The organism is Streptomyces sp. NPDC001315, assembly GCF_042896175.1.
Taxonomy (GTDB): domain Bacteria; phylum Actinomycetota; class Actinomycetes; order Streptomycetales; family Streptomycetaceae; genus Streptomyces.
Map to the genome: position 1 here is coordinate 1 of NZ_JBIAWZ010000006.1, position 55,019 is coordinate 55,019.

Consider the following 55,019-nt stretch of genomic DNA (forward strand, 5'->3'; position numbering starts at 1 on the left):
AGATCACCACGAGTCACGCAACCGGTCTACCGCATCCAGCACCCTCCCGAAGCGGGAATGACCGATCCGTGATCTCAACTCAGAACAGGCCCTAGAGGGCTCTACATCCGTTCTCCTCGGAAGGCCCTCTTGTGAACCCCTTCGTGCGCAAGACCCTGGTGATGCAGCTCCGGGCGGGTGCCACGGACCGCTTTCCGGTGCTCACCCATCTCTGCTACGACGCCGAGGACCCGTTCGCCGTCACCGCGGTGTTCAGCCACGACGGCCGGGTCCTCGCGCGGTGGCGGCTGGACCGGGAGATGCTCGCCGACGGCCTGCGGGGGCCGGTGGGGGTCGGCGACGTGCGGTTCCGCCCCGTGGCGACGGGCCAGTGGGAGGAACTGCGCATGGAGTTCCTCGGCGACGCCCGGCCCGACGGCGGCCGGCACCATGCCGTGGTGTTCGCCTGGGCTCCGGCGGTCGCCGCCTTCCTGCGCGAGACCCGCGAACTCGTCGCACCCGGGCAGGAGGAGGTCCGCGTCGACGACTTCCTCACCCAGGTCCTGGCCGGGGGGTGAGGAGCGCAGGGCCGTGCCGGTACGGGAGCTGCTCAGCCGTGCTTCGCCACCGCGCGGCAGCCGCCGGCCTGCGCCGCCGACGGTGTGTGCGGCTCACCGCGCCACGTCCGAACGGGACGTATGGCGATGCCGCACCCACAGCGGGAGTGCGAACCAGCACAGCAGGTACCACAGGACGACGACCGCGACCAGGTAGGGCACGAAGCCGTCGTGGGTCGCCACCCGCAGGATCAGCAACAGCGCTGCGGTCATGGTGGCGAGCAGCAGGATCAGACCGACGAACGTCAGCCAGGAGGCCCACCGCACCATCTGGGGTTTGATCCGGCGACCGGAGACGAGGCGGTGCAGGGACACCGGCCCGATCAGGGCGCCGGTCGCGGCGGAACCCAGGACGACGGTCACGATGTAGATGACCTGGTCCGCGTGCTCCAGCTGGGCGTACTTCGGGGTGAACACGACGGTGAGCAGGAAGCCGAACAGGATCTGGACGCCCGTCTGGGCCACCCGCACCTCCTGGATCAGGTCCCCCCACATGCGGTCCGCCCGCTCCTCCGCGGACTCGTTCCGCCCTGTGCGCCTGTTCGCCCCGTCTCCGCCGACCGTCACGATGCCTCCCTGCTTCAGCCCCCGCCGTTCCCGTCCTGCACCGTGTTCCCCGTGGGCGCCCCCTCGATCGCGGCGGTGACCGTGCGGTGCCCGCCCATGACGCCGTGCGTTTGCGCCCGGGTCGAGCGGCAAAGCGGATCCCATGAGTGAAACGAGCAAGGACACCAGCGAGAAGGCAGGCGCCGCGGCGCAGGGAAGGCGGGCCGCCGACCGGGTCACGGTCCCGGCCGCGCGATCGGCGAAGGCGGCCGCCACGAGGACGGGCGATGCCGGGTCGGCCGCCGAGGGGGCCGCGGAGCGGGCGGCGGACGCGACGAGCAGGGTCGCGCACACCGCGGCGAAGGGGGTCGAGGCGGGGCGGCAGGCGATCGTCGCGTCCGCCGGCCAGGTCGCGGCCACGGCGCAGACGGCCTGGACGGTGATCGCCCACCGCAAGCTCGTCGCCGCCGGCGTGGGTGCGGGGCTGACCGCGCTGACGACCGCGTCCTACCTGGCGGGGCGCCGGTCGCAGCGGCAGACGTACGGCCCGGTGACCCGGTGGACCGGCGGGCGCATCTGAGCGGCGGCAGCGGAAAGGCGGGGCGTACCGGCGTCGGCCTTCACGCCCCGCCGCAGCTGTCCGCAGTCTGCACGACTACCAGCGTTGGGGACCCCTGCGGATCACCACCTTGCGGGGTTACCAGCGGCCTTCCACCTGGTCCTTGATCCGGTGGTCGTAGAGGTCCCGGATCGCGGTGAGTGTCGTCTCCGACAGTTCGGGGAGCTTGGCGGCGGCCGCGTTGGCGCGGGCCTGTTCGGGTGAGCGGGCGCCGGGGATCACGGTGGTCACGCCGGGCTGCTGGACGATCCAGCGCAGCGCCAGCTGGGCCGGGGTGTACCCCTCGGGAGCGAGGGCGGCGAACTCGGCGGCGGCCTCGACGCCCGTCGCGAAGTCGACGCCGGAGAAGGTCTCGCCCTGGTCGAAGGACTCGCCGTGCCGGTTGTAGGTGCGGTGGTCGTTCTCGGGGAAGACCGTGTCCTTGGTGTACTTGCCGGACAGCAGGCCGGAGGCGAGCGGTACGCGGGCGATGATGCCGACGCCCGCCGCACGGGCCGCCGGGAGCACCTCGCGCAGCGGCTTCATACGGAACGGGTTCAGGATGATCTGCACGCTCGCCACGTTCGGCCGGGCGATCGCGGTCAGCGCCTCGTCGCAGGTCTCCACACTGACGCCGTACGCGGCGATGCGCTCCTCCTCGACCAGCGTGTCGAGGGCGTCGAACACCTCGTCGGAGGAGTAGACGGGCGTCGGCGGGCAGTGCAGCTGCACCAGGTCGACGCGGTCCACGCCGAGGTTGCGCCGGGAACGGTCGTTCCAGGCCCGGAAGTTGTCCAGGACGTAGTTCTCGGGGATCTGGTCGACCCGGCGGCCCATCTTGGTGGCGATCTGCACGTGCAGGTCCGGCCTGCCGCTCAGGAACGCGGCGATGGTCTGCTCGCTGCGCCCGTCGCCGTAGACGTCCGCGGTGTCGAAGAAGGTCACCCCCGCCTCGGCCGCCGCCTCCAGCACCGCGAGGGCTTCCTTGTCGTCCACGTCGCCCCAGTCGGCGCCCAGCTGCCATGTGCCAAGGCCCACGACGGATGCGTGCTGGCCCGACCTACCGAATTCGCGCTCGTCCATGCGACCAGTCTGTCATCCCTCGCGCCGTGGTGCGGAACGGATTCCTCCGGTCCCCTATCCGTAAATCTTTCACTCGGAAGAGTGAATTGGCTCTACGGGAAAGCGGTCTCTGTCAACCCGCCCCTAGCGTGAGCGCGTGACTGATCGTTCAGTAAGCAACTTCCGGTCCGAGAACCCGTCCTGGAGCCGTCGAGGGTTCCTGCGCACAGCGGCCGCCCTGGCCGCCGTCCCCGTCCTCGTCGCGGCCGATCCGGCCGTCGCCGCGGCGGAACTGCCCGACTTCCCGGCAGACGTCGGCCTTTACCGGACGGCGTACCGCAACTGGGACGGCGAGATCACCGCCGTCGGCCTGTGGGCCTGCGCGCCGACCGGCCCCGGTCAGGCGACCACGGTGGCCAACTGGGCCTGGGGGCACGGCTGGACGGTGCGCGCGCGAGGCGCCGCGCACGGCTGGTCCCCGCTGACGATCGCCGAGGGGACGCAGTCGGACGCGCGCGTCCTCCTCGTCGACACCGCCCCGCACCTCACCGGCCTGACCCTGGAATCCGGTTCCGCCGTGCGGGCGGGCACCGGTGTCACCCTGGAGGCCCTGCTCACCTTCCTGGAGGAGCACGGTCTCGGCCTGACGGCCGCGCCCGCACCCGGTGACCTCACACTGGGCGGCGCGCTGGCCATCGACGCGCACGGCACCGCCGTACCGGCGCGGGGCGAGGAGCGGCTGCCCGGGCACACATACGGCTCGCTCAGCAATCTGGTGCTGTCCCTGACCGCGGTGGTGTGGGACGAGGACAGCGGCGCCTACGTGTCACGGACGTTCACCCGTGACGAGGCGGACTGCGCCGCCCTCCTCACCCATCTCGGGCGCTCCCTGGTCACCGAGGTGGTGCTGCGGGTGGGCGCGAACTCCAACCTGCGGTGCGTCAGCCGTACGGACATCCCGGCCGCCGAGCTCTTCGCGGCGCCCGGCGAGGACGGGCGGACCCTGGCGAGCTTCCTGGAGTCCAGCGGGCGGGTCGAGGCGATCTGGTTCGCCTTCACCGAGTTCCCCTGGCTGAAGGTGTGGAGCGTGGCCCCGACCCGGCCGCTGACCTCGCGCCATGTGACGTCGCCGTACAACTACCCGTTCTCCGACAACGTGCCGACCCTGGTGGCGGACCTGGCCGGGCGGATCGTCTCGGACGCGGCCTGGTACCTGGCGCCGGTGCTCGGCAACGCCCAGCTCGACGCGGCCGTGCTCGGCCTCACGACGACACTGTCCGCCGACATCTGGGGCCCGTCGAAGAACACGCTGCTCTACATCAAGCCGACGACGCTGCGGGTGCACGCCAACGGATACGCCGTTCTCACCAGCCGCTCCCAGGTGCAGCGGGTCGTCGCCGAGTTCACCGACTTCTATCGTGAGCGCCTCGACGCGTACGCCGCCCTCGGCCGTTTCCCGGCCAACGGCTCGGTCGAGATCCGGATCACCGGCCTGGACGACCCCGCGGACGCCGAACTGGCGGGCGCCCGTGCGCCACTGCTGTCCGCGCTGCGGCCCGACGACGACCACCCCGAGTGGGACACGGCGGTCTGGCTGGACGTCCTGACCCTGCCGGGCACGCCGTACGCCGACGCCTTCTACCGCGAGCTGGAGAGGTTCCTGCTCACGACCTACGACGGCGGCCACGCCCTCACGCGGGTCGAATGGTCCAAGGGCTGGGGGTACACGACCGAGGCCGCCTGGAGCGACCCGGAGGTCCTGGGGACGAGCGTGCCCGGTTCCTTCGGCGCCGCCTGGGACGAGGCGGCCGCCGCGCTCCAACGGCTCGATCCGCACCGGGTGTTCACGGGGCCGCTGCACGACCGGCTGTTCCCCTGAGGCATCAGGCGGGCGTGAGGTGGGCCTGTACCGTCGGGCCGTAGCGGTCGACGATCGCGTCGATCCCGCTCGCCCGCAGTTCGGCGCCCCGGGCGATACCGAACATCACGCCGAGGCCTAGCAGGGTGGCGAGGGCGAATTCGGCGCGCAGGCCCGCGTCGGGGCCGTCGAGGCGGGCGGCCAGGCGGTCCGTGACCTGGGTACGGAAGTTGGCGCGCAGGACGTCGCCGTGCTCGCCGTGCAGGGGCGCGAAGGCGATCCGGAGCACGGGGTCTGCGCCGCGCTCGACCTGACTCTCCAGGACGTGGCGGACCATGTGGCGGCCGAGTTCGGGTACGGGGGCGTCCAGCAGCGCGTCGGTGTCGGTGTCGAAGGACATGACGCGGGCGAAGAGGGCGTCCTTGTTGCCGAAGTACTTCAGGATCAGCGGCGGGCTCACGCCGGCGCGCTCGGCGACCGCCTTGAGCGTGATGTCGGCGTGGGCGTGCCGGGCCAGCAGGTACCGGGCCGCGCGGAGGATGGCCGCCTTCGTGGCCTCGGCGTCCCGACGGGCGGGGGCGGACACGCCGGAGGGAGTGGTGCTCACGGTACTCATACTCCCTTCATCGCGCCGTCCCGCGCGGACCGGGTGCGTCCGCGCGGGCGCCGGATTCCGTCGGACGAGGAGTCGCCCGGGATGGTCAGTGCGACCGCGCTCGCCGCCAAAGCGACGGCGCCGGCGACCACGAACGCCATCAGGTACCCGTGCAGCGTCGGCACCGGAACGCCGCCCAGGGGGCTGGTGTGGTGGACCAGCACCGCGGCGACGGCGGCGCTGGAGACGGCCTGGCCGATGGTGCGCATCAGGACGTTGACGCCGTTGGCGGAGGCGGTCTGCTCGGCCGGCACGGCGTGCAGGATCAGGGACGGCAGCGCGGAGTACGCGAGGGTCGTGCCGATCGCCACGACCGTGGCCCCCACGATGATCATCCACAGGTGGTGGCTGTCCGCGATGCGCACCGCGTAGCCGGTCGCGATGACGGCGGCCCCGACGGCGAGTGTGACGCGCGGTCCGCGGGCCGCGGAGATGCGCGCCGAGACCGACGAGAACAGCAGCATGGTGATCCCGCCCGGCAGCAGGCACAGTCCGGTCTGGACGATGGTGAGGCCGAGACCGTATCCGGTGGCCTCGGGTGCCTGCACCAGCTGGGCGGTCACCAGGGAGTTGGCGTAGAAGGCGAACCCGGTCAGCAGGGCGGCCACATGGGAGAGTCCGACCTTCGGCCTGGTCACCAGCCGCAGGTCGACCAGGGGTTGCCGGGCGCGCAGTTGCTGCCACCACCACAGGCTGAGGACCACGGCCGCGGTGAGGAAGAGCCCCGTGATCCGCGCGCTGCCCCATCCCCACTGCCCGCCCTGGGACACGCCCAGCAGCAGGCAGATCAGGCCGGCGGCCAGCCCCAGTGCCCCGGTCACGTCGAACCGGCCGGGCGAACGGACCGGCGACTCCGGTACCGCCCACCGGACCAGCGCGACGCCGCTCGCGCCCAGGGTGGCCGTCACCCAGAACATGACGTGCCAGTTGGCGTACTGCACGACCACCGCCGCGGCCGGCAGCCCGAGGGCGGCGCCGATGCCGACGGTGGAGCTCATCAGCGCCACGGCGGAACCCCGGCGTTCCGGGGGCAGTTCGTCGCGCAGGATGCTGATCGACAGCGGTACGACGGCGGACGCGGCGCCCTGCAGGGCGCGTGCGGCGATGAGGATGCGGATGTCGGAGGTCAGGGCACAGGTCACGGAGCCTACGGTCATCAGGCCGAGGGCCGCGAGCAGTACCCGTCGTTTGCCGTACATGTCGCCGGCCCGGCCGAGCACCGGGGTGAGCACGGCACCCGACAGGAGTGTCGCCGTGACCATCCAGGAGACCGTGCCCGGTGAGGCGCCCGTCAGCCGGGGCAGGTCCGGCAGCAGCGGCACGACGACGGTCTGCATGACGGCCATGAGGGTTCCACCGAAGGCCAGCACCGGAACGGTGAGCCGTCCCCGCAGGGGCCTGGACCCGCCGGTCGCGGCGGACGGATCGGATATCGGGGAGGGCGACGCCATGGGCACTCCAGCGGCCGATGCGAAGAAGCAGAGGGGTGAATAGCAATTCACCCTATCGGTGAATTGCCGTTCACCCAACAGCGAGCCGGTTTGAGGTGGCGTTTTGCGACCCGACAGCGCCGGCCACCTGTGCCGGAACTCAGCTGTCGTGCTATGACCCCGTCCCGCCGGTCAGCCGGCAGCAGCCGAGCGGCACTCCGGGTGGCCCCAGCCCTGGTCGTTCTTGGCGATCGGTTCGCCGGCCGCGTACTGGCGTCCGCAGACGCAGCGGCCGGGGAACTTCGCCTTGATCGTCCGCGCGGAGCCGCCGCCGCGCGGCCGGGACGCCTTGGGCGACGGGGCGGACCGGCGGCGCGGCGCGCCGGACGGCGGGGTGTCGGGCGAGAGCGGCGGCGTCGGCGAACCGAGGTCGCTGCCCGCGGGTTCCTGGACGGACGCGGCCTGGCTGGCGGCGCGGTCGGCGAAGTCGTTGAGCGGGTCGCCGTCGACCTGGTGGGCGGGCACGTAGCGGAAGTCGACCGAGCGGCCGTCCAGCAGCTCGTCGATGCGTACGACGAGCTCCTGGTTGGCGACGGGCTTGCCGGCGGACGTCTTCCAGCCGTTGCGCTTCCAGCCGGGCAGCCAGGTGGTGACCGCCTTCATCGCGTACTGCGAGTCCATCCGGATCTCGAGCGGCAGACCGGGGTCGGTCGCCGCCAACAGACGCTCCAGGGCGGTGAGTTCGGCGACGTTGTTGGTCGCCTTGCCCAGCGGCCCGGCTTCCCAGCGGACGGGGGTCTCCGTCTCGTCGGCGACAACCCAGGCCCACCCCGCCGGTCCCGGGTTTCCCTTCGATGCCCCGTCGCACGCGGCCACCACACGTTCACGCATGCACACGATCATCCCACGTCCGGCCGGGGCGCTCGGCCACGGGTCAGGGGACGTCCTTGATGTTCGGCATGTCCCCCGACGTCGTGGTGATGTCGATCACCGAGAAGTTCGCGCCCTGCGGGTCGCTGATCGCCGCGAACCGGCCGAACGGGCTGTCCATGGGTCCGAACCGCAGCACACCACCGAGCTTGGTCGCCTTCGCGACCGCGTCGTCGCAGTTGTCGACGGTGAAGTAGACGTTGATGTACGACGGCACCTCGGGCGGGAAGTCGTCCGTCATCTTCATCCGGCCGACGACGGTCTGGTCACCGAGGTTGAACATGCGGAAGTCGATCGCCTCGTCATGAATCTGCTTCGCCGTGTACGGGAAGACCGCGGGGAAGAACGCGTCCGTCTTCTCGGGCTCACGGGTGAAGACCTCGGCCCAGCAGTAGGCGCCGGGCACGGCCGTCGCCTCGAATCCCTCGTGGGCACCGGCCTGCCAGACGCCGAAGACGGCGCCGCTGGGCTCGCGGGCCAGGCACATGGTGCCGAACTCGCCGACCTGCATCGGCTCCATCAGCAGCTCGCCGCCGTTCTCGCGGATCTTCGCCGCGGTGGCGGCGGCGTCCGGCGAGGCGAAGTACAGGCACCACTGAGACGGGCCTTCCTGGCCGGGCATGGGCGGTACGACCGCGGCGACCGCCTTGCCGTCCGCATAGGCCTGGGTGTAGTTGCCGTACTCCGACGACGACTCGCCGAAGGTCCAGCCGAGGACGTCGCCGTAGAAGCTCTTGGCTCCCTCGAGGTCACCGAACATCGCATCGGCCCAACAGGGGGTTCCCTCAGGTTGTACGGCCATGACTGCGGCCCTCTCGGATCGGTGGGGTTGTCCGGTTTCTCACGCTAGCCATGGGTCGGTTCCATCGCGCGCCGAATGCGTCCCTCCGTTAGAGACTGGAGGACGGGACACGGATAGGCACGGACGGACACGGACGGCTCTGCGGCGGACGGGGCGCGGTATGGCGGACGGAACGATGCGGGCGTGGTCGGTGGTCGCGCCGGGGCCGGTTGCCGAGGGATCCCTCCGGCTCGTGGAGAAGCCGGTTCCGGTGCCCGGGGACGACGAGCTGCTGGTGCGGATGCGGGCCTGCGGGGTGTGCCGGACCGACCTGCACGTCACCGAAGGCGATCTGCCGGAGCACCGGGCGGGGGTGACGCCCGGACACGAGGTGGTCGGCGAGGTGGCGGGCCTCGGGGCGGCGGTGCGCGGCTTCGCGGTGGGCGAGCGGGTGGGGGTGGCGTGGCTGCGCCGCACCGACGGCACCTGCGCGTACTGCGTGCGCGGGTCCGAGAACCTGTGCCCGTCCTCGCGGTACACCGGCTGGGACGCCGACGGCGGTTACGCGGAGTACACGACCGTGCCGTCCGCGTTCGCCCACCGGCTGCCCGGCGACGTCGACGACGTGGCGCTCGCACCGCTGCTGTGCGCGGGCATCATCGGTTACCGCGCGCTGCGCCGCGCCGCGCTGCCGCCGGGCGGACGGCTCGGGCTCTACGGCTTCGGCGGCAGCGCACATCTGTGCGCTCAGGTCGCGCTGGCGGAGGGGGCCACCGTGCACGTGCTGACCCGGGGCGCGGCCGCGCGGCGGCTGGCGCTGGACCTGGGGGCCGCCTCGGCGCGGGACGCCTACGCCATGCCGCCGGAGCCGCTGGACAGCGCCATCCTGTTCGCCCCGGCCGGAGATCTGGTCCCGGTCGCGCTGCGGGCCCTGGACCGGGGCGGCGTGCTGTCGATCGCCGGGATCCATCTGAGCGACGTACCGCCGCTGCGCTACGAGAGCGAGCTGTTCTACGAGAAGGAGGTGCGCAGCGTCACCTCCAACACGCGTGCGGACGCCCGGGAGTTCCTGGCGCTGGCCGCCCGCCACGGCGTACGCGCGACGACGCACACCTATCCCCTGTCGCGGGCGGCGCAGGCGCTGGGGGACCTCGGGGCGGGTCGCTTCGACGGGGCCGCGGTGCTGGTCAACGACCTCTCCTGAGTCCCATAGCCCACACACCTGTTCCCGCGCACAGAAGCGCACAAGACGCTCCTTTCGCCTCATTCGGAAGGTTTACACCTCCGGGGAACGAAGCCGCCCCCTTCACGCCGTACCCGGCCGCCGTCCCGGCTGTTTGGCTTGTCCCTGCGCAACGATCAACTCGCGCACCACCGGCCGTTCCGCTCACCCCTGTTCACCTCCCGGGAGGGAATGTGTCCGTACCGGAAAGCGCCACCGGTCCCGCCACCGACGAACCCGAACCCGAACCCTCTGTCGACGGACAGCTCACCAGCCTCAGCACCCGGGCGGCGCGCCAGCTCGCCACGACCACGAAGTCCGCTCCGCAGATGCAGGCGATCAGCTCGCGCTGGCTGCTGAGGGCGTTGCCGTGGGTGGACGTCAAGGGCGGCACCTACCGGGTCAACCGGCGGCTGACGCTGCGCATCGGCCGGGGCCGGGTGCAGTTCGAGCAGAACGGTGCCGACGACATCAAGGTCATTCCCGACACACTGACCGAACTGCCACCCCTGCGCGGCTACTCCGACAACGGGGTCCTCAAGGAGATCGCCACGCGCTTCCGCGTCCGGGAGGTCCGGGCCGGCCAGGTCCTCTTCGAGGCCGGGCAGCCCGTCACGGAGACGTACCTGGTCGTCCACGGCCGGTTCACCCGCTACACGGCCGGCAAGTACGGCGAGGAGGAGGTCATCGGGGTCGTCAGCGGCGGCGACCAGTTGGGGGACGAGGGCATCGGTCAGCGTGACCCGCTGTGGCTGAGCTCGGTGCGGGCGGAGACTGCCGGGGTGCTGCTGGCGCTGCCCTGGGACGTCGTCACGGAGTTCACCGGGCGGGTGCCCTCCCTCGCCGCGCACCTCCAGGCGTACGCCGAACGGCAGAAACTGCCCATGAACCGCAAGGGCGAGGCCGACGTCCCCCTGCAGGCCGGTCACGTCGGCGAGCCGACGCTCAACAGCGGCTTCGTCGACTACGAACTGGCTCCGCGCGAATACGAGTTGTCGCTCACCCAGACCGTGCTGAAGGTCCACACCCGGGTCGCAGACCTCTACAACAACCCGATGAACCAGACCGAGGAACAACTCCGCCTGACCGTCGAGGAGATCCGCGAGCGTCAGGAATGGGAGCTGGTCAACAACCGGGAGTTCGGGCTGCTGCACAACGCCGACTACGGGCAGCGCATCAGCACCTTCACCGGGCCGCCGACCCCGGACGACATGGACGAGCTGCTGTCCATGCGCCGCAGGACCAAGCTGTTCCTCGCCCATCCGAAGGCGATCGCGGCCTTCTTCCGTCAGTGCAACCGGCGCGGCCTGGTGCCCGGCACCGCGACCGTCGAGGGGCACGAGATCCCCGCCTGGCGGGGCGTCCCGATCTTCCCCTGCAACAAGCTCCCCGTCACCCAGCAGCACACCAGCAGCATCGTGGCGCTGCGCACCGGCGAGTCGGACCAGGGGGTGATCGGCCTGTACCAGACCGGTATCCCCGAGGAGTTCCAGCCGGGGCTGAACGTGCGGTTCATGGGCATCGACACCGCCGCGATCATCCGCTACCTCGTCACCGCCTACTACTCGATGGCCATCCTCGTCCCCGACGCGGTGGGGATCCTGGAGAACGTGCAGGTCGGCCGGACGGCCGAGTGACCGCGTGGAGTACGACATGAGCACGCCCCCCACCCCCACCGCTGCGCTCCCGCTGCCGGGGCCGCCCAACCTCGCCCGCACCCTCACCACCCGGCGCGGCGGGGCGATCCCGGGCCTCAGGTACCGGCCCGTCGCCCCCGCCGACCCCGAGAAGGCCGCGGAGATCGACCGCAGGCTGGAGGAGTGGGCGCGCGGTCTCGACCTGTTCCCGGAGAGCTGGAACGGGGACTTCTCGGGATTCCAGTTCGGACGGGCCGTGGTCCTCCAGCATCCGGAGGCGGCCGACCTGGAACGTCTCACGGCCGCGGGCAAGCTGCTGCTGGCCGAGAACATCGTCGACACCTGCTACTGCGAGGAGGACGAGGGCAAGGGCGGATCACGGCGCGGCCTGGGGGGTCGGCTGATCATGGCCCAGTCGGCGCTGGACCCGTACCACGGCACGCCCGAACTCCAGGAGCAGTGGCTGCACGGGGTGCAGGCCGATGGACCGCTGCGGTCGTACCACTGGGCCCTCAAGGACTACGCCGCCCTCGCCACCCCCAGCCAGACGGACCGCTTCGTGCACGACATCGCCCGGCTTCACCTGGGCTATCTCGCCGAGGCTGCCTGGGGCGAGACCCGGTATGTGCCCCGGGTGTGGGAGTACCTGGTGATGCGGCAGTTCAACAACTTCCGCCCGTGCCTGTCGATCGTCGACGCGGTGGACGGCTACGAGCTGCCGGAGGCGGTCTACGCCCGGCCCGAGATCCAGCGCATCACGGTGCTCGCCGCCAACGCCACCACGATCGTCAACGACCTGTACTCCTTCACGAAGGAACTGACCGACCCCACCCACCTCAACCTGCCGCAGGTCGTCGCCGCCAACGAGCGGTGCGGGCTGAAGGCCGCCTATCTGAAGGCGGTCGAGATCCACAACGAGATCATGGAGGCGTTCGAGACGGAGTCCGACCTGCTGTCCGCCACCTCGCCCCTCGTCGAGCGGTACGCCCGAGGCCTCTCGGACTGGGTGGCCGGCAACCACGAGTGGCACGCGACCAACACCCACCGCTACCACCTGCCCAACTACTGGTAACTCCCGCATCACTGACTGACGTCCCGTCAGACGTACCAAAAGGAGTCATAGTTGACCACCGTCCCCGCCGCCGTCACCACGACAGCACCGGTGCCGACCCAGTCCACGTACCAGAACCGCGTCGCGGACTACTGGAACGCCGAGCAGAACCCGGTCAACCTCGAACTCGGAAGGCTCGACGACCTCTACCACCACCACTACGGCGTCGGCGCCGTCGACTGGACGGTGCTCGACGAGCCCGATCCCCTCCGGCGCCAGGGGCGGATCACCGCCGAACTGCACCGCCTGGAACACGCCCAGGCCGAGATCCTCGCCGGCCGCCTCGGTCCCCTCTCGTCCGCCGACCGCGTCTTCGACGCCGGCTGCGGCCGCGGCGGCGGCAGCGTGGTGGCGCATCTGCGCTACGGCTGCCACGCGGACGGCGTGACGATCTCCGCCAAGCAGGCCGACTTCGCCAACGAGCAGGCGCGCAAGCGGAGCATCGACGACAAGGTGCGCTACCACCACCGCAACATGCTCGACACCGGGCTGGAGTCCGGCGCCTACGCCGCGTCGTGGAACAACGAGTCGACCATGTACGTCGAGCTGGACATGCTCTTCGCCGAGCACGCCCGGCTGCTGCGCCGCGGCGGACGCTATGTGGTGATCACCGGCTGCTACAACGACACCTACGGGCAGGCCTCCCGCGAGGTGTCCCTCATCAACGCCCACTACATCTGCGACATCCATCCGCGCTCGGCGTACTTCCGGGCCATGGCCCGCAACCGGCTCGTCCCCGTCCACGTGGAGGACCTGACCGAGGCGACCATCCCGTACTGGGAACTGCGCCAACAGGCCGACCACCTGGTCACGGGCATCGAGGAAACGTTCCTGACCGCGTACCGCAACGGCAGCTTCCAGTACCTGATGATCGTGGCCGACCGCGTCTGAGCCGCGGCCCCACCCGGCCCCGGGTACCACCCGGGGCCTTCGCGCGTCGCCGGAAGACCACCTGGGCGATCGGCCGACCGACATGACGTCCGGTCAAAACCGATCGACCACCGGGTTGTTCATGAGCTGGAATGGGGTCCATGTGTGCCCTGAAGATGCACTCGGACGAGGTGGACCTCGACGCGTCCCTGGTCGGCCGGCTGGTCGCCGAGCAGTTCCCGCAGTGGGCCGGTGAACCGGTCGAGCGCCTGGAGTCGTCCGGCACCGAGAACGCCATGTTCCGGCTCGGCAGCGGCCTGGTCGTACGACTGCCCCGGCGTCCGGGCGCGGTCGCGGACGTGGAGCACGAGCAGCGCTGGCTGCCCCGGCTGGCACCACGACTGCCCTGCGCCGTGCCCGAGGCGCTGGGGCGGGGCGGGCCGGGCACGGGGTTCTCGTGGCCCTGGTCCGTCTACCGCTGGCTGGACGGGCGCAATCCCGTCGTCGGCGCCGTCGAGGAGCCGAAGCTGCTCGCCGAGGACCTGGCGGAGTTCATCGGCGCGCTGCGCCGGATCGGCCCGCAGGACGGGCCGCCGAACCATCGGGGCGTACCCCTGGCGACCCGGGACGCGGACACCCGCTCGGCCATCGCACAGCTCGAGGGCAGGATCGACACCGGGGCGGTGACGGCCCTGTGGGAGCAGGCCTTGCGCGCACCGCAGCGGCAGGCGCCGCCTGTCTGGGCGCACGGCGACCTGTCGCCGGGGAACGTCCTGGTCTCGGGAGGACGGCTCGAAGCGGTGATCGACTTCGGCACCGTGGGCGTGGGCGATCCCGCCGTCGACCTGATCGTGGCCTGGAACCTGCTGCCCGAGTCGGCCCGCGACACCTTCCGGGACGCCGTGGGCGCCGACGACGCCGAGTGGGCGCGCGGCCGCGGCTGGGCGCTGTCGATCTCGCTGATCCAGTTGCCGTACTACTGGGAGACCAATCCGGCGCTGGCGGAGAACTCACGGCATGTGATCGGGGAGATCCTGGCCGAGGCCGGGTAGCGGGGGACCGGCCGCCTGGGGACGAGGGGCCGGCCGTCTCCCTGACGCGTCACTCGCCCGCGTACGCCTGCTCCAGGGCCACGATGTCGAGCTTGCCCATGGAGTACATCGCCTTGGTCGTACGGGCCGCCTTCTGCGGGTCGGCGTCGCTGATCATGTCGATCAGCCTGTCCGGGACGACCTGCCAGGACAGGCCGTACTTGTCCTTGAGCCAGCCGCAGGGGCCGGGCTCCCCGCCGTTCTCGGTGAGCTTGGTCCAGTAGTAGTCGATCTCCTCCTGGTTCTCGCAGAAGATCTGGAAGGAGACCGCCTCGCTGAACTTGAACTGCGGGCCGCCGTTGATCCCGACGAACTTCTGGCCGTTGGCCGTGAACTCCACCGCCAGCACGGAGCCGGCCTGGCCGGGTCCGGCCTCGTTGTAGCGGCCGATCCGGCCGATGCTGGAGTTCTTGAAGACCGACACGTAGTAGTGGGCGGCCTCCTCCGCCTGGCCGTCGAACCAGAGACACGTGGTGAATCCTTCGGTGGTCATGGGCACCTCCTGGGGCGTGGAACGCGGTCAACAGTGTCGACCGGTGACGGCCGTGAAACTCATCGGCCCGGCGGTCGATTCGTCCGGATGGCCGCGTCACCGACCGGAACTAACATCGCGACCATGACGTCTTCGACGGCCGACGGCATCCGGCCCTTCCGCCTCGCGATCCCCCAGAGCGACCTCGACGACCTGCACGACCGCCTCGACCGCACCCGCTGGCCGGACGCGCTGCCGGGCGTGGGCTGGTCGTACGGCGTGCCCAGGGACTATCTGCGGGAGCTCGTACGGTACTGGCGGCACGAGTACGACTGGCGTGCGGCCGAGGCCCGGCTCAACGAGTGGCCCCAGTTCACGACCACCATCGACGGCGCGAACGTCCACTTCGCGCACATCCGGTCCCCCGAACCGGATGCCGTCCCGCTGATCATCACGCATGGCTGGCCGGGCTCGATCGTCGAATTCCTCGACGTCATCGGACCGTTGACCGACCCGGCCGCGCACGGTGGGGATCCGGCCGACGCGTTCCACGTCGTGGTACCGGGCATTCCCGGTTTCGGACTGTCCGGGCCCACCGAGGAGACGGGCTGGGAGGCACGCCGGGTCGCCGACGCGTGGGTCGAGCTGATGGCACGGCTGGGCTACGAGCGGTTCGGTGCGCAGGGCGGCGACTGGGGCGCGGCGATCTCCCGTGAGCTGGGCCGCGCCCACCCCGACCGGGTCATCGGCGTGCACCTCAACCTGCTGCCGGGCGCACAGGCGACCAGGGAGCCCACCCGGGAAGAACTGGACGTCCTGAGCCCCGGGGAACGGGAACGCGCCCTCACCTCGTGGCGGCGGTGGAGCGCGTGGTCGCGCGAGGGGACGGGGTACGCCGTCCTGCAGTCCACCCGGCCCCAGACCCTGGCGTACGCGCTGACGGACTCGCCCGTCGGCCAACTCGCCTGGATCATCGAAAAGTTCAGGGAATGGACCGACTCGGAGGAACTGCCCGAGGAGGCCGTCGACCGGGACCGCCTCCTCACGAACGTGATGCTCTACTGGCTGACCGGGACAGCCGGTTCGTCCGCCCGGATCTACTACGAGCGGACGCACACGACCGGGCGGGTCGCGGCGCCGCAGGAGCCGTCGACCGTTCCGACCGCGCTCGCGCTCTTCCCGGCGGAGCCGCAGGTCCCCCTTCGGCACAAGGCTGAACGCTCCGAGAACATCGTGCGGTGGACGGAGTTCGACCGGGGCGGGCACTTCGCGGCGATGGAGGAGCCGGACCTGCTGGTCGGGGACGTACGGGCGTTCTTCCGGGAGTTGCGGGAGAAGGGTGTGGGCTGACGCTCTGCCCGCAGCGAATCTGCTGCGGGCCTAGATATCCCCCGCTGCCCTGGTTCCCGGCCGAGAGTGGAGATCGCGGCGACACCGGCCGCGCACGACACCCGACGACTAGGAGCGCCGATGTCTCCACTCACCGCAGGGCCGTGGCCGGCCCTGCTGCCTCGCGCCGAAGAGGGCGACACCCCTCCGACCCGGTTCGACGACCACCTGGCCGCCCAGCTGCTCGCGCAGCGGATCGTGCTCCTGGGCACCCAGGTCGACGAGGTCTCCGCGAACCGGGTCTGCGCCCAGCTGCTGATCCTGTCGGCGGAGGACCCGCGCACCGACATCAGCCTGTACATCAACAGCCCCGGCGGGTCCGTGCACGCGGGTCTCGCCATCTACGACACGATGCGGCTGATCCCGAACGACGTCTCCACGCTCGCGATGGGATTCGCGGCCAGCATGGGGCAGTTCCTGCTGAGCGTCGGCGCGCGCGGCAAGCGCTACGCGCTGCCCAACGCGCGGATCATGATGCACCAGCCGTCGGCCGGGATCGGTGGCACCACCGCGGACATCGAGATCCAGGCGGAGAACCTGGAGTTCACCAAGCGGACCATCGAGCGGATCACCGCCGAGCACACCGGCCAGAGCCAGGAGACCGTCTCCCGGGACGGCGACCGCGACCGCTGGTTCACGGCCGAGGAGGCCAAGGAGTACGGCATGGTGGACGGGGTCGTGGAGTCCCTCGCGGACGTACGCCCGGCCGCCTCCCGGCGACGGATGGGGCTGTGACATGGGGACGTACACGATTCCGAACGTCGTCGAGCGAACCCCGCAGGGCGAGCGGTCCTACGACGTGTTCAGCCGGCTGCTGTCGGAGCGGATCATCTTCCTCGGCACGGAGATCGACGACGGTGTCGCGAACGTCGTCATCGCCCAACTCCTCCACCTGGAGTCGTCGGCACCGGAGACCGAGATCGCGATCTACATCAACTCACCCGGCGGATCGTTCACTTCGCTGATGGCGATCTACGACACGATGACGTTCGTACAGGCGCCGATCTCGACGTTCTGCGTCGGGCAGGCGGCCTCCACGGCGGCCGTGCTGCTGGCCGGCGGGGATCCGGGACGGCGGTTCGTCCTGGAGCACGCGCGCGTGCTGCTCGGTCAGCCCGCCAGCGGCGGCCGGCAGGGCATGGTCTCCGACCTCGCGCTCCAGGCCAAGGAGATGGTCCGGATCCGCTCCCAGGTGGAGGAGGTGCTGTCCCGGCACACGCACCACGACATCGCGACGCTGCGCGCGGACATGGACCGGGACAAGGTGTTCACCGCGCCGGAGGCGGTGACGTACGGACTGGCCGACGAGGTGCTGAGCCGACGCCTCGTGCCCTGACAGCGAGCGTCAGGCCACCAGGCAGAGCCCGTTGTACGGCGAAGTGGTCGTCGTACGGCTCCTGCCGGACTGCCGGGAGAGTTCCCGGTGTGCCAGCGACAGCAGGTCGCCGAGGCCGAGACCGAGGGCGTGGGCGGCGGCCGCGAGGACCTCCGAGGAAGCCTCCTTGCGGCCACGCTCCACCTCCGACAGATACGGCATGGAGATGCGGGCCTCGTCGGCGACGTCCTTGAGCGTGCGTTCCTGCGCCAGGCGTTCGCGGCGCAGGACGTCGCCGATCAGGTCGCGCCAGAGGGGTTCCTTGGCGGCGGGTGGCCGGGCGGCCGGGCGTTCGGACAAGGGGCGGGCGGTCCCCGGGCGCACGGCCGGCGGGCGCAAGGGGATGACGCGGGCTTCGTTCGGCGCTTGGTTGCTCACCTTCCCCAGCCTAGGAGCGCGCGTGGCGACGGGAAGGGTACGGCATTCCGCCCTCGGTGGAATCGGGCGAAACGCCCGCACGTCAGGTGTCGGGGCGCTGTAGGTCACCTATCCCAACCCGGCTGCCGCGCAATACCTTTCGGTCTGACCTTTGGCAGGTTCAACGAAGACGCCATGCCGTCGCGAAGGTGCCCGCACCGTGGATTTCCAGCACACGATCGACCGCCCGCACGCGCGCAACGCGATCGGGCCCGCCACCATGGACCGCCTCGACAAGGCCCTCGACGCCGTGGTCGAAGCCGCGGACACGACGGACGCCCTGGTCATCAAGGGGGCGGGCGACAAGGCGTTCGTCTCGGGCGGCGACCTGAAGGAGCTCGCGGCGATCCGCACCGAGAGCGCCGCGACGGACATGGCACTGTGGATGCGTGGGATCTGCGACCGGATCGCCGCGTTCCCGACGCCGCAGGCACCGGCGCTCCCCGCACACGACAGCGCGCACACGACAGCGCGCGATGCGCCCGCCCCGAGGGGCCAGTACGCACCGCGCGCTGTCGGTCGGTTCAGGCGCGGGCCGGAGCCTGGCCGGCGGAGGCCGACTGCTCGTCCACGGCCTGGTCGTCGTCGGCCTTGCGCAGCGCGGGGATGAGCATCGCGGCGGCGGCCGACAGCAGGGACACGCCGCAGCCGATCATCAGGCCGGTGCGGAAGCCGTCCTCGGACGGGATCGTGTAACCGCCCATGGTGACGGTCATCTGGGCCAGGACGACACCGATGACGGCAGAACCGATCGTGGTGCCCAGCGAGCGCATCAGGGCGTTGAAACCGTTGGCGGCCGCGGTCTCGGAGACCGGCACCGAGCTCATGACGAGCGCGGGCATGGCGCCGTATGCGAGGGCGACACCGCTGTTGATCACGATGCCGGCGAGCATGATGCCCCAGGCCGTACCCATGAGCGGGAGCGCCGCCCCGTACCCGACAGCGATCACGAGGGCGCCGCAGATCAGCGCGAACTTCGGCCCGCGCGCGTTGATCAGCTTTCCGCCGAGCGGCGAGATGAGCATCATCATGACGCCGCCGGGCGCGATCCACAGACCGGCCGCCAGCATCGACTGGCCGAGGCCGTACCCGGTGGCCTTGGGGAACTGCAGCAGCTGCGGCGCGATCAGCATGAAGGAGTACATGCCGACGCCCACGAGGACCGAGGCGGCGTTGGTGAACAGCACCCGCGGACGGGCCGTGGTGCGCAGGTCGATCAGGGGGTCGCGGGTGCGCAGCTCCCAGAAGCCCCAGGCGAGCAGCGCCACGACGGCGACGGCGAACAGGCCGAGCGTGGTGCCCGAGGCCCAGCCCCAGTCGGCGCCCTTGGAGATCGCCAGCAGCAGCGAGACGAGTCCGATGGCGAGGCCGACGGCGCCGAGCGCGTCGAAGCGCTGCCCCTTGGCGGCGGGCGGGACGTCCGGCACGACGGTGAAGATCAGCACGCCGATGGCCAGGGCGAGGACGGCCGAGCCCCAGAACAGCACGCGCCAGTCGGCGTACTGCGCCACGGCCGCGGCGATGGGCAGGCCGATCGCGCCGCCGATGCCCATGGAAGCGCTGACCAGGGCGATGGAGCCGCTGAGCTTCTCGGCGGGCACGACGTCCCGCAGCAGCGCGATACCGAGCGGCACCATGCCCATGCCCATGCCCTGCAGACCGCGGCCGACGATCATCGGCACGACGGACGAGGACAGGGCGCACACCACCGACCCGATGATCAACGGCACCACACAGATGAGCATCATGCGGCGCTTGCCGATGAGGTCACCGAGGCGCCCGGAGACGGGCACGCACACCCCTGCGACCAGGAGCGTGATGGTGATCACCCACGCCGCGTTCGAGGACGAGGTGTCCAGGATCTGGGGCAGCTCGGCGATGAGCGGGGTCACCAGCGTCTGCATGATCGCGGCGACGGTACCGGCGAGAGCCAGGGTGGCGACGATGCCGCCCGCCCGGCCGCTCGACTGCGGGGCATCCATAGACGGACTCCTCAATCTCTTCAACGCATGCAAAGGTTATGCATCATACATACTCCATGCATCGCCCACATTTCATGTATGGGCCACATATATGACGAGAGGAGCTTCGGACACGGGGCGCGTGAGCTGCGACCCGCTGCGATACCGTCGACCTGGGAGGACGCACCTACATGGACAAGCCATCGCACCTGGTCGAGTTCGAGCACATGGTGCTCGGGCGGCACCAGCTGAGCTCCGCCAAGCACCGCCACCAGGCGGGCCGCATGGAGCGCAGCGCGTACATCATTCTCAGCCGCATCCGGGTGCAGGGTCCGATGTCGATCGGGCAGATCAGCGACGCGTTCCGGCTCGACACCTCTACGGTCAACCGCCAGACGGCGAGCGCGATGAAGGCCGGGCTGCTGGAACGGATCCCCGACCCCGAGGGCGGCATGGCCCGCAAGTTCCGGCTGACCGAGGAGGGCGAGCGGCGCCTCGACCACGAGCGGGAGACGCACATCCAGGAACTGGACAAGGTCTTCGAGGACTGGTCAGCGAAGGACGTGGAGAACTTCGCCCACTACCTCCAGCGGTTCAACGCGAGCGTGGAACGGATCATCGGCCAGCCGTGGCCGCGGTCCTGACCGCTCCCTCGAACCGCCTCCGACGGAACGACATCAACGCGTCGGAGCCGAGTTGGCGGTAGCCGAGCGGGCGCAGGACCTGGGCATCCATGCGGAGGGTCGCATGCCACTCCTCCTCACTCTCGGCGTCGCGGATCAGGTCGTCGAGGCGTTCGGCGAAGCTGAGCCAGTGCAGCAACAGATGGCAGCCGGGCGGCGGCGAGCATGAGCGGCATGTGGAAGCCCTCGCGTTCGTGGAGCAGATGCTCCAGCGCTACGACGGAGCCTCCCCGGCATCCGGAACGTAAGGCCGGCCCACGACCACCTGCGACCGGCGACCGGTGGGCCCACGAGGGCCGGCATGCCCGATGGGGACCGCGGCGGGGACGCGCTCGGCTGCTCCCGGACGCACCGGGGGGGCGGCTCAGTCCCCGCTCAGCGCCAGTACGGCGCGCACGCGTTTGCCGACCGGCACGCGCTCGGCGGTGACCTCCAGGGCCAGCGCATGGACGATCTCCAGTCCGTGCCGGCCGACGCGCTCGGGGTCCCGGGGAAAGCGCAGAGGCAGGGCCACGCTGCTGTCGTAGACGCTGACCGTCACGGAGACGTCCGTGCCCTCCAGTTCCAGGATGTACGGCCCGTTGCTGTGCCGGTCCGCGTTGGTGACCAGCTCGCTCACCACCAGGAGCAGCGCACCGTGCGTGCGGTCGCCGATCGTGGCGCACCACTCGGTTCGGAGCTGCTCGACGAAAAGGGCCGCGAAGGACCGAGCCTCTGCTATGCATCCCGGTTCGCCGGTGAAGTGGGCCGCCCGCCGTAGCGGTTCCACGGGTACGTCGAAACCAGTCGGTATCACTGCCCCGCCCAGGTGCTCGGTCATGCGTTTCTCTCTCGGAAGCCGGACTGGCCGGACGCTGCTGCATCTGTGCTCGTACCCCGAGCCGCGCCCCGCACGCCCCGAGACCGCTGTGCCGCTTCTGACAGGTGCGGCGGGTCACAGCGAAGGCAGGGGCACCACGGGCTCCGGGACGCTCGGGGGCGACTCCGACGTCGTCGTACCGGCGGACGGCGACCCCTCGGGAGCGGAGGGCTCGTGCGACTCGTACGTGGACGACGGTGATTCGCGGGTCGTGGACCCGGAGGGCGGCGGCTCCGAGGAAGGCTGCTCCGATGGCGGGGACTCCGACGAGGGAGCCTCCGAGGAGGGCGACTCGGAGGACGGCGGCTTCGAACCGGGCCTCGACGAGGGCGGCACGGTGGACGGGGGGCGGGATTCGGGTGGCGTCGGCGTGGAGACGCTCACCGACGGGGTGGGCGTGCCCACCGGCCGCTTGGTCTTCTGGTCCTCGCGGCCCGTGTCGCCCCGGTGACGGGCGATCCACTCGTCGTTGTGGGGGTCGTAGAGGACGAAGATGTCGATGGTCGTCGTGGAGGGGGTCACGACGACGACGTTCGACGGGTTGAAGGACGGCCAGGGGTCGCCCGTCTGCTTGAGGGGTGTGGTCAGCTGGGCGGCGGTCGGCGTTGTCAGCGGGTTGCCGCAGGCGCAGCGCACGCGTGGCACTCCGTGGCCGTCGACCAGGACCGCGGTACCGGCCTGCAGGACGGCAAGATAGGTGGTGGCCTCGCCGTCGCGGTAACCGTGGTTGGTGACACGGGTGTCCATGCGCAGCTGTACGGGGGTGAGCGAACTCACGTAGGCCGGGACGTCTTCGGGTCGGATGCCGAGGACCCAGCCGAACGCCTTGTTCCTCGAGGGGTCCGCCCGCAGGGCCGTGATCTGCTTCGCCACGTCGCAGCTGGAGACATGGCGGGTGCCGCCGTAGAGGCCGGGCTCGGCGCCGTCGACGCTGCGCACCGCGTCGGGCGGGGCCGACCGGGCGCTCGGGGAGACGGAGACCGGCGGGAGGGAGACCGGCGGGAGGGAGACCGGCGGGAGGGAGACCGGCGGGAGGGAACCGCCCTTCGCCGCGGACGACGTGAACGGGTCCTGGCCGGTCTTGGCCGCCGGCTGCAGGACCTCACTCGCGCTCGCGGAGCCGGAACGGCCGTCGGACCGGGTGAGGACGACCGCGAGGACCACGGCGGCCACGGCCGCGGTGGCGATGAGCGCGACGCGCGGCGCGGACCTCCACCACGGCGGATGTGGCCCCGGAGCACCGCCGTCTCCGCCCGACGGCCGGAAGGAGGGACCCGACGGCGGCCCCGACGGAGGGCCCGAAGGCGGTCCCGAGGGCGGTCCCGACGGCGGTCCCGACGGTGGCTGCGGGAATCCGGACAGCGGGCCCGAGGGCGGGCCCGTGGGACGGTCGGGGGGCGGGGGTTCGACGCTCACGGGCTCACCTTCCCGACGTGGGCCGACGCGGCGTTCATCCCGTTCCCACCGCTTTTCCGCGACCTGACCATTGTGTGCGCCGGACGGGTATCACGCGCAAACGGACGCGGACGGACCTCCTGGCGGGCGCGGGGTCCCGAGGCTGCTTAGCGTGGCAGAGTGAGCCAGCGAACCCCCTCCGGCCGGGCAGTCGCTCGTCACGGCTGGGTCCAGGCCGTCGCCACGGTGCTGGCCGGGCTGGTCGCCATGGGGGTCGTGGCCACGCTGGGGCTGTGGGCGGCGGGCGCGGCGGACCTGCCGGACGGAGCGTTCCCGCGGGTGGTCGCGGCTACGGTCGTCACGGCCGTCGGCGGCGCCGTCGAGCTCTCCGGGAACGCCGGGGGTCTCGCCCGCACCCGGGCGGGACTGACGGTGATCCCGCTGTCCGTCACCCTCGTGGGGGCCCTCGTGGTGGCGGCCGGATTCCTGCGGCCGCTGCGGCACCGGGCCGTGACCGGAGCCGCGGAGCTGGCCGGGTGGGCCGCCAGGATCGCCGCCCTGTGGCTGCTCGGACTGCTCGGACTGGCCTTCGGGGCCCGGCACACCTTCGCGATCTCCCTCGGCAACGGGGTGATCAGCGACATCGGTGACCTGTTCGACGTGTCGCCCGAGCTCGGCTTCACCACGAATGTGCCGCTGACCCTCGTCCTGGGCCTCCTGTGGCTGGCCGGTGTGCTGGTCCTGGCCCTGCTGGTGTCGCGCGGCGCCCCGCTGCCCGCGCGGCTGCTGCGCTACCAGGAGTCGGTACGGCCGGCCGCCTACGCCATGGTCGTGCTGCTGCTCGCCTGCGTCGCCGTGGGGATCGTCATCGCTCTGGTGGCGGCGGCGACCCGCGGTCACCCGGCCGACACCGCCGCCGTGATCCTGCTCGGCATGCCCAACCTCGTCTGGGTCGCGCTCACCATCGGCATGGGCGCCACCTGGGAGGGCCACGTGGACGGCTCGTTCGCCCTGCCGATGCCGCACGTGCTGGACCAGGTGCTGCGCACCCCGGACGTCTCCACACTGAACCTGGCCACCCTCACCGACCATGACGGCCGGTGGTGGTGGCTCTTGGGCGCCGACGCGGTACTGCTGCTGGTGGCCGCGTTCGTGCTGGCGGCGCGGTCCCGGGCCCGGATCAGGGCCTGGCAGCACGCCGTCCGCATGGCGGTCGCGCTCGCCCTCACGGTCTTGATGATCTGCCTGGCAGGCCGGGTCTCCGCGCACTACGACCTGTCCCTGCCCGTCATCGGCGACCTGGGCGGCAGCTTGTCCGGCGACCTGTTCCTACGACCGCGGGTGTGGACGGCGCTCGGCTTCGCCTTGTTGTGGGGCCTGGTCACCGGCTTCCTCGGCAGCCTGCCCGCCCGCCGCGCGCACCGACATGGCGAGGCCCCGCACAGCGCCCCGGGCCTCCCTCCCTGACCATCACAGCCGCACCCCACGCCCCGCCTCGCCTCAGCCCCGCTCCCTGAACACCGGCGCGGCCCACCGCGGCGGTGGCTTCGCGACGCGCAGGTCCACCTCCGTCGGGGAGTGGTCCTGGTCGGCGGCGCCGGACGGTGGGGTGCGCAGGGCCGCGACGAAGGCGAGGCAGGAGTCGTAGCGGTCTTCGGGGGTCTTGGCGAGGGCCTTGGCGAACACGGTGTCGAGGTAGGGGGCGAGGTCGGGACGGGACGCCGACAGCGGGGGCGGTTGGTCGTACTGGTGGGCCCACAGCAGGGCCATGTCGTCGTCGCGGCGGAAGGGCGGGCGGCCCGCCAGGGACTCGTAGACGACACAGGCGAGGCCGTAGACGTCGCAGCGGCCGTCGACGGGACGGCCGGAGATCTGTTCGGGAGCCACGTAGTCGAGCGTGCCGACGAACTGGCCGACGGTCGTGAAGCCGGTCAGGGACAGCGACTTCTTGGTCAGGCCGAAGTCCGTGAGGTAGACGTGCTCGGGGTGGTCGCTGTCGGTGCCGCGGGCCACGAGGATGTTGCCGGGCTTCACGTCGCGGTGGACCAGCCCGTGCTCGTGGGCGGCGTCGAGCGCGGAGGCCACCTGCGCGGCGATGCGCAGGGCGGTCCGCAGCGGCAACGGACCGCGGCGGTCGAGGAGACGGCGCAGGTCGCTGCCGGCGACGTAGCGCATGGCGATGTACAGGACGCCGTCGGTCTCGCCGGCCTCGAAGACCGGCACGATGTGCGGGTGGTCGATCGCGGCCGCCACCCGGGACTCATGGGTGAAGCGCTGCCGGAAGGTGTCATTGCGGGCGAGTTCCGGGGCCAGCAGCTTGAGGGCGACGGTGCGGTCCAGGCGCAGGTCCCGGGCGCGGTAGACCACGGCCATGCCGCCGCGGCCGACCTCTCCCTCGATGCGGTAGCTCGCGATCTGCCGGCCGATCAGTTCGGAGGGCCTGCCCACGAAGCGGCCGGTGTCGCCCGGCATCAGGGTTCACCGTCGGGGTCGACGACGCGGGTGGGCCCGTGGCCCCCGTCCCCGGCCCCGGCCCCGGCCGGCTCGTCGTCCGCGGCGTACGTGCTCAGGCGTGTCCCGTCGCCGTACATCCACCGCCCCTGTTCGGCGTCGTACAGCCACACGGACTCCCCGTCGACGACCACGCCGATCCTCAGTCCCCGGGTACGGCGCCGGAAGGACTCGCCGTCGAGGCCGGCTCCCGCCAGTTCCTCGACGGCCGCCCGGTACTGCGCGAGCGCCTCCTCGGCGCGCCGGAGCAGCGGGCGCGGGTCGGCCACGCTCGCGAGCGGGTCCGCGCCGGGCGGCGGGTCCTGCGGTACGGCGACCAGGAAGCGGCCGTCGACCCAGGCGGACCAGCCGTTGGCGCACCGGACGTGTCCCCAGTCGCCGCGCCGCTCCGCGAGCTCGACCGGCAGCAGCGGGTCGAGGGGCACCGTGGGACGGGCGGGGTCGGGGGCCTCCCAGGCGGGCATGCCGTGCTGGGGGACGACGTGGGTGGGCCGGAAGCCGGGGGTCGTCATCGCGCCGCCTACTTCCGCATCACGGCCGGCTCGTGCCGGCGCAGCAGCCGGGAGACCAGGAACCCGAAGAGGACCGACAGCACGACCAGCATGCCGAGGTCGAACAACCACACCCCGGGCGAGTGCCGGAACAGCGGATCGTCGGTGAGCGCGCCGGGTGCGAGGCGGGCCAGGTCGATGGTCCCGGCCATGGCGGCGAACGCCCACCGTGAGGGCACCAGCCACGACAACTGCTCGAGGACGATCTTTCCGTGCAGGGACAGCTGGGCGCCGCAGAAGACGACCTGGACGACGGCGAGCAGCACCAGCAGCGGCATCGTCACCTCTTCCTTGCGAACCAGCGCCGACACCACCAGGCCGAGCATCATCGCCGTGAAGGCCAGCAGGGCGACGGCGACCGTGATCTCCACCAGCGGCGGCATCAGCACGCCCGTCCCACCGGGCGCGTCGAGGTCGACGCCGAGCAGGGCGACCAGGGTGAGTACGACCGCCTGGAGGACGGTCACCGTGCCCAGGACGACCACCTTGGACATCAGGTACGCCGATCTGGACAGGCCGACGGCCCGCTCGCGCTGGTAGATCACCCGTTCCTTGACCAGTTCGCGAACGGCGTTGGCGGCACCGGTGAGCACTCCGCCGACACACAGGATCAGCAGCGCGCTCGTCGCGTGGTCCCCGGTCAGTTCGCCGCCGGCCAGTGCGCGGGCCATGGCACCCATCACGAACGGCAGCGCGATCATGACGGCGAGGAAGGTGCGGTCGGCGCTGAGCACGGCCGTGTAGCGGCGGATGAGGGTGGCGAGCTGCGCACGTCGGCTGCGCGGCCGCGGCAGGGGTGCCACGGCGACCGGGCCCTCGCTCGACAGCCGGGGCTGCGCGCTGGAGTCGACCACGTACTGCCGGTGGAGCGGCGAGTCACGGTACTCCCCCGCCCAGTCCCGGTCCTGATCCCGTTCGAAGGCCTCGAAGGCCTCCGGCCACCGCTCGAACCCGAAGAAGGCCAGGGCGTCGTCGGGCGGGCCGTAGTAGGCGGTCTTGCCGCCGGGTGCGAGCACCAGGAGCCGGTCGCAGACGTCGAGGCTGAGGACGCTGTGCGTGACGACGATGACGGTCCGGCCGTCGTCGGCGAGTTTGCGCAGCATGTACATGACCGAGCGGTCCATCCCGGGGTCGAGGCCGGAGGTCGGTTCGTCGAGGAAGAGCAGTGATGGCTTGGTGAGCAGTTCCAGGGCCACGGAGACCCGCTTTCGCTGTCCGCCGGACAGGCTGTGCACGGGCTGTCCGACCCTCTGCTCCAGGCCCAGTTCGCGGATGACCTCGCCGACCCTGGCCCGCCGCTCGGCCTTGGCCGTGTCCTCGGGGAAGCGGAGCTCGGCGGCGTAGGACAGGGCGCTGTGCACGGTGAGCTGGGCGTGCAGGATGTCGTCCTGGGGGACGAGGCCGATGCGCTGGCGCAGCTCGGCGTAGTCGCGGTAGAGGTCGCGGCCGTCGTACAGGACGGTGCCGTGGTCGGCGGGGCGCTGTCCGGTCAGGGCGCCCAGCAGCGTGGACTTGCCGGCGCCGCTCGGGCCGACGACGGCCAGCAGGCACTTCTCCCCCACCGGGAACGACACCTGGTCCAGCAGCGTCCTGCGGCCGCGGTCGACGGCGACCGAGAGGTCCTGCACGTCGAGGGAGACCTCGCCCGTGTCGATGTACTCCTGCAGCTGATCGCCGACCAGACAGAACTCCTCGTGGCCGATGCCGACGATGTCACCGGGGCCGACCCAGGCGCGGGTGATGGGCCGGCCGTTGAGGTAGGTGCCCTTGTGGCTGCCGAGGTCGACGATCTCGTGCGTGCCGTCCGGCAGGGTACGAAGTTCGGCGTGCCGGCGGGAGACGGTCAGGTCGTCGACGACCAGGTCGTTGTCGGCGGCGCGGCCGATGCGCAGGCTACGGGCGGGCAGCAGCCGTACGCTCGCGGGCTCCCGGAAGGTGCCGGTCAGACTGGGCATCGACACCGCCGAGGGGCGCTCCGGGGCCGGCGGCGGGCGGCTGAGCAGGACGGCGCACGGGCCGTCGGCGGGGTTGCCGAACCGGATGACACTGCCTGGGCCGACGTCCCGTTCCAGGACGCGGCGGCCGTCGGCGTAGGTGCCGTTGGTGCTGTGCTCGTCCTCGAGGGTCCAGTGGCCGGCCTCGGGTCGCAGCACCGCGTGGTGCCACGAGACCCGGGTGTCGTCGAGGACGATGTCGGACTGCGGGTCGCGTCCGACGTGGTATTCGCGGCCCGGAGTCATCACCGTGGAGCCCGTCTCGGTCGTCAGCACGAGTTCGGGCGCGGTCGGCGCGGCCAACCCATCCGCCATGCGTGAATTCTACCGATTCGCTCACATGTGCGCCGATCGCCATGCGCATCAGGGTCGGCACGTGACCCCCGTCAGGCGTCAGGCGACCGGCACGACGAGCGCCGGCGCGGCGCGCTGCATCCGCAGTGCGTCGACGGACTCGGCGAGCAGCTCGTACTCGGTGGTGTCGTCACTGGTGGCGATCCGCACCAGCCGCCCGCCGGCCAACTCGTCGGCCACCAGCTCCTGTCGCTCCGCGTCGGCGCACCAGGCACGCAACAGGCCGGGCACGTCGGGCGCGCCCTCGGCGACCGGCACGAGCGCGCCCGGCGGGAAGTGCGGGCTCTCCGGGCTCGGGTCGAGTCGCTCGGCGATCCAGGACGCCCGGTCGCGCAGCCACCACAGGGCCAGCGCGAGGGTGGGCGCGCGATAGGTGCCGAGCGGCACGCCGATACGCCGCCCGTCGCACACGCCGTACGCGGTGACATGGCACAGGAATTCGTCGTGCACGGTTCCACTCCCCCGTCGCATCTCTCGCTTGCCGGTCGGACCTCGCTTTCCGTGCGGCTCCTGTGCGGTGAACTGCCCCTGCCATTCGAGTATGTTGACTCCTGAAACACTGTCACCATTACTTTCGGCCACTCTCTTGGCATATTCACCGCCCCTATTGGCCGAAACGTGACGGGCGGGCCACCGGTCTGCATTACCTGCGGAGTAATCGACCCTTCCGGCGGACCCGGGCATGGTTGGTCGCACCGGATCGGCGAACACCGGAATCCGGTTCCTGACCAGCAGATACGACCTCGACGGAGGCTGATTTCACATGTCCGCGAACATCGACCGTTACGAGAACGCCGTCGCCCGCTACTTCGAGGCCTGGAACGCGGCCGAGCCGGAGGCACTGGCGAAGACGGTCGCCGCCGCCTGGACGGCGGACGGCAGCTACACCGACCCGATCGCCGACGTCCGCGGCCACGAGGCCATCGCGGCGCTGATCACGGCCGCCCACGCCCAGTTCCCCGGCTTCGCCTTCCGGCTCACCGGCGCCGTCGACGGCCACCACGACACGGCACGCTTCTCCTGGGAGCTGGTGAGCGAGGCCGACGGCTCGGCGCCGGTCGCCGGATCCGACGTGATCACGCTGGACGCCGAGGGCCGGATCAGGACCGTGCTCGGATTCCTTGACCGGGTGCCCGCCGGGGCGTGACGGCCGACGCCACGACGAGTTCCGCCGCCCGCGGTGGTCCATCAATTGGTCTCTTGAATGGGAGACCGTCGAGATCACCGCGAGCGGAGGACACCATGGGCGCGACCGGGAAAGGCGACGCGGAATTCACCGCGGAACTTCGCAAGAGCCCGAACAACGGCGGCCGGCCCTATGTCGTCCGGCCGGATTCCGTCGAATTCTTCGGCACCCGGGGACCGGTCAAGATCCGCGGGACGGTCGACGGACAACCTTTCGAGAGTTCGTTCATGGCCCTCGGGAACGGCACCCACAAGCTCCCCGTAAAGGCTGGGGTACGCGAGGCCATCGGGAAGGAGGAGGGCGACACGGTGACCGTACGCCTCGAGGAGCGCCTCGGCGCGTAGGTCACTGTGCCGCCCGCGTACTACGGCTTGACGAGTGCGTCGATCCGGGCCAGCTCCTCCGCGTCGAAGTCGAGGTTGCGGATGGCGCCGACGCTGTCCTCCAGCTGCTGCGGGCTGCTCGCCCCCACGAGGGCGGAGGTCACCCGGCCGCCGCGCAGGACCCAGGCGAGGGCCAGCTGGGCCAGGGTCTGGCCGCGGGACTTGGCGATCTCGTCGAGGGAGCGCAGCCTGGCCACCAGGTCCTCGGTGACCGCGTCCGAGTTCAGGAAGGGGCTGTCGCTCGCGGCCCGGGAGCCCTCCGGGATGCCGTCGAGGTAGCGGCCGGTCAGCAGACCCTGCTCCAGCGGGGAGAAGACGATGGAGCCGACCTGGAGCTCGTCGAGCGCGTCCAGCAGGCCCTCGTCCTCGGGGCGGCGGTCGAGCATCGAGTAACGCGGCTGGTGGATGAGCAGCGGGGTGCCCAGCTCGCCGAGGATGCGGGCGGCCTCGCGGGTCTGCTCCGCGGAGTAGTTGGAGATGCCGACGTAGAGCGCCTTGCCCTGCTGGACCGCCGAGTGCAGGGCGCCCATCGTCTCCTCCAGCGGAGTCTCCGGGTCGGGGCGGTGCGAGTAGAAGATGTCGACGTAGTCCAGGCCCATCCGGGTCAGGCTCTGGTCGAGCGAGGACAGCAGGTACTTGCGGGAGCCCCATTCGCCGTACGGGCCGGGCCACATCAGGTAGCCGGCCTTGGTGGAGATCACCAGCTCGTCGCGGTAGGACGCGAAGTCCGCCTTGAGCGCCTCACCGAAGGCCGACTCGGCGGCGCCGGGCGGCGGGCCGTAGTTGTTGGCCAGGTCGAAGTGGGTGACGCCGAGGTCGAAGGCGCGTCGCAGGATGGCCCGCTGGGTCTGGACCGGGCGGTCGGGGCCGAAGTTGTGCCACAGTCCGAGCGACAGCGCGGGGAGCTTGAGGCCGCTGCGTCCGGTGCGCCGGTAGGGCATGTCCGCGTAGCGGTCGGGGTGTGCGGTGTACAACGCGACTCCATCAGAGATCGGCACCGGACATCAGGTTCACGACGTCCGGTTCAGGACATCAGGTTCAGGGAACCGCTACCCACTCTCGCGCGACCCAGGGACAGTGGTCCAACAGAAGAATCCGATGGAATTCAGCGGATACGCTTCTCAATCATGGAACTGCGCCATCTCCAGCACTTCGTCGCCGTCGCCGAGGACCAGCACTTCACCCGGGCCGCCGAGCGGCTGATGGTGTCCCAGTCGGGCCTGTCGGCCTCGATCCGGGCGCTGGAGCGTGAGCTGCGGGCCCCGCTGTTCATGCGCACCACCCGCCGGGTGACGCTGACCGAGGCCGGGCGCGCGCTGCTTGCCGAGGCGGAGCGGATCCTGGCGCAGGTCAGGGCCGCCCACGAGGCGGTGGCCGCGGTGCAGGGCGTGCTGCGCGGCACGCTGGCACTCGGCACCGAGCAGTGCATCGCCGGGGTGCAGGTGGCGGCGCTGCTCGCCGCCTTCCGGCGGCGCCACCCGGACGTGGAGATCCGGCTGCGGCAGGCGGGGTCGGGCGCGCTGGCCGAGGAGGTCGCGGCCGGGCGGCTGGATCTGGCCTTCGCCTACCGGACGGAGGCGGACACCGACCAGTTGCGCTCCGTGTCGCTGGCCGGCGAACCGATGACGCTGCTGTGCCACCCCGCCCATCGCCTCGCCGAGGCCGGCGCCGCGGTGACGCCGGAGGAGGTCAGCGGCGAGGTCTTCGTCGACTTCCATCCGGACTGGGGCCCGCGCCGCACCACGGACGCCGCCTTCGCCGAGGCCGGGGTGCGGCGAACGGTCGCGCTGGAGGTCAACGACGTGCACAGCCTCCTCGACCTGATCGACGAGAACCTCGGCGTCGCCGTAGTGCCGCGCCACTTCCGGCACAAGCGGGAGTCGCTCACCGCGCTGCCCCTGAAGGGCACCGGTGAGACGGTGTACGAGACCGCCGCCCTGCTGCCGCCGCCCCAAGGCACCAGTCCGGCGGCCCGGGCGCTGATGGCGCTGCTGGAAACAGGGGGCGCGTGAGCGACGGCTGCGCGATGGTGGACGCATGCATGCAAAGGACGTCCTCATCGACGCGTACAGCCGCATCCAGGAAGAAGTCCACTCCGTGGTCGAGGGACTGGACCCCGACGACCTCCATGCCCGCCCCGGCGCGGACACCAACTCCATCGCCTGGCTGGTGTGGCACCTCACCCGGGTCCAGGACGACCACGTCGCCGACGCCTTCGACCTCGACCAGGTATGGCTGTCGCAGGAGTGGGAGAAACGCTTCGGCCTCGACCTGCCGCGCCACGACATCGGCTACGGCCACACCTCGGCGAAGGTCGCCGAGGTGCGGGTCGACTCCGGAGACCTGCTGACCGGCTATTACGACGCGGTGCACGCGCAGAGCCTCCAGGCCCTGCGCGGGCTGGCCGCCAAGGACCTGGAGCGCGTCGTCGACACCCGCTGGGATCCGCCCGTCACCCTGGGCGTGCGGCTGGTCAGCGTCCTGTCCGACGATCTCCAGCACGTCGGACAGGCCGCCTACGTCCGGGGGCTGCTTCAGAGCGCGGCAGCGTAGCCCGGCAGGACGACGTCCTCGATGAGGGCCTTGCGCTCGTCGAACGGGATGAACGCGCTCTTGACGGCGTTCACCGTGACCGTGCGCAGGTCCTCGAGGGTCCAGCCCGCCTGCTCCACGAGCAGCGACATCTCCCGGGTCATCGTCGTCCCCGACACCAGACGGTTGTCGGTGTTGAGGGTGACCCGGAAGCCCAGGTCTTTCAGGGCCGTGATCGGGTGCTCGGCGATCGAGGTCGCGGCGCCGGTCTGGAGATTGGACGTCGGGCACATCTCCAGCGCGACACGGCGGTCACGCACCCAGCCGGCGAGACGGCCGAGCTTGCCGTCGACGATGTCCTCGGTGATGCGCACGCCGTGGCCGATGCGCTGAGCTCCGCACACCTGGAGAGCCTGGTGGATGCTGGGCAGGCCGTGGGCCTCGCCGGCGTGGATGGTGAACGGCACGCTCTCGCGGCGCAGGTGCTCGAAGGCGGCCAGGTGGTCGGCGGGCGGGAAGCCGTCCTCGGCGCCGGCGATGTCGAAGCCGACGACACCGGCGTCTCGGTAGGCGACGGCCAGCTCGGCGGCCTCGCCGACGCGGTCGAACATCCGCATTCCGCACAGCAGGGTGCCGACCCGGACGGGGGCACCGGCGGCGGCCGCCTTCGCCATGCCGGCGGCGAGGCCCTCCTGCACGGTCTCCACGACCTCGTTCAGCGTCAGCCCGCCGTTCAGCATCAGCTCGGGGGCGTAGCGCACCTCGGCGTAGACGACGCCGTCGGAGGCGAGGTCGAGGACGTACTCCTCAGTGGTGCGCAGCAGTCCCTCACGGTTCTGCATCACGGCGAGGGTGTGCTCGAAGGTGGCGATGTAGCGGACCAGGTCGCCGGAGTTGGCGGCGTCGTAGTACCAGGCGGCGAGCGCGTCGGGGTCGGTGGTCGGCAGGGTGTGACCGACCTCGGCCGCGAGCTCCACCACGGTGGCGGGGCGCAGCCCGCCGTCGAGGTGGTCGTGCAGGACAGCCTTGGGCAGGCGTCGGAGGGTGTCGGCGTCTATGCGGGGGGCGGTCATGGGCGGTCTTTCTGTGACAAGTGGGTCAGAGCTGCTGCTGCTCGGCGGGCTGGAGCAGGTCCCAGCGGTTTCCGTACATGTCCTGGAAGACGACGACCGAGCCGTACGGCTCGTGGCGCGGCTCCTCCAGGAAGGTCACGCCCGCGGCGCGCATCCGGGCGTGGTCGCGGGCGAAGTCGTCGGTGTGCAGGAAGAACCCCACCCGCCCGCCCGTCTGGTCGCCGACCCGGCCGCGCTGCGTCTCGTCCTTGGCCCGGGCGAGCAGCAGCCCGGTGCCCTGCCCGTCGGCGCCGGTGGTCCCGGGTTCCACGACGACCCAGCGAGAGCCGTCGGGGCGTGGGGCGTCCTCCACGAGGCGGAACCCGAGCGCCTCGGTGTAGAAGCGGATCGCCTCGTCGTAGTCGTCGACGACGAGGGTGACCAGGGCGATGCGTCTCATCGGGGCCTTTCGGTACGTGCGATTGACGGGAGAGGTTATACGTAAAACCCAGCGCACGCCAGTCACTCCGTGACCGGTCGGGAATCACGGCCGCCGCGCGGGGTGGCCTAGGTCTCCGGACCGTGCCGCACCGGGTCTCCGGCCCGAGGCGCGGTGGGCCGCCGCTCGCTAGCGTGCCCGCCATGAAGATCGCCGGCGCCTCGCGCGCCCCCGAACAGCGCAAGCACGACGTACTGGCCCGCCTGGAAGAGGAGATGGACATCTGGGTGGCCACAGCGGACGCCGACGGGATCCCGTGTCTGGTCGCGCTGTGGTTCGTCTGGGACGGCGAGGCCCTGTGGCTGTCCACCCGGCGTGCCAATCCCACCGGCCGTAATCTGCGGACCGGTGCGCGGGCCCGGCTGGCGTTCGGGGACACCCAGGACGTCGTGCTCGTGGACGGTGATGCGGAGATGTTCACCGCGGTGGACGTGCCGGGGGCGGCGGCGGAGGCGTTCCGCACGAAGACGGGCTGGGATCCCCGTGGGGACAGCGCGGAGTACGTCTACTTCCGGGTGCGCCCGCGTGCGGTGCAGGCGTGGCGCGGGGCGCACGAGCTGCCGGGCCGGCACCTCATGCGGGACGGTGTCTGGGCCCCTGCCACTGACCAGCCTTCTGACGGAGGGTGTTGAGCCGTCCCAGGCGCACCGGCGGCCACGTTCTCCACGACGTGGCCGGGGTTGCGCCGGTGCCGGGGATGGCGAGTACGTGCGGGCCCTGTCGCAGGTCGCGCGCAGGTCCTCCGGCCGGTCCGAACCGCCCCACTCCCCCGCGCAGTCACGGAAGGGGCCGACTTTCGTGGCGATGACGAGGTCGTCGGCGTACGGGGACAGCGCCGGTCAGGACCTGCCCGGCAGACCGAGTCGCAGGAAAGCAACGGTGTCTGTGAACCCGGCGCGTCTGCGGCACGATCGGCCGGACAGGCCCTGGGGGGCTCAGGACGCGAACGGCACCTGGGCCGAGGGAGCCGCATCCTGCCGGAACGGGTGCTTCCACACGCCCTCCGCGGCAAGCCCCGGCAGCACTCCCTCCCCGAACCAGTAGGCCTCCTCCAGATGCGGATACCCGGAGAGCACGAACTCCTCGATCCCGAGCGCCGCGTACTCCTTGATCCGCTCGGCGACCTCCTCGTGGCTGCCGACCAGCGCCGTGCCGGCGCCGCCGCGGACCAGTCCGATGCCCGCCCACAGGTTGGGGTGGATCTCGAGCCCGTCCCGGCCGCCGCCGTGCAGCGCGAGCATCCGCTGCTGCCCCTCGGACTCGCTGCGCGCCAGCCCCTCCTGCACGGCCCTCACCGTCTCGGGGTCGAAGCCGCCGAGCAGCCGGTGCGCCTCCGCCCAGGCCTGCTCGGAGGTGTCCCTGGTGATGACGTGCAGGCGGATCCCGAAGCGGAGGGTGCGGCCCTCCTTCGCGGCCAGCCCCCTGATCCACGCGATCTTCTCCGCGACCTGGGCCGGCGGCTCGCCCCACGTGAGGTAGACGTCGACGTGCTTGGCGGCGACCTCGCCCGCGACGGGCGACGACCCGCCGAAGTACACCTCGGGCACCGGATCGGGCACGCGCGCCAGTTTCGCGTCCTCGACCTGGAGGTGCTCGCCCGCCAGGTCGACGGTCTTGCCCTCCCACAACTCCCGTACGATCTGGAGGAATTCGCCGGTGCGGCGGTAGCGCGCGTCCTTGTCGAGGAAGTCTCCGTAGGCACGCTGCTCGTGGCTCTCGCCGCCCGTGACGACATTGAGGAGCAGCCGTCCGCCGGTCTGTCGCTGGAAGGTGGACGCCATCTGCGCCGCGAGGGTGGGCGAGACGAAGCCGGGGCGGAAGGCGACCAGGAACTTCAGGCGTTCGGTGTTCTGGCTGACCATCGCGGTGGTCAGCCACGCGTCCTCGCACCAGGCACCAGTGGGTGTCAGCGCGCCTACGAAGCCGAGGTCCTCGGCGGCACGGGCGATCTGGCTCAGATAGGCGACCGTCGGCGGCCGGTCCCGTCCGGAGGCGGTGGCCGGGGTGCCGTGGCCGCCGCCGACGACGTGGCGGCTGTCGCCGTTGGTGGGCAGGAACCAGTGGAAGGTGAGGGACACGGGGGGTCTCCGATCTGGGCGGTCGGCTAGAGGAGGCCGTGGCGGGGCGGCTTCGTCCCGTTGAGCACGTACCGGCCGATGTGCTGGATCTTCCAACGGGTCGGGTCGTGCAGCGTGTGCGTACGGGCGTCGCGCCAATGGCGGTGCAGGTTGAGGGAGTCGAGTGCGGAGCGGGTGCCGGACACCTCGAACAGGGCGCCGGCGACGTCGACCGCGGTGTTCGCGGCCTGGACCTTGGCGGCGGCCACGGCGATGGATGCCTCGGCCGCCGTGTCGTCGGTGAGGTCGGCGCGGGCCGCGTCCACGGCACGGGCCGCCTCGCGCAGCAGTGCCTCGGACGCCCTGACCTGGAGGGCGAGTTCACCGAACCGCTGGATCAGCAGCGGGTCCTCGGCGGCGGTCTCGACGCCGCTCTCGAACCACGGCCTGCTCTTCGTCCGCACGAACTCCGCGGCCTGCGCGAGCGCTCCCACGGCGATACCGGCGTCGATGGCGGCGTGCAGCAACTGGGCCAGGGCGCCGTGCAGTTGCGGCCCCTCGAAGGTGAGGTGGTGCGGCAGGACGCGGTCGGCGGGGACCGGGACGTCGTCGAGGTGGACGGTTCCGCTGGCGGTCGTGCGCTGGCCCATGCCGTCCCAGTCGTCCACCACCGTGAGGCCGGCCGCGTCCCGGGGAACGAAGGCCACGTGCAGGTTGTCGTCCTCGGCGCGGGCCAGTACGGGGATCCAGTCGGCGAACAGGGCTCCGGTGGAGTAGTGCTTGACGCCGGAGAGGACGTACGAGCCGTCAGCCTGCGGTGTGAGACGGGTGCGGATGTCCTGAACGTGCTTGGTGCCGGCCTCCGACTGGGCGTTGCCGAACCGGCGCCCGGCGAGCAGTTCGGCGAAGAAGAACTTCTGCTGCTCGGCCGTGCCCTGGCGGCGGATCACGTTGACGTAGGCGAAGTGGCTCTGCGGGATCTGGGCGAGGCTGCCGTCGGCGGACCCCAGCAGCCGGAAGACCTCCGCGAGGGTCTCGGCACCGACGTCGGCGCCGCCGTGCTCGGCGGGCACGGTGACGGCAAGTAGTCCGGAGGCGGAGAGCCGGTCCAACTCCGTGCGCGGCAGCCGACGTTCGGTGTCGCGCTCCGAGGCGCCGGCCCGGAACTCGTCGGCCAGGGCCGCCGCGACGGCGACGGCCTCGGCGTCGTCGGTGATGACGCGGGCGGCCATGCGTTCAGCTCGCCGCGGCCAGGAGCGGGGTGCGGCCCAGTGCGGCCGAGAACTGGTCGACCACCTGGGTGAGGGCCTCCGTGGTGGCCGGGGCCACGGTCAGCGAGCCGTTGTCGTGCACGGTGATGTCCTTGTCGAGGGTGAACCAGCCCTGCACGATGTGCGCCGCGCCCATGGAGTTCAGGACCGGGCGCAGCGCGTAGTCGATGGCCAGGACGTGCGCGGTGGAGCCGCCGGTGGCCAGCGGCAGCACGGTCTTGCCGGTGAGGGCGTACTGCGGGAGCAGGTCGAGGAGCGCCTTGAGGACACCGGAGTACGACGCCTTGTAGACGGGGGTGCCGACGACGACGCCGTCGGCGCGCGCGAACAGCTCGGTGGCCTCGAGGATCGCCGGGTGCCGGAAGTCCGCGCCGAGCAGCGCCTCGGCGGGGACGGTACGGACGTCGAGCGGTACCACCTCGTGGCCCTGCGCCACGAGCCGCTGGTCCAGGTGGCGCAGCAGGCGGTTGGTGCGGGAGGAGGCGGAGGGGCTGCCGGAGACGGACAGGACGGTGGCCATGGGTCCTCTTTCAGGACGGCGGGACGTCTCCGCGCGGGAGGCGTCCCCTGCGGGAAGCGGTCAGGAGTACCGGGTGGGTCCGGGCAGTTCGCCTTCCTGGCCCCGGGCGGCCGACCTCACGCCGCTCGTGGGCGACGGGGTCGCGCAATCCGGAAGGTCAGGCAGGCGTGATGATCTCTGCGTTCAGGCAGCGGAAGAGGACGCACGTCCGCCCGACGACAGAGAGGGAAGAAGGTGGACGCGGCGAATCGGAAGGATTCTCAGGCCGCGGCGCAACAGGAGGCGCTGGAGACGCGCGCGAGGTCGACATGGCGTCGCCGCGTGAGGTCCAGTCGCATCTTCATGCCGTCGATCGTGGCAGCCGCCGGTCGGGGCAGTCAAGGAAAACCCGACCGGTCTCGTATCGCGGACCATTGAATTTCACGAAGGTGTGACAGGGAAACCCTTGAACCGCCCTGGAAAGCACCAGCATTCTGCTGCGGTGCGGACAGAACAGCTGGAATACATCGCGGCGGTCACCAGGCTCGGTTCTCTGCGCCGGGCCGCCGAGGAACTGAGCCTGTCCCAGCCCGCGTTGAGCGAGACCGTGCGGAATCTGGAACGCGAGCTCGGCGTCGACCTCCTGGAACGCAAGCGCTCCGGCGCCACGATGAGCGCGTCGGGCCGGGAACTGCTGCCGCACATCGTCAATGTGCTGGACGCGGTGGACCGGTTGCGGGCAGCGGCGGGCGAACAGCACCGCATCAGCCGCATGGTGCGGCTCGGCACGGTGAACGCGGCGACCGTGCCGCTGCTCATTCCGGTGGTGCGGGACTTCCGCGGCACGCATCCGCTCACCCAGGTCGAGGTGGTCGGCGCACAGCAGACCGACATCCACCGTGGCCTGCTGGAGGGCGCTTTCGACCTCGGGCTCGTCAACCACCTGGAGGGCGACGACATGCCGGCCGGGTTCGAGTCGACCGAGCTGCTGCGCGGGCGGCCCGTGGTGTGCGTACGTCCGGACAGCCCGCTGGCGTCCGCCGCGGCGGTGACGCCGGACGACCTGCTCGCGGAGCCGCTGATCGGCATGCGGTCGGGCTATGTGATGCACCGCTACGTCCATCGGCTGCTGGGCGGGAGCGGTCCCGCGTTCGCGTATTCCACGGACGGCGCCGAGATGGGCAAGCTGATGGTGGCGGAGGGGCTGGGGGCGACGGTCCTGCCGGACTTCAGTGTGATCGGCGATCCGCTGGAGCGGTGTGGTGCGCTCACCCACCGGCCGATCGCCGGCGACACGACACAGGTGCTGCTGATGCTGCGGCGCCGCCGGGCGGAGTCCGTGCCGCAGGCCGCGCAGGACCTGCACGAGGTGTTCGTGCGCACGGCACGGCGGCTGGGCGGGAGGCCGGCCGACCCGGGCACCGGTCAGGCGCCCGACGAGGACTGACCCACGGCCCGACGACGACCGACCCACATACGCACGACCAGTGTCGTGCTCAGTCGTCGTCGTGCCCGGGAACCACCACGAGGAAGGCGTCCGACTTCAGGTCCATCACCACGGTCGCGGGCTCGCCCTGCGCACGGCGGGCCGCCGCGTACTCCTCCGCCGGCCATGATCCGCGCGGAGCTCCCGCAGGAAAACGCTCCAACACCTTCGCGCCCATAGCGGCAGACACCTCCGGAACCGGCCATCGGCCATCGGCCGATACTCCTGTCTCTCGTACGAACCGCCTGCCCCGGATCGGCGCGATCATGTGCGGCGCCCGACGTGCGCGTGTCCAGCGGGGAACCATCGCGGGCAGGTCGGTCCACACCGCGCCGTCGTGGGACCCGCTTTCCCCGCGCGCGGCTGCTCCCGGTCGCTCGCTGTGACCACGTGGTCGTACGGAAACCCGTACGCCGCATCCGCAGCGGCCCTGCGCGGGGAAGTGATGAGGGAGTGAACACGAGGGGGCAAGCGAGGCGAAGGGCCGAGTCCACGTGAACGAAGACGACAGCACTGCCGGGCTGCGCTCCCTGGTGACCGGCGCCACGGGGTACATCGGCGGCCGGCTCGTACCGGAGCTGCTCGCCGCGGGCCACCGGGTGCGCTGTCTGGCCCGCTCCCCCGAGCGGCTGCGCGACCATCCATGGGCGGGCGACACGGACGTGGTGCGCGGCGACGTCACCGACGCCGCATCCGTCGCCGACGCCATGCGGGACGTCGACGTCGCGTACTACCTGGTCCACGCGCTGGGCAGCGGCAAGGACTTCGAGCAGACGGACCGCGCGGCCGCCCGCGTCTTCGGCGAGCAGGCCAGGGCCGCGGGCGTACGGCGCATCGTCTACCTCGGCGGCCTCACCCCGGCGGGGGTTCCCGAGCGGGAGCTCTCGCCCCATCTGCGCTCGCGGGCCGAGGTCGGCCGCATCCTGCTGGACTCCGGAGTGCCGACCACCGTGCTGCGGGCGGCCGTGATCATCGGCTCGGGCTCGGTCTCCTTCGAGATGCTGCGCTACCTCACCGAACGCCTGCCCGTGATGGTCACGCCGAGCTGGGTGCACACCAGGATCCAGCCGGTGGCGGTACGGGACGTGCTGCGCACCCTGGTCGGCAGTGCCCGGATGCCCGCCGAGGTCAACCGCGCCTTCGACATCGGAGGTCCTGACGTCCTGACGTACCGGGAGATGATGGTGCGTTACGCCGCCGTCGCGCACCTGCCGCACCGTCTCATCCTCTCCGTGCCGATGCTTTCCCCGGGGTTGTCCAGTCAGTGGGTCGGCCTGGTCACGCCGGTGCCCGCGGCCATCGCCCGACCCCTGACCGAGTCGCTGCGGCACGAGGTCGTCTGCCACGAGCGCGACATCGTCCGTCACGTCCCCGACCCGCCGGGGCATCCGATCGGCTTCGACGACGCGGTCCGGCTGGCCCTGCGGCGGGTGCGCGAGGCGAAGGTGACGACCCGATGGTCCTCCGCCTCCGTGCCGGGCGCCCCGAGCGACCCGCTGCCCACCGACCCGGACTGGGCCGGGGGCAGCCTCTACACCGACGACCGCGAACTGACGGTCGACGCCTCGCGCGAGGCGCTGTGGCGCGTGGTCGAGGGCATCGGCGGAGAGAACGGCTGGTACTCCTTCCCCCTGGCCTGGGCCGTGCGCGGCTGGCTGGACCGGCTGGTCGGCGGGGTCGGGCTGCGCCGCGGGCGCCGGGACGCGGCGCGGCTGCGGGTCGGCGACTCGCTGGACTTCTGGCGGGTCGAGGAGATCGAACCCGGGCGTCTGCTTCGGCTGCGGGCCGAGATGCGGCTGCCGGGTCTGGCTTGGCTGGAGATGTACGCGGAGACGGACGCCGACGGCCGCACCCGTTACCGACAGCGCGCCCTGTTCCATCCGCACGGACTGCTCGGCCAGGCCTACTGGTGGAGCGTCTCCCCCTTCCACGCCCTCGTGTTCGGCGGCATGGCCCGCAACATCGCGCGGGCCGCGGTGGCGGGCCCGGTCCCCCCGAAGAGGGAACGTGCGCCCACGGGATGAGGTGTGCATCCGCCGGGCGCCCCTGGCCGGAAGCACCTCATCGGCCCCCACCCTTCTCCGGAGCTTCCCTCATGAACGTCTCGGTCGTCCTGTTCACCTCCGACCTCCGTCTGCACGACCATCCCCCGCTGCGGGCCGCCCTCGAGGGCTCCCGTCAGCTCGTGCCGCTCTTCGTGCGCGACCGGGCCGTGGAAGGCTCGGGTTTCGCCGCGCCCAACCGGCTGGCGTTCCTCGCCGACTGCCTGCGGGACCTGGACGCGGGCCTGCGCGAGCGCGGCGGGCGGCTCGTCGTGCGCTCCGGCGACGTCGTCGAGCAGGTCTGCGGGGCGGCCGCCCGGGCGGACGCCGACGAGGTGCACATGGCGGCCGACGTGAGCGCCTACGCGCACCGGCGGGAGGAGCGGCTGCGGCGCGCGCTGGAGGGACAGGGCGTGCGACTGCACGTCCACGACACGGTGACCACGGCCGTCGGTCCGGGAGCGGTGACGCCGACCTCCGCGGACCACTTCGCCGTCTTCACCCCCTACTTCCGGCACTGGTCGCGGCAGGCGCTGCGCGACACCCTCGGCGCACCACGCGCCGTACCGGTCCCGGACGGCGTCGGTTCCGAGGAGCTGCCCTCCCGTGGCGGCCTGGCCGGAGTGTCGGAGGGACTCGCCGCCGGCGGCGAGACGGAGGGCCGGAAGCGGCTGACGGCCTGGCTCCGCGGTGGCATCACCGGCTACGAGGACAGCCGCGACGACCTCGCCGGCGACGCCACCTCACGTCTCTCGCCCCACCTTCACTTCGGCACCCTCTCCCCCATCGAACTCGTCCACCGGGCGCGCCGCGCGGGCGGTCCCGGTGCCGAGGCGTTCGTACGGCAGCTCGCGTGGCGCGACTTCCACCGCCAGGTGCTCGCGGCGCGCCCGGAGGCGGCCACCGCGGACTACCGCACCAAGCGGGACCGTTGGCGGTCCGAGCGGACGGCGCGGGAGGACGTGGCGGCATGGCGGGAAGGCCGCACCGGCTATCCGGTGATCGACGCGGGGATGCGCCAGCTCAGGTACGAGGGCTGGATGCACAACCGGTGCCGCCTGTTGACCGCGAGCTTCCTCGCCAAGACGCTGTACGTCGACTGGCGGGTCGGAGCCCGGCACTTCCTGGACCTGCTGGTCGACGGCGATGTCGCCAACAACCAGCTCAACTGGCAGTGGGTGGCGGGGACCGGCACCGACACCCGCCCCAACCGGGTGCTCAACCCCGTCGCCCAGGCCAGGCGCCACGACCCGGACGGGGCCTACGTACGACGATGGGTACCGGAACTGGCCTACCTCGAGGGGCCGTTGGCGCACGAGCCGTGGAAGCTCCGGGGCCTGGACCGTGCCGCGCCGGACTACCCGGAGCCGATCGTCGACCTCGCGGACGGACTGGCCCGCTTCCGGCAGGGGCGCGAACGCGGCTGAGGCGGCGTGCAGGAACCGCACGCCCGGCGCCTACCGTCCGTGGCCGCCGGGGACTCCGTGTCCGTGTCCGCCGTGCCCTGCGTACAGACCGGCCAGCATCTCCACCGCGTCCTTCAGCACGCTCGGCCTCGCCGTCCCGTCCGCGGAGCGCCCGAGCCAGCCGGGACCGGCGAGGACCACCAACGGCTGCCGGCGCGCGCCCCTCACTCCCCACTGCGCGGCGGCGACACGCCGGGCCAGCGGCAGGGTCGCCGAGGAGCGGGCCTGCGCCCACAGCACCACGGCCGCCGGACCCAGCCGGTCGACCGCGGCTGTAAGCGCCTCCGCGGGTACGGCCGCCCCGAACATCCGGGTGGGGAGGCCGAGTTCACTCAGTCCTGCGTTGAGCGCCTCCAACGGCAGGGTGTGCTGCTCGCCGGGCACGCAGGCCAGTACCACCGGTCCCGGGGCGGCGGCGTCGCCCTGCCGTATCGGGGGACGGGTGTGCCGGCGCAGGGTGCCCGACACATGCCAGGACAGCAGGTGTTCCACCTCGACGTAACGGTCGCCGGACGAGACCCACTTGCGTCCCACCGCGTGCAGCGTCGGCACCATCACCTCCTGCCAGGCGACCGTCAGGCCGTGTTCCTCGACCGCCGCGAACAGCCGCTCCTCGACCGCCGGGGCGTCGAGCCGGACGGCGGCGCGGGCGAGGCCGCGGCACTCCTGGCGTACGTCACCCAGGGGCAGCGGGCCGGCCGCCCGTGACCGTGCACGGCCCGACGGTCGCGGCGCACCGGGGGCGTCGGCATCCGCGTCGGGCGTGGCGGCGCCCGGCTGCCCCTGCGCGGCACGGGCCGCCTCGGCGGGCGGCACACCGGCGGACGTCAGCCGGCACATCGTCTCCAGCGTCGCCACGTCCTGCCGGGTCCAGCGCCGGTGGCCTCCGTCGGAACGGAGCGCGGGACCGATGCCGTATCTGCGGTCCCAGGAGCGCAGCGTGGTGGGTGACACCCCCAGCCGGCGTGCCACGGCACCGGTGGTGAGACCTGTCTCGGGGGCGTACTCGCTCGCGGAAGCACCCATGGGGCCGATTTTACGATGCAGAACCGATGCGAGTTGAGGGGATTGCCCTCGCGCTCGCACGATGAGGGCACCGGGGCCCGCCGACGGTGCTGCGGCCCGGTCCGTCCGACGTGAGGAGCCGCCGTCATGAACCCGCATCCGAGCGCCCCGCCGTGGGCCCTCCCGGCGGAGTCGTTCGCCGACGAGGAACTGGCGCGGGGCCTGGTGGCAGGTGACGAGGCCTGCCTGACCGCCGCCTATCACCGCTGGTCGGCCCTGGTGCACACGCTCGCCTGGCGCTCCCTGGGGGACGCGAGGGAGGCGGAGGACGTCACACAGCAGGTGTTCCTCGGCGTGTGGCACGGCCGCCGGGGCTACCGGCCCGAGCGCGGCACGATCGCCGGGTGGATCGTCGGCATCACCAAGCGCAAGATCGCCGACGCGCTCACCGCGCGCACCCGCCGCGCGGACCTCGTATCGTCGGCCGGCTCAGCGCTCGCGCTCTCCGAGCCCGCGGGGCAGCGTCCCGAGGCCGTCCTCGACCAGGTGCTCGTACGCGACGGGCTCGCCCGGCTCCCGGCACCCCAGCAGCGGGTACTGCGACTGACGTTCTACGAGGACCTGACCCAGACGCAGATCGCGGAGCGCACCGGTTTCCCCCTGGGCACGGTCAAGAGTCACGCGCGGCGGGGGCTGCACCAGTTGCGCCGCTGTCTGTGCCAGGAGTTCTCCGCCTGAGAGGAGAGCGGGCGGAGGCGCGCCCGGGTACGCGCCGAGCTTGCCCCCGGCGCGAGGTCGGCCGGGCGCGGGCCGGCCTCTCCGCGGCTCACCGCCCACTCCCCCAGCTACACATAAAGGCTAAATAAGCGCAGAATGTACATACGCGGCGCTTACCGCATACCGCACCAGACGCGGTCAGGCCTGCTAGTCAAAGGAGACGAGTCATGGCCAACGTCTCGCCCACCAGAGGTGATATATCCACTCACCCTGATATTTCCGAAATGCGGGCACGGTACGCCCGCATGCTCGGTGGTCGTGATGTGGCGCTCGTGGACGGACCGGTGTTCCTGCTCGGTCTGTACTGCGCCGTATCCCCTTGGATACTCCACTACACGACGAGCCAGCCCGCACTCGCGCCCCACAACCTGATCATGGGCGTCGCGATCGGCCTGCTGGCTCTCGGGTTCACCGCCGCTCCGGAACGCATGTACGGGCTCAGCTGGGCCATGTGCGCCCTGGGCGTGTGGATGATCATCTCGCCGTGGGTCGTGGGCACGAGCCCCGACACCGGTGTCGTGCTGAACAACATCATCATCGGCGCCCTTGCCCTGGTCCTCGGGCTGGTGTGCGCGGTTACGGCGGCGAGGAGCGCCCCCAGGTCGTAAAAGTCCCGCAACTACCGCAGGAGGCGAATCACCCTGCCGGCCGGTCCGCACCACGCGGACCGGCCCGCACGTGCCCGTTCAGTCGTTCGGCACCAGCCACGGTTCCTGCGGCAGCGGGCTGCCGGTCTCCAGGAGGGACTTGAGGTTGGACAGCACCGCCGGCCAGCCGGCGGACACGTCGGCGAAGTCGCCCTCGCTCGTGAGGTTCTCGTGGGTGACGGTGAGCCGGACGATGTCGGCGTGCGGCTGGATGTCGAAGGTGACCCGGGAGTGCTTGTCCGCGCGCCCCTCGTGCTCGGGTGCGGCCCAGGTGGTCACCAGCCGGGTCGGGCGCTCACTCTCCACCACGGTGCCGACCACGTCGGCGACGCCGGAGCCGTCCGTGCGGACGTGTTCCCAGCGTGAGCCCGGCTGCCAGTCCGAGACGTTGCTGTGGCCCCAGTAGGCGGCGGTCAGGTCGGCATCGGTGAGTGCTTCCCAGACCTTTTCGGGTGTGCTCGCGATGTAGGTGACGTAGACGAATGCGGGCTTGTCGGTCATGGCTTCCTCGGCTCGTTGCTTCACTGCGCCGAGCGCGCGCAGGCGCGGGCGCTCGAACTTGTCGATCCACCGCTCCTGGATCTCGTGGAGCGGGACCGGATTGAGGTAGTGCAGCTTCTCCCGCCCCCGCCGCACGGTGGCGACCAGGTTGGCGGCCTCCAGAACGGCCAGGTGCTGCGTCACCGACTGCCGGGCCATGGCGAAGTGCTCGCACAGCTCACCCAGCGTCTGCCCGTTCTGTTCGTGCAGCCGGTCCAGCAGCCGTCTGCGCGTGCCGTCGGCCAGCGCCTTGAAGACCTTGTCCATCCTGGTGTCGCCCTCTGATCGCACACCCAAAGTTATGCAGGCAATCACCTGCATGTCAAGCACGGGTCACGCCCTGCGTGCCGGAGCAGCACAGCGCGCCCGGAGCGCCGCCATGGGCGCTCCGGGCGCGCGTACGCAAGGAGTGGCGGTCAGGTTCCGGCGGGCTCCTCCTCCGGCGCGGTCGTGGCGGCGTACTCCTCGGTGATCTCCTTCTCCCCGAACGGCCACACCTTCTCCAGCCGTGCCCAGATCAGGAACGCCACGCAGCCCAGAGCGACCCAGGCCAGGGACCATTCGACGGGGTGCCGGCCCGGGGAGTTCTTGTCGGCGTAGCCGTAGATCACGCACCAGCCGGCGAAGGCCAGGACGCTGGGCACGGGGTAGAGCCACATCCGGTACGGGCGACCGAGGGTCGGCCGACGCCTGCGCAGGACCGTCAGCGCGACGATCTGGGCGAGCGCCTGGACGATCACCATCACGGTGGTCAGGAGCTGGATCAGCGTCGCCAGGTCGGTGTGACGACCGATCAGGAAGCCGACCGCGGTGATCACGCCCATCGTGGCCAGGCCCAGCGTGGGGAACCGGTGCCGGGGGTGCAGCTTCTCGTACGGGCGGAAGAACACCCGGTCGCGGGCGGCGTCGTACGGCACCCGCGAGCCGCCGAGCAGGCCGGTGAACACCGAGGCGAAGGCCGTGATCAGGATCAGGACGGTCACCGTGTCGGCGGCGCCCTTGCCCCAGGTCTCCTCCAGCACCGCGGAGGCCACCGAGGTGGAGGCGATGTCGTGCGGGTCGGTCATCCGACGCCAGTCGATGACACCGAGCGTGCCGATCTGCAGCAGCAGGTAGATCGCCATGATGCCGAGGATCGAGAAGAGGATGGAGCGCGGCAGCGTGCGGCCGGGGTCCTTGATCTCGGCACCCATGTAGGCGGTGGTGTTGTAGCCGAGGTAGTCGTAGATGCCGATGGTCAGGCCCGCGGCGAAGCCCAGCCAGAAGTGGTCGCTCGTCAGATCGAAGGCGTTCGCCGGGTAGGTGAAGGCCATGTGCGGGCTGAAGTCGGTGGCCGCGGCGACGATCACCAGCAGTACCGAGGCGATCATCACGGCCCACATCACGGCGGTGATGCGGGCGATGTGCTCGATGCCGCGCCAGAGCAGGATCACCACCAGGGCGATGATGCCGAGGCCGATCAGGTCGCCCGACGTCCGGCCCAGGTCGGGGGCCAGGTAGCCGAGGTACTGGACGAAACCGACCACGCCGGTGGACATGATCAGCGGAATGAAGAGCATCGCCGTCCACACGAACAGGAAGGGCATCAGCCGCCCGGTGCGGTACTGGAAGGCCTGGCGGAGATAGACGTAACTGCCGCCGGAGCCGGGCATGGCGGCGCCCAGTTCGGCCCAGACGAGCCCGTCGCACAGCGCCAGCACCGCGCCCGCCACGAACCCGATGACCGCCTGGGGGCCGCCGAACGCGGCGACCATCAACGGGATCGTCACGAACGGACCGATGCCGCACATCTGGCTCATGTTGATGGCGGTGGCCTGGAAAAGGCCGACGCGGCGGACGAAGCCACCCGAGGGTGGCGGGCTACCGGACATGGGGACTCCTGACGCGCGGCAGGGAGAGGCGCTCGCCCGGCGGGGCCGAGTGGCACCGAGTGGCCGATATAGTTAAGGAGACTTACTAGATGCGTCAAGTATGCGCGGGGAATGCACGAGAATGGTCCGATGCCCGCAAGCGACGCCGTAGAGCAGCAGGAACAACCCTGGAACCGGCAGCGCCTGCGCAGCACGAACGAGCGGCTGCTCCTCGACCGGCTGCGCGGCCTCGGCGCGGCGTCGCGCGCCCAACTGGCCCGTGAGACGGGGCTGTCCAAGCCGACCGTGTCCAGTGCGCTCGCCTCGCTGGAGGCCGCCGGACTGGTCCGTGAGGTGGGTACCCACGTTCCTGAGCGCGGCCGTACGGCGGTCCTGTACGCCCCCGACCCGGCCGCCGGGTACGCGCTGGGCGTGGACGTCGGCCGCAGCTGGCTGCGGGTGGCCGTCGCCGACCTGGACGGCACGCTGGTCGCCCGGGCCGACGTGCGCAACCGGGCCCGCGGCTCCGGCGCCCTGACGGATCTGATCGTCTCCGCCGCCCGGCAGGTGGTCGCCAACTCCGGCGTGGACCCGGCCGAGGTGGTGCACGGGGTGGTGGGCACGCCCGGGGTGTACGACGAGAAGCAGCGCCGTGTCCGCTACGCGATGCATCTGCCGGGGTGGGGCCGCGCCGGACTGCTGGACCGGCTGCGGGAGGAGCTGGGCGTCCCGCTGGAGCTGCACAACGACGCCAACCTGGCCGCGCTGGGCGAGTACACGTACGGGGTCGGCGCGGGCAGCCGGCTGTTCGCGTACATCCTGATCGGCACCGGTCTCGGCATGGGAGTGGTGAGCGAGGGGCGCCTGTTCACCGGCGCGCACGGGCTGGCCGGGGAGATCGGGTTCCTGCCCTGGCCGGGGCAGCGGAAGCCGGAGCGGCTGGAGGACGCGGTGTCGGGGGTGGCCGTGGTGGAGGCGGCGCGCGGGTTCGGAATGAACGGGCAGCTCACCGCGAAGGCGGTGTTCGACGCGGCGCGGCACGGCAACCCGGCCGCGCGCCGGGCGGTGCAGCTCGAGGGCGAGCGGATCGCCCACACGGTGGCGGCGGCCACCGCCGTGCTCGACCCCGACCTGGTGGTGCTCGGCGGGGGCGTCGGCCACAGCGTGGACCTGCTGCTGGGCCCGGTCCGGGAGCACCTGCGCACGCTCACGCCGCTGCGGCCGAAGATATCCCCGAGCCGACTGGGTGAGGACGCGGTGCTGCTCGGCGCGGTGGCGACGGCGCTGGGGACGGCGCGGGAGATGGTGTTCGAGCGCAGGTCGTCGGCGTCGTGAGCAACGGGTCGTCCGTGACGTGAGCAACAGGTCGTCCTGAGCATCGGTTCGTCCGCGTCATGAGCCACAGGTCGTCCGCATCACGAGCAATTCACACCCCGGCCACGGTGATTGACACGCCCCACTCCGCGCCCTAGCTTGAGCCGAGTTAGTAAAGTTTCCTAACTTGACGAGGCTGGAGACCGCTGTGTTCCCTCGCCCCGCTGCCCGCCGCCGCCTCGCCATGTCCTCCGTGACCCTGGGCCTGCTCTGCTCGCTCAACACGAGCGCGTGGGCCGAGGCCCGGCATCCGGCGCCGCCGCACGGACAGGTCCGGACCGCCCGTATCCCCGCCGCGGCGGGCACCTCCACCACCCCGCTCTCCGGCTTCGCGATCCAGTCGACGGCGAAGGTGAGCGACACACCGTCGGCCATCTCCTCCCCCGGCTATCCGGTGACCGGCTGGTACCCGGCCGGGCCCCGCTCCACCGTCCTCGCGGCCCTGCTCGCCGACGGCGTCTACGCCGACCCGTTCTACTCCACCAACCAGCAGAAGATCCCGAAGGCCGACTTCCAGGTCCCCTGGTGGTACCGCTCCGACTTCACGGTCGCCGACCCCGGGCAGCGCACCTACCTCGACTTCAGCGGGGTGATGTCGGCGGCGGACGTGTACGTCAACGGCAAGCAGGTGGCCGGGACCGCGGACGTCGCCGGCGCCTACACCCAGCACGAGCTGGACGTCACCTCCCTCGTCAGGGCGGGCACGAACACGGTCGCCTTCCGCATCCAGCCCAACCAGCCGAACAAGAACCTGACCATGGGCTGGCTCGACTGGCTCCAGCCGCCGCCCGACCAGAACATGGGCATCGTCCGCGACGTCCTCGTCCGCCACAACGGCCCGGTCGCGCTGCGCGACGCTCACGTGGTGACCAAGCTGGATGTACCGTCACTGGCCTCGGCGGACCTGACCGTCAAGGCGCGGGCCCGCAACGACTCCGACGCGGCCGTCACGACCGAGGTCGCGGGAACCATCGGGGAAACGTCCTTCACGAAGACGGTCGCGCTCGCCGCCCATGAGACGAAGACCGTGACCTTCACCCCCGCCGACGTCCCCGGTCTGCACCTGACGTCCCCGCAGGTGTGGTGGCCGGCGGGCATGGGCGGACAGCCCCTGTACGGACTGGACCTGACCGCGTCCGTCGCGGGCACGGTGTCGGACACCGCGCACGAGAGCTTCGGCATCCGCGACGTCCGGGCGCCGCTGAACTCCGACGGCGCCCGCCAGTACCGGATCAACGGCCGCAGGCTGCTGATCAAGGGCGGCGGCTGGTCCCCGGACGAGTTCCTGCGCTGGGACAGCACCTACGTCGAGGACCGGCTGAAGTACGCCGTCGACCTCGGCCTCAACACCATCCGGCTGGAAGGCCACATCGAGCCGGACGAGTTCTTCGACCTCGCCGACTGGTACGGCATCCTCACCCTGCCGGGCTGGGAGTGCTGCGACAAGTGGGAGGGCCAGGTCAACACGAGCGAGTCCGGCGAGAAGTGGACGTCCGCCGACTATCGCGTCGCCAAGGCCTCGATGGCCGCCGAGGCCGCCCGGCTGCGCGACCACCCGAGCGTGCTCTCCTTCCTGATCGGCAGCGACGCCGCCCCCGACGCCACGATCGAGAAGAACTATCTGGACGCCCTGACGGCCGCCGACTGGCCGAACCCCGTGATCCCCGCCGCCTCCGACAAATCCTCGCCCCGGTCGGGGAGTTCCGGGATGAAGATGACCGGCCCCTACGACTGGATCCCCCCGAGCTACTGGTACGCCAAACGGGAGGGCGGAGCCACCGGCTTCAACTCCGAGACCAGCGCGGGCCCCGACATCCCCACCCTCGACACCCTGCGCCGGATGATGACACCGGCCGAGCTGGACACCCTCTGGAAGAACCCGGACGCCAAGCAGTACCACCGCTCCCCGTCCGCCACCTTCGGCACGCTCAAGCTCTACGACAACGCCCTCACCGGCCGCTACGGCGCCCCGACGAGCCTCACCGACTACGTGCGCAAGGCGCAGCTCGCCCAGTACGAGGCCGTCCGCGCCCAGTTCGAGGCGTACGGGCGCAACGCCACCGACTCCTCGAAGCCGTCCACCGGAGTGATCCACTGGATGTTCAACAGCGGCTGGACGTCGCTGCACTGGCAGCTGATGGACCGTTATCTCGACCAGGGTGGCGCCTACTTCGGGGCGAAGAAGGCGAACGAGCCGCTGCACGTCCAGTACTCGTACGACGACCGCTCGGTCGTCGTGGTCGACAACCAGCACGCCTCCGCCACCGGACTCACCGTGCGGGCCACGCTGTTCAACCCCGACGGCACACAGAAGTACGACAGGACGGTGACCGGGGTGACCGTGAACGGGGACGGCGCGCACAGCACCGTACTGACGCTGCCGTCGTCGGTGAGCGGGCTGTCGACGACGTACCTGGCCCGCCTGACGCTGACCGACTCCACGGGCAAGGAGGTGAGCCGGAACGTGTACTGGCTCTCCACCGAGCCGGACACCCTCGACTGGGCCAAGACCGACTGGTACTACACGCCGACGACCGGCTACGCGGACCTGAAGGGGCTGGCCTCGATGGCGCAGGCGCCGGTGTCGGCCACAGCGTCGACGCAGTCCTCGGGCGACACGTCGACCACCACGGTGACCGTGAGCGCCACGGGGAGCGCGAAGACCCCGTCACTGCTGACGGACGTCCATCTCGTCGACTCGGTGGGAAAGCCGGTCCTGCCGGTGCGGTGGTCGGACAACGCCGTCAGCCTCTGGCCCGGCGAGTCGGTGACGCTGACCGCCACCTACCGGACGGCCGATCTGCGCGGCTCCGCGCCGCGGGTGCGGATCTCCGGCTGGAACACGCCGGAACGGACCGTCCCGGCGGCCTGACCGGGTGGGCCCGGCACAGGGCCGGGCCCCGGGGCGTCAGCTCACGTTGAGCGCCGTGTCGTCGACGACGAATGACGTCTGGAGCTTGGAGCCCTCCGTGCCGGTGAGCTTGACCGTCACCGTCTGCCCGGCGTAGCCGCTCAGGCTGAAGCTGCGCTGGGTGTAGCCGGAGGCCGCGTTGAGGTTCGAGTACGTGGCCAGGGTGCTCAGGACCGTGCCGGAGCTGTTGAGGACCTGCACCTTGAGGGTGTCGTACGCGGTGCTGGCCGTGGTCTCCGCGGTGTCGATGTGCAGGTAGAAGCTCAGGGTCGCGGCGCAGCCGGACGGGATGGTCACCGACTGGGAGAGAGTGTCGGTGGTGGCGGCCCCGTTGCCGTCGAGCCAGGCGTAGTACGAACCCGTACGGGCGGACTCACTCGTGGAGTTGGTGATGACGCCGCTGGTCGCACTCCAGGTGGAGCTGCCGGACTCGAAGCCGCTGTTGCCCAGGAGCTGGGCGGCGGTGCAGGTGCCGCCTCCCCCTCCGCCGCCGGTGCCGCTCGCGCCGGACAGCCACTCCGTGGCGTTCAGGGCGAGGGGGGCGTTGGTGGCGCCGGTGTCGTTCCAGCCGTCGTACAGGGTGTTGCCGGACTGGCCGGTGCCGTCGTCGGCCGGCGAGGTGTCGCCCCAGAAGGCGACCCGGCCGCTGCCGAAGGTGCTGGTGACGAAGAAGGCGCCGGTGTTGCCGGAGTAACCGCTGCGGTAGAGCAGGCCCTTGACGGCGGAGTTGTCGGCGGGCTTGAGCGTGGCCGTGGTGCCGTCGGCGATCAGGCTCTTGGTGACGGTGCCGAAGGAGCCGTGCAGCACCGGGTCGCTGCTGTCGCTGATCGCGGCCGGGTAGCCGGAGCCGACGTCGAGTGTGTCGATGGAGAAGCCGAACGGGTCGGTCGAGTCGACACTGTTGTTGGTCATCAGGTCGTTGAGGATCTCGACCGCGTCCTCGCCGTCGTTGTTGCGGTCGGCGCCCGTGTGGTCGGAGATCATGAACAGGCCGCCGCCGTTCTTGACGAAGTTCATGATCGCGGTCTTTTCGGCGGTGGTGAAGAGGGTGTTCGGTTCGGGCAGGACCAGCGTGTCGAAGTTCGACAGGTCGGTCGTCGTCGAGCCGCCGTAGCTGAGGCTGGAGCCGGACGGCAGTGTTTTGAGGCTGTAGTCGCCGGTCTTTTGCAGGGCGACGCCCCAGGAGGACAGCGCGCCCGTCCAGTCCGTCTCGGAGGACGGGGAGGAGTCCTCGGAGAGCGGGTCGGGCTGGCTGGTGGAGATGATCCAGTCGGCGTTCCCGGCCGTCTCGGCGTGGGCGTTGTCGAACAGGATGCGGTGCGGGGTGGCCGCGTGGGCGGGCGTGGCACTGGTACTGACCTGGAGGGCGGCTCCGGTGACGAGCAGCCCGAGGCCGACCAGGCAGGTGCTGAGTCTGCGGCGGGATCTTCTGGATCCGAGCATCCGTCAAACCTCCGTGAGGGGTGGGGAAATATGCGGGTGCGGGCGCCAAGTCTGCGCGCGTAGACAGAAGGTGAGGGTTCTACACGCGTTGACCAATTGAAAGGTACATGGCATTGCCGCCCGGTGAACATCAAGCGCGGGCAATAACCGGAAGGGACTGCCCCACGCTCCAGCGGGCAGATGCAGTGCAGCGAGGGTCCGACAAAGAGGGGCGGAAATGGAGATCTCAAGCATCTTCAGTGCCATCGTCATCGGCATCATCATCGGTGTGCTGGGACGGCTCGTCGTCCCGGGGCGCCAGCGCATCGGCATCCTGTGGACGATCGCCGTCGGCATACTGGCCGCGTTCGTCGGATCGGCGATCGCCGCCGCGTTCGACGTGGCCGACACCAAGGGCATCGACTGGATCGAGTGGCTCATCCAGATCGGCCTCGCCGCGCTGGGCGTGGCCACGCTGGACCGGGCCCGGACACGACGGTAGGGCTCGCGCCACGCTTGCGTGGCTCAAGGTTCAAAAGGGGCAGGCGGCGATTCCCGAAAGGCATGAGGGCGCGCCCGCTGATGTTGGGGGGTGCTGCCCGCCGGGCCGCCGCAAATTCCGTTGCGGGGCGGTGCCCCGTTGCGATTGGCTGCTGCGGCTCGACACTCACCGTGCACCCACCGCCCCGACCGTGACGGAGCCGCCTTGTCCCTGCGCATCACCCCGCTCACCGATCCCGAGCCCGGCCCGTCGAGTCGTCGTCTGGTCTGGCTGGCCTCCGGCGCCGACGGTGAGCCGGTCGGGTCCGCGTTCCTGCGGCTGTTCACCCGCGAGGGGCAGAAGCACCTCGCCGAGCTGGAGCTCGCGGTGCACGGTGCGGAACGTCGGCGGGGCGTCGGCACCCGGCTGCTGGACGCCGCCCTGGCCGCGGCGCGGACGGAAGGCCGGCGATCGGTGGTCGCTCAGGCCGAACAGGGCTCCCCAGCAGACCTGTTCCTGGCGGCGCGGGCCTTCCGGCCGGCGCTGTCCCTGACGTACGCCCGGCTGACGCTGGCGGACCCCGACCTCACTGCCCTGGACGAACTCGCCGACCGCCCCCACCCGGGCTACCGGCTGACGGAGTGGGAGGGCACCGTACCGGTCGAACTGGCGCGGACGTACGCCGACTCGCGTCGCGCCATGGACGACATGCCGATGGAGAACACCGACTACGGCACGGTCGTGTGGGACGTGGAACGCGTGGTCGCGGCCGCCGAGGCGGTCGCACGGCGCGGCGACCTGCTGCACACGGTCGCCGCGGTGGACGCGGCGGACGGCTCCGTCGTCGGCTTCTCCGAACTGGTCGTGCCGGGCGACGGCCGGGGCGACGGACAGCACTACGGTACGGCGGTGCTGCCGGAGCACCGCGGCCACGGCCTCGCCCGCTGGATGAAGGCGGCATCGATCCGCCGGGCACGCGAGCGGCACCCGGAGCTGGGCGGCCTGCTCACCGACACGGCGGACAGCAACGCACCCATGCTCGCCGTCAACGACGCCCTCGGTTACGTCCCCACGCACAGGTCGGTCGAGTACCAGCACGACCTGTGACCCGGCGCGGCACCGCCCTCACCAGGGGACGTGCCGAAGCGCGGCCCGGGTGACGTCACGTCAGGCCGAACGCGTCCACCGAGG

The 55,019-nt window shown here is 71.3% G+C and carries 56 protein-coding genes and 1 pseudogene; 28 read left to right on the forward strand and 29 right to left on the reverse strand.

The window, feature by feature from the left end; genetic code table 11:
- The first annotated feature begins 131 nt into the window (after positions 1-131).
- Positions 132-557: an SsgA family sporulation/cell division regulator gene (locus tag ACFY16_RS18625; RefSeq protein ID WP_390648203.1), complete on the forward strand. Its 426-nt coding sequence runs from the start codon at positions 132-134 to the stop codon at positions 555-557.
- A gap of 93 nt (positions 558-650) precedes the next feature.
- Here the strand turns inward: ACFY16_RS18625 and ACFY16_RS18630 are convergent, their stop codons facing one another.
- Positions 651-1,091, reverse strand: coding sequence for a DUF6328 family protein (locus ACFY16_RS18630; RefSeq protein ID WP_390648601.1), 441 nt, complete (start codon positions 1,089-1,091; stop codon positions 651-653).
- A 214-nt stretch (positions 1,092-1,305) separates the two neighbouring features.
- Between ACFY16_RS18630 and ACFY16_RS18635 the strand changes: the two genes are divergently transcribed.
- Positions 1,306-1,722 carry a hypothetical protein gene (locus tag ACFY16_RS18635; protein WP_390648204.1) on the forward strand — a complete coding sequence of 139 codons (417 nt, stop codon included), beginning with the start codon at positions 1,306-1,308 and terminating at the stop codon, positions 1,720-1,722.
- Positions 1,723-1,839: 117 nt separating this feature from the next.
- On the opposite strand, the gene ACFY16_RS18640 is transcribed toward ACFY16_RS18635, so the two are convergent.
- Positions 1,840-2,823 (reverse strand): aldo/keto reductase, encoded by a 984-nt coding sequence (locus tag ACFY16_RS18640; RefSeq protein ID WP_390648205.1) that lies wholly within the window; start codon positions 2,821-2,823, stop codon positions 1,840-1,842.
- A gap of 136 nt (positions 2,824-2,959) precedes the next feature.
- Here ACFY16_RS18640 and ACFY16_RS18645 point away from each other — a divergent pair, with 136 nt between their 5' ends.
- Positions 2,960-4,681 (forward strand): cholesterol oxidase substrate-binding domain-containing protein, encoded by a 1,722-nt coding sequence (locus ACFY16_RS18645; RefSeq protein ID WP_390648206.1) that lies wholly within the window; start codon positions 2,960-2,962, stop codon positions 4,679-4,681.
- Positions 4,682-4,685: 4 nt separating this feature from the next.
- On the opposite strand, the gene ACFY16_RS18650 is transcribed toward ACFY16_RS18645, so the two are convergent.
- The 4 genes from ACFY16_RS18650 to ACFY16_RS18665 all read right to left on the reverse strand — a co-directional run bounded on the left by ACFY16_RS18650 (position 4,686) and on the right by ACFY16_RS18665 (position 8,477).
- Positions 4,686-5,276 (reverse strand): TetR family transcriptional regulator, encoded by a 591-nt coding sequence (locus ACFY16_RS18650; protein WP_390648207.1) that lies wholly within the window; start codon positions 5,274-5,276, stop codon positions 4,686-4,688.
- On the reverse strand, positions 5,273-6,766 hold the full coding sequence (locus ACFY16_RS18655; protein WP_390648208.1) for an MFS transporter: 1,494 nt from the start codon (positions 6,764-6,766) through the stop codon (positions 5,273-5,275). The genes ACFY16_RS18650 and ACFY16_RS18655 overlap by 4 nt, the downstream gene beginning before the upstream one ends.
- A 171-nt stretch (positions 6,767-6,937) precedes the next feature.
- Positions 6,938-7,648: a ribonuclease H gene (locus ACFY16_RS18660; RefSeq protein ID WP_390648209.1), complete on the reverse strand. Its 711-nt coding sequence runs from the start codon at positions 7,646-7,648 to the stop codon at positions 6,938-6,940.
- 31 nt (positions 7,649-7,679) lie between these two features.
- A complete protein-coding gene (locus tag ACFY16_RS18665) occupies positions 7,680-8,477 on the reverse strand; it encodes a VOC family protein (protein WP_390648210.1) in 798 nt (265 codons plus the stop codon).
- A 175-nt stretch (positions 8,478-8,652) separates the two neighbouring features.
- Between ACFY16_RS18665 and ACFY16_RS18670 the strand changes: the two genes are divergently transcribed.
- From ACFY16_RS18670 to ACFY16_RS18690, 5 genes are all read left to right on the forward strand, one after another.
- Positions 8,653-9,660 (forward strand): zinc-binding alcohol dehydrogenase family protein, encoded by a 1,008-nt coding sequence (locus ACFY16_RS18670; protein ID WP_390648602.1) that lies wholly within the window; start codon positions 8,653-8,655, stop codon positions 9,658-9,660.
- A 212-nt stretch (positions 9,661-9,872) separates the two neighbouring features.
- On the forward strand, positions 9,873-11,315 hold the full coding sequence (locus ACFY16_RS18675) for a family 2B encapsulin nanocompartment shell protein (RefSeq protein WP_390648211.1): 1,443 nt from the start codon (positions 9,873-9,875) through the stop codon (positions 11,313-11,315).
- Positions 11,316-11,331: 16 nt separating this feature from the next.
- Positions 11,332-12,387, forward strand: a complete 1,056-nt coding sequence (locus ACFY16_RS18680) for a family 2 encapsulin nanocompartment cargo protein terpene cyclase (protein WP_390648212.1) — start codon at positions 11,332-11,334, stop codon at positions 12,385-12,387.
- Positions 12,388-12,438: 51 nt separating this feature from the next.
- Positions 12,439-13,317, forward strand: a complete 879-nt coding sequence (locus ACFY16_RS18685; protein ID WP_390648213.1) for a geranyl diphosphate 2-C-methyltransferase — start codon at positions 12,439-12,441, stop codon at positions 13,315-13,317.
- Between the two features lie 140 nt (positions 13,318-13,457).
- Positions 13,458-14,348: an aminoglycoside phosphotransferase family protein gene (locus ACFY16_RS18690; protein WP_390648214.1), complete on the forward strand. Its 891-nt coding sequence runs from the start codon at positions 13,458-13,460 to the stop codon at positions 14,346-14,348.
- 49 nt (positions 14,349-14,397) lie between these two features.
- Here the strand turns inward: ACFY16_RS18690 and ACFY16_RS18695 are convergent, their stop codons facing one another.
- Positions 14,398-14,880, reverse strand: a complete 483-nt coding sequence (locus tag ACFY16_RS18695; protein ID WP_390648215.1) for a VOC family protein — start codon at positions 14,878-14,880, stop codon at positions 14,398-14,400.
- Between the two features lie 123 nt (positions 14,881-15,003).
- On the opposite strand from ACFY16_RS18695, the gene ACFY16_RS18700 reads away from it, so the two are divergent.
- The 3 genes from ACFY16_RS18700 (at position 15,004) to ACFY16_RS18710 (ending at position 17,584) form a co-directional block, all read left to right on the forward strand.
- Positions 15,004-16,209, forward strand: a complete 1,206-nt coding sequence (locus ACFY16_RS18700) for an epoxide hydrolase family protein (RefSeq protein ID WP_390648216.1) — start codon at positions 15,004-15,006, stop codon at positions 16,207-16,209.
- Between the two features lie 120 nt (positions 16,210-16,329).
- Positions 16,330-16,983: an ATP-dependent Clp protease proteolytic subunit gene (locus ACFY16_RS18705; protein ID WP_390648217.1), complete on the forward strand. Its 654-nt coding sequence runs from the start codon at positions 16,330-16,332 to the stop codon at positions 16,981-16,983.
- Between the two features lies 1 nt (position 16,984).
- Positions 16,985-17,584 carry a ClpP family protease gene (locus tag ACFY16_RS18710; protein WP_390648218.1) on the forward strand — a complete coding sequence of 200 codons (600 nt, stop codon included), beginning with the start codon at positions 16,985-16,987 and terminating at the stop codon, positions 17,582-17,584.
- A gap of 9 nt (positions 17,585-17,593) precedes the next feature.
- On the opposite strand, the gene ACFY16_RS18715 is transcribed toward ACFY16_RS18710, so the two are convergent.
- Positions 17,594-18,001, reverse strand: coding sequence for a helix-turn-helix domain-containing protein (locus tag ACFY16_RS18715; protein ID WP_390648219.1), 408 nt, complete (start codon positions 17,999-18,001; stop codon positions 17,594-17,596).
- Positions 18,002-18,200: 199 nt separating this feature from the next.
- On the opposite strand from ACFY16_RS18715, the gene ACFY16_RS18720 reads away from it, so the two are divergent.
- Positions 18,201-18,650, forward strand: coding sequence for an enoyl-CoA hydratase/isomerase family protein (locus ACFY16_RS18720; RefSeq protein ID WP_390648220.1), 450 nt, complete (start codon positions 18,201-18,203; stop codon positions 18,648-18,650).
- Here the strand turns inward: ACFY16_RS18720 and ACFY16_RS18725 are convergent.
- Positions 18,565-20,022 (reverse strand): MFS transporter, encoded by a 1,458-nt coding sequence (locus tag ACFY16_RS18725; RefSeq protein ID WP_390648221.1) that lies wholly within the window; start codon positions 20,020-20,022, stop codon positions 18,565-18,567. The genes ACFY16_RS18720 and ACFY16_RS18725 overlap by 86 nt on opposite strands.
- A 170-nt stretch (positions 20,023-20,192) precedes the next feature.
- On the opposite strand from ACFY16_RS18725, the gene ACFY16_RS18730 reads away from it, so the two are divergent.
- Entirely contained in the window at positions 20,193-20,645 is a 453-nt protein-coding gene (locus ACFY16_RS18730) for a MarR family winged helix-turn-helix transcriptional regulator (RefSeq protein WP_390648222.1), read from the forward strand.
- Here the strand turns inward: ACFY16_RS18730 and ACFY16_RS18735 are convergent.
- The 3 genes from ACFY16_RS18735 to ACFY16_RS18745 form a co-directional block, all read right to left on the reverse strand.
- Positions 20,617-20,823 carry a hypothetical protein gene (locus tag ACFY16_RS18735; RefSeq protein ID WP_390648223.1) on the reverse strand — a complete coding sequence of 69 codons (207 nt, stop codon included), beginning with the start codon at positions 20,821-20,823 and terminating at the stop codon, positions 20,617-20,619. The genes ACFY16_RS18730 and ACFY16_RS18735 overlap by 29 nt on opposite strands.
- Before the next feature lie 225 nt (positions 20,824-21,048).
- A complete protein-coding gene (locus tag ACFY16_RS18740; RefSeq protein ID WP_390648224.1) occupies positions 21,049-21,504 on the reverse strand; it encodes an ATP-binding protein in 456 nt (151 codons plus the stop codon).
- A gap of 114 nt (positions 21,505-21,618) precedes the next feature.
- On the reverse strand, positions 21,619-22,959 hold the full coding sequence (locus ACFY16_RS18745; protein WP_390648225.1) for a DUF6777 domain-containing protein: 1,341 nt from the start codon (positions 22,957-22,959) through the stop codon (positions 21,619-21,621).
- Positions 22,960-23,118: 159 nt separating this feature from the next.
- Between ACFY16_RS18745 and ACFY16_RS18750 the strand changes: the two genes are divergently transcribed.
- Complete coding sequence (locus ACFY16_RS18750; protein ID WP_390648226.1) at positions 23,119-24,405, forward strand: streptophobe family protein; 1,287 nt, start codon at positions 23,119-23,121, stop codon at positions 24,403-24,405.
- Between the two features lie 33 nt (positions 24,406-24,438).
- Here ACFY16_RS18750 and ACFY16_RS18755 read toward each other — a convergent pair whose 3' ends face one another.
- From ACFY16_RS18755 to ACFY16_RS18770, 4 genes are all read right to left on the reverse strand, one after another.
- Positions 24,439-25,410, reverse strand: a complete 972-nt coding sequence (locus tag ACFY16_RS18755; RefSeq protein ID WP_390648227.1) for a serine/threonine-protein kinase — start codon at positions 25,408-25,410, stop codon at positions 24,439-24,441.
- Positions 25,410-25,961 carry a hypothetical protein gene (locus ACFY16_RS18760; protein ID WP_390648228.1) on the reverse strand — a complete coding sequence of 184 codons (552 nt, stop codon included), beginning with the start codon at positions 25,959-25,961 and terminating at the stop codon, positions 25,410-25,412. Before ACFY16_RS18760 ends, ACFY16_RS18755 begins: the two co-directional genes overlap by 1 nt.
- Positions 25,962-25,969: 8 nt before the next feature.
- On the reverse strand, positions 25,970-28,309 hold the full coding sequence (locus ACFY16_RS18765) for an FHA domain-containing protein (RefSeq protein WP_390648229.1): 2,340 nt from the start codon (positions 28,307-28,309) through the stop codon (positions 25,970-25,972).
- Positions 28,310-28,387: 78 nt separating this feature from the next.
- Positions 28,388-28,798, reverse strand: coding sequence for a hypothetical protein (locus ACFY16_RS18770; RefSeq protein WP_390648230.1), 411 nt, complete (start codon positions 28,796-28,798; stop codon positions 28,388-28,390).
- A gap of 313 nt (positions 28,799-29,111) precedes the next feature.
- On the opposite strand from ACFY16_RS18770, the gene ACFY16_RS18775 reads away from it, so the two are divergent.
- Both ACFY16_RS18775 and ACFY16_RS18780 read left to right on the forward strand, forming a co-directional pair.
- Positions 29,112-29,495, forward strand: a complete 384-nt coding sequence (locus tag ACFY16_RS18775) for a nuclear transport factor 2 family protein (protein WP_390648231.1) — start codon at positions 29,112-29,114, stop codon at positions 29,493-29,495.
- A gap of 95 nt (positions 29,496-29,590) precedes the next feature.
- Positions 29,591-29,878, forward strand: coding sequence for a DUF1905 domain-containing protein (locus ACFY16_RS18780; RefSeq protein WP_390648232.1), 288 nt, complete (start codon positions 29,591-29,593; stop codon positions 29,876-29,878).
- Positions 29,879-29,898: 20 nt separating this feature from the next.
- On the opposite strand, the gene mgrA is transcribed toward ACFY16_RS18780, so the two are convergent.
- Entirely contained in the window at positions 29,899-30,891 is a 993-nt protein-coding gene (gene mgrA, locus ACFY16_RS18785; protein ID WP_390648233.1) for an L-glyceraldehyde 3-phosphate reductase, read from the reverse strand.
- A gap of 153 nt (positions 30,892-31,044) precedes the next feature.
- Here mgrA and ACFY16_RS18790 point away from each other — a divergent pair, with 153 nt between their 5' ends.
- Together ACFY16_RS18790 and ACFY16_RS18795 are read left to right on the forward strand one after the other, a co-directional pair.
- On the forward strand, positions 31,045-31,929 hold the full coding sequence (locus ACFY16_RS18790; protein ID WP_390648234.1) for a LysR substrate-binding domain-containing protein: 885 nt from the start codon (positions 31,045-31,047) through the stop codon (positions 31,927-31,929).
- A gap of 25 nt (positions 31,930-31,954) precedes the next feature.
- Positions 31,955-32,470: a DUF664 domain-containing protein gene (locus tag ACFY16_RS18795; protein WP_390648235.1), complete on the forward strand. Its 516-nt coding sequence runs from the start codon at positions 31,955-31,957 to the stop codon at positions 32,468-32,470.
- On the opposite strand, the gene ACFY16_RS18800 is transcribed toward ACFY16_RS18795, so the two are convergent.
- Together ACFY16_RS18800 and ACFY16_RS18805 are read right to left on the reverse strand one after the other, a co-directional pair.
- Positions 32,452-33,522: an adenosine deaminase gene (locus ACFY16_RS18800; RefSeq protein WP_390648236.1), complete on the reverse strand. Its 1,071-nt coding sequence runs from the start codon at positions 33,520-33,522 to the stop codon at positions 32,452-32,454. The two genes, ACFY16_RS18795 and ACFY16_RS18800, sit on opposite strands and share 19 nt — an antisense overlap.
- Positions 33,523-33,547: 25 nt before the next feature.
- Entirely contained in the window at positions 33,548-33,961 is a 414-nt protein-coding gene (locus ACFY16_RS18805) for a VOC family protein (RefSeq protein WP_390648237.1), read from the reverse strand.
- A 182-nt stretch (positions 33,962-34,143) separates the two neighbouring features.
- On the opposite strand from ACFY16_RS18805, the gene ACFY16_RS18810 reads away from it, so the two are divergent.
- Positions 34,144-34,632 (forward strand): pyridoxamine 5'-phosphate oxidase family protein, encoded by a 489-nt coding sequence (locus ACFY16_RS18810; protein ID WP_390648238.1) that lies wholly within the window; start codon positions 34,144-34,146, stop codon positions 34,630-34,632.
- A gap of 96 nt (positions 34,633-34,728) precedes the next feature.
- On the opposite strand, the pseudogene ACFY16_RS18815 reads toward ACFY16_RS18810, so the two are convergent.
- From ACFY16_RS18815 to ACFY16_RS18835, 5 genes and pseudogenes are all read right to left on the reverse strand, one after another.
- Positions 34,729-34,836, reverse strand: a pseudogene (locus ACFY16_RS18815) (aldo/keto reductase); the annotation flags it as partial.
- Between the two features lie 99 nt (positions 34,837-34,935).
- Positions 34,936-36,078, reverse strand: coding sequence for an LLM class flavin-dependent oxidoreductase (locus ACFY16_RS18820; RefSeq protein ID WP_390648239.1), 1,143 nt, complete (start codon positions 36,076-36,078; stop codon positions 34,936-34,938).
- A 26-nt stretch (positions 36,079-36,104) separates the two neighbouring features.
- Complete coding sequence (locus ACFY16_RS18825; RefSeq protein WP_390648240.1) at positions 36,105-37,289, reverse strand: SfnB family sulfur acquisition oxidoreductase; 1,185 nt, start codon at positions 37,287-37,289, stop codon at positions 36,105-36,107.
- Between the two features lie 4 nt (positions 37,290-37,293).
- On the reverse strand, positions 37,294-37,848 hold the full coding sequence (gene ssuE, locus ACFY16_RS18830) for an NADPH-dependent FMN reductase (RefSeq protein ID WP_390648241.1): 555 nt from the start codon (positions 37,846-37,848) through the stop codon (positions 37,294-37,296).
- Positions 37,849-38,108: 260 nt separating this feature from the next.
- Positions 38,109-38,192, reverse strand: coding sequence for a putative leader peptide (locus tag ACFY16_RS18835; protein ID WP_350760414.1), 84 nt, complete (start codon positions 38,190-38,192; stop codon positions 38,109-38,111).
- Between the two features lie 137 nt (positions 38,193-38,329).
- Here ACFY16_RS18835 and ACFY16_RS18840 point away from each other — a divergent pair, with 137 nt between their 5' ends.
- The gene (locus ACFY16_RS18840) at positions 38,330-39,274 is read left to right on the forward strand and encodes a LysR family transcriptional regulator (RefSeq protein WP_390648242.1); all 945 of its coding nucleotides are present in this window, start codon (positions 38,330-38,332) and stop codon (positions 39,272-39,274) included.
- Between the two features lie 49 nt (positions 39,275-39,323).
- Here the strand turns inward: ACFY16_RS18840 and ACFY16_RS18845 are convergent, their stop codons facing one another.
- Positions 39,324-39,491 carry a hypothetical protein gene (locus ACFY16_RS18845; protein ID WP_351140643.1) on the reverse strand — a complete coding sequence of 56 codons (168 nt, stop codon included), beginning with the start codon at positions 39,489-39,491 and terminating at the stop codon, positions 39,324-39,326.
- A gap of 316 nt (positions 39,492-39,807) precedes the next feature.
- Here ACFY16_RS18845 and ACFY16_RS18850 point away from each other — a divergent pair, with 316 nt between their 5' ends.
- Both ACFY16_RS18850 and ACFY16_RS18855 read left to right on the forward strand, forming a co-directional pair.
- Positions 39,808-41,337, forward strand: coding sequence for an SDR family oxidoreductase (locus tag ACFY16_RS18850; protein ID WP_390648243.1), 1,530 nt, complete (start codon positions 39,808-39,810; stop codon positions 41,335-41,337).
- A 71-nt stretch (positions 41,338-41,408) separates the two neighbouring features.
- Complete coding sequence (locus tag ACFY16_RS18855; RefSeq protein WP_390648244.1) at positions 41,409-42,782, forward strand: cryptochrome/photolyase family protein; 1,374 nt, start codon at positions 41,409-41,411, stop codon at positions 42,780-42,782.
- 30 nt (positions 42,783-42,812) lie between these two features.
- Here the strand turns inward: ACFY16_RS18855 and ACFY16_RS18860 are convergent, their stop codons facing one another.
- Positions 42,813-43,847, reverse strand: coding sequence for a MerR family transcriptional regulator (locus ACFY16_RS18860; RefSeq protein WP_390648245.1), 1,035 nt, complete (start codon positions 43,845-43,847; stop codon positions 42,813-42,815).
- A gap of 126 nt (positions 43,848-43,973) precedes the next feature.
- Here ACFY16_RS18860 and ACFY16_RS18865 point away from each other — a divergent pair, with 126 nt between their 5' ends.
- Positions 43,974-44,564: a sigma-70 family RNA polymerase sigma factor gene (locus ACFY16_RS18865; RefSeq protein WP_390648246.1), complete on the forward strand. Its 591-nt coding sequence runs from the start codon at positions 43,974-43,976 to the stop codon at positions 44,562-44,564.
- 206 nt (positions 44,565-44,770) lie between these two features.
- A complete protein-coding gene (locus ACFY16_RS18870; protein WP_390648247.1) occupies positions 44,771-45,211 on the forward strand; it encodes an SPW repeat protein in 441 nt (146 codons plus the stop codon).
- A gap of 78 nt (positions 45,212-45,289) precedes the next feature.
- On the opposite strand, the gene ACFY16_RS18875 is transcribed toward ACFY16_RS18870, so the two are convergent.
- Together ACFY16_RS18875 and ACFY16_RS18880 are read right to left on the reverse strand one after the other, a co-directional pair.
- Complete coding sequence (locus ACFY16_RS18875; RefSeq protein ID WP_390648248.1) at positions 45,290-46,057, reverse strand: ArsR/SmtB family transcription factor; 768 nt, start codon at positions 46,055-46,057, stop codon at positions 45,290-45,292.
- Positions 46,058-46,206: 149 nt separating this feature from the next.
- Positions 46,207-47,661 carry an APC family permease gene (locus ACFY16_RS18880; protein WP_390648249.1) on the reverse strand — a complete coding sequence of 485 codons (1,455 nt, stop codon included), beginning with the start codon at positions 47,659-47,661 and terminating at the stop codon, positions 46,207-46,209.
- A gap of 129 nt (positions 47,662-47,790) precedes the next feature.
- Here ACFY16_RS18880 and ACFY16_RS18885 point away from each other — a divergent pair, with 129 nt between their 5' ends.
- Together ACFY16_RS18885 and ACFY16_RS18890 are read left to right on the forward strand one after the other, a co-directional pair.
- The gene (locus ACFY16_RS18885; protein WP_390648250.1) at positions 47,791-48,975 is read left to right on the forward strand and encodes an ROK family protein; all 1,185 of its coding nucleotides are present in this window, start codon (positions 47,791-47,793) and stop codon (positions 48,973-48,975) included.
- 187 nt (positions 48,976-49,162) lie between these two features.
- Positions 49,163-51,886 (forward strand): sugar-binding domain-containing protein, encoded by a 2,724-nt coding sequence (locus tag ACFY16_RS18890; protein WP_390648603.1) that lies wholly within the window; start codon positions 49,163-49,165, stop codon positions 51,884-51,886.
- A 36-nt stretch (positions 51,887-51,922) separates the two neighbouring features.
- Here ACFY16_RS18890 and ACFY16_RS18895 read toward each other — a convergent pair whose 3' ends face one another.
- On the reverse strand, positions 51,923-53,368 hold the full coding sequence (locus ACFY16_RS18895; RefSeq protein ID WP_390648251.1) for a hydrolase: 1,446 nt from the start codon (positions 53,366-53,368) through the stop codon (positions 51,923-51,925).
- 217 nt (positions 53,369-53,585) lie between these two features.
- On the opposite strand from ACFY16_RS18895, the gene ACFY16_RS18900 reads away from it, so the two are divergent.
- Both ACFY16_RS18900 and ACFY16_RS18905 read left to right on the forward strand, forming a co-directional pair.
- Complete coding sequence (locus ACFY16_RS18900) at positions 53,586-53,849, forward strand: GlsB/YeaQ/YmgE family stress response membrane protein (RefSeq protein WP_390648252.1); 264 nt, start codon at positions 53,586-53,588, stop codon at positions 53,847-53,849.
- Between the two features lie 204 nt (positions 53,850-54,053).
- On the forward strand, positions 54,054-54,935 hold the full coding sequence (locus ACFY16_RS18905; RefSeq protein ID WP_390648253.1) for a GNAT family N-acetyltransferase: 882 nt from the start codon (positions 54,054-54,056) through the stop codon (positions 54,933-54,935).
- Positions 54,936-55,019 lie beyond the last annotated feature (84 nt).

Excerpts from the sequence above, each read along its gene's own strand:
- ACFY16_RS18630 (WP_390648601.1), bottom strand. The coding sequence starts at position 1,091 with ATGTGGGGGGACCTGATCCAGGAGGTGCGGGTGGCCCAGACGGGCGTC.
- ACFY16_RS18635 (WP_390648204.1), top strand. The coding sequence starts at position 1,306 with ATGAGTGAAACGAGCAAGGACACCAGCGAGAAGGCAGGCGCCGCGGCG.
- ACFY16_RS18640 (WP_390648205.1), bottom strand. The coding sequence starts at position 2,823 with ATGGACGAGCGCGAATTCGGTAGGTCGGGCCAGCACGCATCCGTCGTG.
- ACFY16_RS18650 (WP_390648207.1), bottom strand. The coding sequence starts at position 5,276 with ATGAGTACCGTGAGCACCACTCCCTCCGGCGTGTCCGCCCCCGCCCGT.
- ACFY16_RS18655 (WP_390648208.1), bottom strand. The coding sequence starts at position 6,766 with ATGGCGTCGCCCTCCCCGATATCCGATCCGTCCGCCGCGACCGGCGGG.
- ACFY16_RS18660 (WP_390648209.1), bottom strand. The coding sequence starts at position 7,648 with ATGATCGTGTGCATGCGTGAACGTGTGGTGGCCGCGTGCGACGGGGCA.
- ACFY16_RS18665 (WP_390648210.1), bottom strand. The coding sequence starts at position 8,477 with ATGGCCGTACAACCTGAGGGAACCCCCTGTTGGGCCGATGCGATGTTC.
- ACFY16_RS18670 (WP_390648602.1), top strand. The coding sequence starts at position 8,653 with ATGCGGGCGTGGTCGGTGGTCGCGCCGGGGCCGGTTGCCGAGGGATCC.
- ACFY16_RS18680 (WP_390648212.1), top strand. The coding sequence starts at position 11,332 with ATGAGCACGCCCCCCACCCCCACCGCTGCGCTCCCGCTGCCGGGGCCG.
- ACFY16_RS18690 (WP_390648214.1), top strand. The coding sequence starts at position 13,458 with ATGTGTGCCCTGAAGATGCACTCGGACGAGGTGGACCTCGACGCGTCC.
- ACFY16_RS18695 (WP_390648215.1), bottom strand. The coding sequence starts at position 14,880 with ATGACCACCGAAGGATTCACCACGTGTCTCTGGTTCGACGGCCAGGCG.
- ACFY16_RS18700 (WP_390648216.1), top strand. The coding sequence starts at position 15,004 with ATGACGTCTTCGACGGCCGACGGCATCCGGCCCTTCCGCCTCGCGATC.
- ACFY16_RS18705 (WP_390648217.1), top strand. The coding sequence starts at position 16,330 with ATGTCTCCACTCACCGCAGGGCCGTGGCCGGCCCTGCTGCCTCGCGCC.
- ACFY16_RS18710 (WP_390648218.1), top strand. The coding sequence starts at position 16,985 with ATGGGGACGTACACGATTCCGAACGTCGTCGAGCGAACCCCGCAGGGC.
- ACFY16_RS18725 (WP_390648221.1), bottom strand. The coding sequence starts at position 20,022 with ATGGATGCCCCGCAGTCGAGCGGCCGGGCGGGCGGCATCGTCGCCACC.
- ACFY16_RS18730 (WP_390648222.1), top strand. The coding sequence starts at position 20,193 with ATGGACAAGCCATCGCACCTGGTCGAGTTCGAGCACATGGTGCTCGGG.
- ACFY16_RS18740 (WP_390648224.1), bottom strand. The coding sequence starts at position 21,504 with ATGACCGAGCACCTGGGCGGGGCAGTGATACCGACTGGTTTCGACGTA.
- ACFY16_RS18755 (WP_390648227.1), bottom strand. The coding sequence starts at position 25,410 with ATGCCGGGCGACACCGGCCGCTTCGTGGGCAGGCCCTCCGAACTGATC.
- ACFY16_RS18760 (WP_390648228.1), bottom strand. The coding sequence starts at position 25,961 with ATGACGACCCCCGGCTTCCGGCCCACCCACGTCGTCCCCCAGCACGGC.
- ACFY16_RS18765 (WP_390648229.1), bottom strand. The coding sequence starts at position 28,309 with ATGGCGGATGGGTTGGCCGCGCCGACCGCGCCCGAACTCGTGCTGACG.
- ACFY16_RS18775 (WP_390648231.1), top strand. The coding sequence starts at position 29,112 with ATGTCCGCGAACATCGACCGTTACGAGAACGCCGTCGCCCGCTACTTC.
- ACFY16_RS18780 (WP_390648232.1), top strand. The coding sequence starts at position 29,591 with ATGGGCGCGACCGGGAAAGGCGACGCGGAATTCACCGCGGAACTTCGC.
- ACFY16_RS18790 (WP_390648234.1), top strand. The coding sequence starts at position 31,045 with ATGGAACTGCGCCATCTCCAGCACTTCGTCGCCGTCGCCGAGGACCAG.
- ACFY16_RS18795 (WP_390648235.1), top strand. The coding sequence starts at position 31,955 with ATGCATGCAAAGGACGTCCTCATCGACGCGTACAGCCGCATCCAGGAA.
- ACFY16_RS18800 (WP_390648236.1), bottom strand. The coding sequence starts at position 33,522 with ATGACCGCCCCCCGCATAGACGCCGACACCCTCCGACGCCTGCCCAAG.
- ACFY16_RS18805 (WP_390648237.1), bottom strand. The coding sequence starts at position 33,961 with ATGAGACGCATCGCCCTGGTCACCCTCGTCGTCGACGACTACGACGAG.
- ACFY16_RS18810 (WP_390648238.1), top strand. The coding sequence starts at position 34,144 with ATGAAGATCGCCGGCGCCTCGCGCGCCCCCGAACAGCGCAAGCACGAC.
- ACFY16_RS18825 (WP_390648240.1), bottom strand. The coding sequence starts at position 37,289 with ATGGCCGCCCGCGTCATCACCGACGACGCCGAGGCCGTCGCCGTCGCG.
- ssuE (WP_390648241.1), bottom strand. The coding sequence starts at position 37,848 with ATGGCCACCGTCCTGTCCGTCTCCGGCAGCCCCTCCGCCTCCTCCCGC.
- ACFY16_RS18835 (WP_350760414.1), bottom strand. The coding sequence starts at position 38,192 with ATGAAGATGCGACTGGACCTCACGCGGCGACGCCATGTCGACCTCGCG.
- ACFY16_RS18845 (WP_351140643.1), bottom strand. The coding sequence starts at position 39,491 with ATGGGCGCGAAGGTGTTGGAGCGTTTTCCTGCGGGAGCTCCGCGCGGA.
- ACFY16_RS18855 (WP_390648244.1), top strand. The coding sequence starts at position 41,409 with ATGAACGTCTCGGTCGTCCTGTTCACCTCCGACCTCCGTCTGCACGAC.
- ACFY16_RS18860 (WP_390648245.1), bottom strand. The coding sequence starts at position 43,847 with ATGGGTGCTTCCGCGAGCGAGTACGCCCCCGAGACAGGTCTCACCACC.
- ACFY16_RS18865 (WP_390648246.1), top strand. The coding sequence starts at position 43,974 with ATGAACCCGCATCCGAGCGCCCCGCCGTGGGCCCTCCCGGCGGAGTCG.
- ACFY16_RS18870 (WP_390648247.1), top strand. The coding sequence starts at position 44,771 with ATGGCCAACGTCTCGCCCACCAGAGGTGATATATCCACTCACCCTGAT.
- ACFY16_RS18875 (WP_390648248.1), bottom strand. The coding sequence starts at position 46,057 with ATGGACAAGGTCTTCAAGGCGCTGGCCGACGGCACGCGCAGACGGCTG.
- ACFY16_RS18880 (WP_390648249.1), bottom strand. The coding sequence starts at position 47,661 with ATGTCCGGTAGCCCGCCACCCTCGGGTGGCTTCGTCCGCCGCGTCGGC.
- ACFY16_RS18885 (WP_390648250.1), top strand. The coding sequence starts at position 47,791 with ATGCCCGCAAGCGACGCCGTAGAGCAGCAGGAACAACCCTGGAACCGG.
- ACFY16_RS18895 (WP_390648251.1), bottom strand. The coding sequence starts at position 53,368 with ATGCTCGGATCCAGAAGATCCCGCCGCAGACTCAGCACCTGCCTGGTC.
- ACFY16_RS18900 (WP_390648252.1), top strand. The coding sequence starts at position 53,586 with ATGGAGATCTCAAGCATCTTCAGTGCCATCGTCATCGGCATCATCATC.